This is a genomic window from Acinetobacter sp. BIGb0102, assembly GCF_003815055.1.
In the GTDB taxonomy this organism is placed as follows: domain Bacteria; phylum Pseudomonadota; class Gammaproteobacteria; order Pseudomonadales; family Moraxellaceae; genus Acinetobacter; species Acinetobacter vivianii.
On record NZ_RKQE01000005.1, the window covers coordinates 1 to 53,767 of the forward strand.

A 53,767-nucleotide genomic window follows, 5' to 3' on the forward strand; every position below is an offset into this window, starting at 1 on the left:
GATGATTCGTCATCATCAAGCTAGGTCGGCTATATTACTCTAAATTTCTTCAAAGTCAACAGGTAATTTCGATATTTTTAAAACTTATCAACCAATCCAAGAATCCAACCTATCTAGCCAAATCCTTGTTTATCAACAAGTTTTTATCTGCATAACCGCCGATGGATGTGCATTCTACAGCATTTCAGATCCGATGCAACCCTGTTTTTTATTATTTTCTTTTGCATGTTTCTTTTTTCTACAAAACTGATGTTTTCGTTGTTTTTATCATCTATTTACGTATAAAAAGCAGGCTCTAGGCCTGCTTTTTATTATTTTTATTTCGATTTAGTCGGTGAAAGTCACACGTGCAATCGCTTTTTTGCCTGATTGAATGATTAAAGTGACGTTTTCTTTTACAGAGTAGCTCATATCAACCACATTCCAGTCGACTTTAACCGCACCGCGGCCCACGGCGTCTTTTGCAGCAGCGGCATTCGGGTTTAAACCTGCAACGCGAAGAATAGTTGCAATAAACAACTCGCCACCAAACTCACCACGAGAAATCGTTACTTCAGGCGTATCTTCTGGCACTTCACCTTCAGTTACGCGGTTACCTGCACTCTTATGTGCATTTTCTGCTGCTTCTGCATCATGGAAACGCTCAACCAGCTCAAGTGCTAGAATACGTTTGATCTCTTGTGGATTGCGACCCGCAGCCATTTCATCAAGTAGTACCTTGATTTCATCGAGTGACTTAAAGCTGAGTAAATCAAAGTAGCGCTCAATCAGGCTATCTGGCATCGACAGAATTTTTTGGTACATCGCACCTGGTGTATCAAATACGCCAATATAGTTGCCTAAAGATTTAGACATCTTATTGACGCCATCTAAACCTTCAAGAATTGGCACAGTGATACACACTTGTGATTCTTGACCATAACGACCTTGTAAGGTACGACCCATCAACAAGTTAAAAGTCTGGTCTGTTCCGCCTAACTCGACGTCTGCTTCAAGCGCAATCGAGTCATAGCCTTGTACCAATGGATAGAGGAACTCATGAATCGCAATCGGCTGATGGTTGTTATAGCGCTTGGTGAAGTCATCACGTTCTAACATACGCGATACAGTTTGCTGGCTTGCCAACTGAATTAAATCAGCAGCAGTTTTTTGGCTAAACCATTCCGAGTTAAAACGAACTTTGGTTTTATTTGGATCTAGGATTTTAAAAACTTGTTCTTGGTAGGTTTTTGCATTGGCAATGACCTGCTCTTGTGACAACGGCGGACGCGTCGCGCTCTTACCTGTTGGGTCACCAATCATTGCAGTATAGTCACCAATCAGGAAAGTAACTTCATGTCCCAAATCCTGAAAGGTTTTTAATTTATTGATCAGAACAGTATGTCCCAAGTGTAAATCAGGAGCCGTAGGGTCAAAGCCTGCTTTTACACGGAGTGGACGATTTTCTTTGAGTTTTTTAAGTAAATCTTCTTCAGAGATAATCTCGTGCGTGCCTCGTTGAATGAGAGCAAGCTGTTCTTCGGCTGGCAAGAAATTTGACATCACAAAACCTAAACACATCAGTTATACAATTTGTGCGATATACTAACATTTTTTCAGCATCTTGCAGGATAAGTTGTATATGAGCGCAATCTATATTGGTGTAATGACAGGCACGAGCATGGATGGTGTTGATATTGTTGCAACTTCATTCGACCCTTTAACGCTACATGCCACGCTAACCGTGCCTTTTGAGCCAGCATTACGTGATGAGTTAATGGCGTTGACGCTGCCTGATGACAATGAAATTGACCGTATGGGTAAAGCCGATGTCGCTTTGGCACAAATGATTGGGCACGGCATCAACGAATTGATCGAGAAAAATAATTTAGACCGTACGCAAATTAAAGCCATTGGTTCACATGGGCAAACTATTCGCCATCGTCCTGAACATGGTTTTACCTTGCAAATTGGTGACCCGAATATCATCACTGAAATCACTCAACTGCCTGTGGTCTCAGATTTCCGTCGCCGCGATATGGCCGCAGGAGGGCAAGGTGCACCTTTAGTTCCTGCTTTCCATCAAGCCTTATTTCAGCATGACAGTATTCATCGTGTGATCCTGAATTTAGGTGGGATTGCCAATATCAGTATGCTGCCTGCAAACAATGCAGACGGCGTTTATGGCTTTGATACAGGCCCTGCCAATATCTTGATGGATGGCTGGTGTCATCGCCATACCGGTCATCCTTATGATGAAAATGGCGACTGGGCGGCCTATGGGAATCCGATTCGCTCATTGCTAGATCGTTTGCAAAGCCACGAGTTTTTTGCCAAAGAACCCCCTAAGAGTACGGGTCGTGAAGACTTTAATCTGGAATGGCTAGATGAACAGCTCAGTGACTGGCGTAATGATCTAGGCTATGACGAGCTAGAAGACACACCAGAAAATGTTCAGGCAACCTTAATGAAGCTGACCACGCGCGCCATTAAAAAAGCCATTTATCGCAGTAAAGAGTCGATGCCGACAGGTGAAATCTATGTCTGTGGCGGTGGTGCGTATAATTCGCATTTACTTGAACAATTACGCTGGCGCTTGCGTAAACATAACTGGTCTGTGCAAACCACAGATGCACTGGGTTTAGCACCAACGTGGGTAGAAGCAACAGCGTTTGCATGGCTCGCGATGCGATTCGTAGAACAGCTGAGTGGAAACTTGCCTGCGGTCACGGGTGCATCAGGTGATCGTATTTTAGGGACTATCACCGCGGTATAAGCAATAAAAAAAGCTTCTCAACTGGAGAAGCTTTTTTTATGACAAGAATCTATTAAATCGAGAAAGATGAACCACAGCCGCAGGTCGTGGTCGCATTCGGGTTTTGCACCACAAAACGTGAACCTTCCAGTCCTTCAAGATAGTCAACTACTGAACCAACCAAATATTGATAGCTCAGTGAGTCCACAAGCATTTTAACATCGCCATTCATGAATTCAGCATCATCTTCATTCACGCTTTCAGCAAAGTTAAAGCCGTAAGAGAAACCTGAACATCCGCCACCCGTTACATACACGCGTAACATAAGGTCGTTATTCCCTTCACTTTCGCGTAGTTGGCGAACTTTGTTGGCAGCATTATCTGACAATTCTAGAGCTTGGGCGTTCATGATGGATATTCCTCAGACTTCAATACGTCTTTAATAAATAAAAGACCCGATATTCAGTATAGCATACTCAATATCGGGTCTGTATTTGAAGTTTTAAAGTGCGTTTACAAGATTATTTATAGTTCTCGTCTTGTAAGCCACATTCAAAATTCTTGGCATCTTCACGGCAACGGAATTGCCATAATAATTTCATCATACGCTTGTCATAAATCCCTTTTGCAGTCAGGTTGATACGTGCTTCACGCATCAGTTTTTGATAGCCAGGCTTGTCCGCAGCAGGCACTTCCATCCAGTATTTTTGAGGAATATCTGCTTTCATTTTCCCTAGAATGCCAAAAGCACGTGGCAGTTGCGCCTTCACCCACTCACGAGATTTCTGACCAAACCCTGTCGGGAATTTATCAGGATGAATAATCAGGTTACCTGTCACTTGTAAGATTGGATAATTCACAATCGCACCTTTGGTTCCTAAGCCTTTATAGAGTTCCAACGGTTTAAATGCAGCCGCTGGCGCACCAATGATATCAACCTGTCCATTATTAAATTTGGCACCAAAATTGGTAATATCTGAGCTAACCGCTTGTGCGCCGACTTGTGAAGCCATGATTTTTTGGGCTTCATCATAATCCAATACGGCGATTTTCTTGCCTGCTGCTTTGGCAACAGTATTGATATTACGGTCATTTACCAATAAGTAGGCATCGCCGACAGGAATCACTCCAACCACTTCATATTTGCCATTCACCATTGCTTTGGCAAAGGTTGGACTTGCCAAGCCCTGCATCACTTTCACAGCGAGTTTAAGGTCTGTAATCGCTCCGATTGCATCCAATGAACCTGTAAACTGGTTAAACTGACGTCCCCGCATGCCTGTGATACTGACACCATCACACTTACCTGCTTTAAAGTCTTCAGCAATGACCGCCTCATTGGTGCCCACTTTAAGCTCAATATCTGCGCCCCAGTTTTTTGCAGCCAATTGATAGTCTTTCATTAAGGCATAGACATCACCGCTTTTCCCGACGATATCGAATACACAAATTGTTTGTTTCGCTTGAGTCCCGGCAGATACCGCAGCGATACCTGTTGCAAGTATTAATGTTTTAAACCACTGCATTTTATTCTTCCTTTGCATCTATGCTGATTGTTGTTGCACCACACCCAAAATTAAAAATCACGCTACACCCTGATTCAGGTTTTCAAATGAATCTATGTTTTTATTCAGTCATGTTTAATCGTCCTGATTAAAACATATTTTCAATTTCTCAAGATTCCATTTGGTTTTTATATCTTTCTATCATTACGATGTTTCAATCTAAACACAATGACTCAAATGACAGTGACAAAAAAACAAAAAGCCTAGAATAATCTAGGCTTTAAATACACTTTATGGCAATTAAGGATTATTCACCCGGTAATGCACATTCAAAGTTTGCTTTATCTACTGAACAACGTGCTTTCTTCAATACAGACATCATGCCCGCATCATAAATACCACGTTTGGTTAAGTCCATACGACCGTCACGTAACAGTTTTTGGTATTTTAAGTTGTCTTCAGCACTTAAGTTCATTTTGTATTTTGCTGGAATCTCTGACTCGTAACGCTTGATCATGGCAAATGCTTTTGGCAATTGTTTCACAAAGTAGTCACGAGATTTTTGACCAAAACCAGCAGGGAATTTTTCTGGACGAATCACAAGATCCGCAGTCACTTGTAGAACTGGGAAGTTAAACATTGCGCCATTTGAGCCCAAACCTTTGCTTAATTCTAATGGTTTGTAGGCATAAGCAGGTGCACCGACCATATCGACCTGACCATTGTTGAATTTCGCAGCAAAGTTAGAAATATCAGAAAGGACCGCTTGCGCGCCTACGCGTTGTACCATGATTTTTTGCGCATCGTCATAACCCAATACTGCGAATTTTTTACCCGCTGCTTTTTCAATTGAGTTAATGCTCTTGTCACGTACGAAAATGTAAGCAGCACCTAGCGGAGAGATACCCGCTACTTCGTATTTGTTACCACCTAAATTGGTTGTCATTTTTGCAGCATTACGTGCATCAAGAACATAGGTAATTGCACGTTGTGCAACTGCATTGCTTGGTGCGCCACCGAGCGAGTCAACAGAACCCGCAAATTTGTTATATGGACGAGCACGCATTGCTGTCATTGCTACAGCAGCACATTTACCCGCTTTAAAGTTATTATCCGCAACCTGTTCATCCGTGATCGCGAGAAGGTTTACATCTGCACCCCAGCCTTTCGCTGCGAGCGCCCAATCTTGCATCATTTTGTATGATTCGCCTGACTTTCCTAGTAAGTCAAATACACATACGTCAATTGCTGCTTGAGTAGAAGCAGATACACCTAGGATCGAAGTTGCTGCAAGAGCAAGTGCCATTTTTTTCATAGTTTTCATCCTTTCACAAACTTTATGTTTGTCTCCTTGTTCCAAGCAAATATTAATCATGTTTTTTGAAAAAAAATAGAGCTTCTACTCTATTTTTATGTCCATATTGTTTAGTTTTTGTCCTATTTTATCCATTTTGCTTATTTTCATAGACAAATTTATTATATCTGCTGATCATTATTTGTCTATTTATGTTTCTGAGTTGCTGCACTCCTTATTATTCACCACTCAAAGTACACTCAAAGTTAGTCCGCTCAACGGTACAGCGGGCACGTTTAAGTACATTCATCATACTCGCGTCATATACGCCTTGCTTGGTTAAATTCATACGCCCATCACGCAGCATTTTTTGATAACGGGTTTTATCTTCATTGGTCAACGTAATTTTTTTCGCATTCATGCCCGCCTCTAAACGTTGCACCATGGCAAAGTTACTCGGCAGTTTATTGACGAACCATTTTCGGGATTGAGGACCGAAGCCTGCCGGGAATTTTTCTGGGCGAATAATCAGGTCACCGGTAATATTGACCACTGGAAAATTAAACAGCGCGCCATTAACCAGTCCCTTACTGATTTCCAAAGGTTTATAGGCATAGGCAGGTGCAGCAATGACATCGACTTGTCCACTATTAAATTTTTTCACAAAGTCTGAAATATCTGAGGGTACAGCGACCAAGTCGATACTTTCAACAATCGCTTTTTGCGCCTGATCATAATGTAAATAAGCGAATTTCTTGCCTTTGGCTTTTTCAATGGTGTCGATCTTTTTATCACGCACAAAAATGTAGGCCAGACCAACCTGAATAATGCCAGCAACTTCGAATTTTTCCCCATCCATTGTCGCAGTCAAACGATGCTGATTACGTTTATCCAGCACATAACTAATCGCTTTCTGTGCAATAGCATTACTGGTGACTGCACCGACGGCATCAACAGAACCTGCAAATTTATTATATTTACGGGCCCGCATGGAGGTCATATAAACGCCATCACATTTGCCCGCATCAAAATCTTTTTCCGCTTTTTCTTCATCTTGATAAGGGATCAATTCAATGTCACCTTGCCAGGTTTTTGCAGCAAGCTTCCATTCTTCGACCAGCTTATAAGATTCCCCAGCCTTACCCAATAAATCAAATACGCAAATGTCCTGTTTTGCCTGTGCAGGCGTCGCCATGACAAATAGAGCCGTAGCACCCAATGCCCAAAGTCCTTTTTTCATCTTGTTTTCCCTTTCTACGCGATATTGCACAATTTTCCATCAGTGCCTGATCAATATAGTCAGCTTTCGGCTAAAAGCATAGTGCTTTTATATACATACGTCGGGTTTTCATCACTTTTAACACTATTGATCACAGTTTGACAATTTAAGCCAAATCCTTTCAAAGGGGCTATTAAACCCCTTCGTTCATCACAAGATGATAGATTCTAGTTATTCTCCGCCTAAGGTACATTCAAAATTAGTACGGTCGACTGTACAGCGTGCCCGTTTGAGTACGTTCATCATGGTGGCGTCGTAAATTCCACGTTTAGTCAGATCGATCCGTGCTTCACGCAAAATTTGCTGATAACGTGTTTTATCTTCCTGACTCAGATTGATTTTGTATTTGGCTGGTAATTCCGCTTCGATTCGCTGGATTAAAGCAAAATTGGTATTAAGGCGATTGAGAAACCACTGTCTTGAGTTTTGCCCAAAATTGGTCGTGAACTTTTCAGGCCGAATAATCAGATCCATGGTCATGTTAACCGCAGGAAAAGTAATGATTGCACCGTCATTACCCAAACCTTTATAGATTTCCAGCGGTTTATACGCATAGGCTGGCGCTGCCATAATATCGGCCTGCCCTTGATTAAATTTCTTGGCAATATCCGAAATATCAGAAAGTACAGCTTGTCCACCAAGACTTCTGACCACGATTTTTTGGGCTTCGTCATAGCCCAAGACTGCAAATTTCTTGCCCCTGATTTGTTCAATGGTGTTCATTCTTTTGTCTTTGACAAAGATATAGGCCAGACCAATTTGCGAAATACCCGCTACTTCATAGCTTTGATTTGCGACCCGACTGATTAAACGGCGCTGATTACGCTTATCCAAAGCAAAACTAATCGCTTTCTGTGCTATGGCATAGCTTGGCACAGCGCCAATCGCATCTACCGAGCCTGCAAACTTGTTATAGGCACGTGCACGCATTGAGGTCATATACACACCCTCGCAGCGACCTTGTTCAAAATCATGTTCAGCCATCGCCTCATTTTGATAGCTGACCAGATTGATTTCACCGTGCCATGCTCTCGCGGCTAAGGCCCATTCTTCCATGGCCTTGTACGCTTCGCCTGATTTCCCCATCAGATCAAAAACACAAATTTTAGTTGCAGCACTGGCCTGTGTATTGACAGCCAGTATCAGCATTGCCCCCAATGCCAGAATTCCCTTCTTCATTGCCCCGTCCTAGTTGATTCTTTTTCATGTGATGTGTTGTTTTTCCTAGATTTTAAATCATAATCTGATTTTCATCACAAAAATAGAGTATTTACTCTACTTTGTGATAAGCGGGTGAAATGGTGAAGTCTGGCCTAATCTTCAATATAAAATTTGCATTCATGGGTGATCACCTTAAAATGCAGCTATCTATTCGCTATTTTGCATGCTCATGATCCAATTTGACCAAGTTTCATTACGCCGTGGTGGGCGCGTCCTGTTCCAAAAAGCCTCAATGCAGCTTCATCCTGGCTGGAAAATTGGTCTGACTGGCGTCAATGGAGCAGGTAAATCAACTTTATTTGCAGCATTTTTAGGTGAATTGGGCGCAGATGAAGGCAATTTAAGTCGTCCCGCAGTGTGGACAGTGGCACATATGGCGCAAGAAATTAAAGCACTGGACATGCCTGCCATTGATTTTGTCCTCTCGGGAGATGAGGAATATTGGGATATTCAAAAAAAGCTCGCCCATCCTGATCAACTCAGCAATGATGAGTTAGCGCGTCTTCATGGCCGTTTTGATGAAATCCACGGCTATGCAGCCCCAGCCAAAGCGGCACAATTGATGGCTGGCTTAGGCTTTCTGGATCATCAAATCCGTTTAAACGTTGCCAGTTTCTCTGGTGGCTGGCGTATGCGCTTAAACTTGGCACGTACTTTGATGAGTCGTTCAGACTTGTTATTACTAGACGAACCGACCAACCACTTGGATTTAGATGCGATCTTGTGGTTAGAAGACTGGCTGAAAGCGTATGAAGGAACTCTGGTTCTGATTTCGCATGACCGTGATTTCCTTGATGCAATTACCGATCATATTCTGCATATCGAAAATCAGGAACTGACGCTATATACGGGCAACTATTCAACCTTTGAAACCACCCGTAGCGAACGTTTAGCGCAACAACAACAAGCGTTTGAGAAACAGCAAGAAACACGTGCCCACCTACAAAAGTTTATTGATCGCTTTAAGGCCAAAGCGACCAAAGCCCGTCAGGCACAGAGCCGTATCAAGCAACTTGAACGCATGCAACAGCTTGCTCCTGCGCATGTCGATACACCATTTACCTTTAGTTTCCGTGAACCCACCAAAATGAGTTCACCGTTGCTTAGTTTAGATGCTGCGACTATTGGTTACGGCGATAAAATGATTGCCGAAAAGATTCGCCTGCAAATCACCCCAAGTTCTCGTATTGGTTTACTGGGAATGAACGGTGCTGGTAAATCAACACTAATCAAAACTTTGGTCGGGGATTTGCCTCTACTCGCTGGTGAACGTAAAGCTTCAGAACTACTCAATATTGGTTATTTTGCCCAGCACCAAATGGACGCATTAGATGCCAATGCCAGCCCAATGCTACAATTGGCCCGTATTGCGGACAAAAAAATCAGTGAAGCTGCGTTACGCGCCTTTCTAGGTGGATTTGGCTTTAGCGGTGAACGTATGGACACCCCATGTGAAAGCTTCTCTGGTGGCGAACGCGCGCGTCTCGCATTGGCCTTAATTGTATGGCAGCGTCCAAACGTGCTGATTCTGGATGAACCGACCAACCATTTAGATCTGGATATGCGTCATGCCTTGACCATGGCACTACAAGATTTTGAAGGTGCTGTGGTACTGGTGTCGCATGAACGTCAGTTAATTGCCAGTGTCTGTGATGATCTACTGCTGGTGCATGCAGGTAAATGCACAGAGTTTGAAGGTGATCTGCAAGATTATGCCAAATGGTTACGTGAAGCACGTCAGCAACAGATCAATGCACAAAATGCTGGACAACAACAAAACGTGTCCACTCAAGCTCCAGCTGTGAAGATCGACAAAGAAGCTCAACGTAAAGAAGCCGCACGCCGCCGTGAAATGACACGCCCTATTCGTAAAAATATTGAAAAAATTGAAGCTCAAATCGAAAAGCTGCAACCTCGTCTGGCAGAAATCGAACAGGCGCTGGCAGATAGCGCGTTGTATGAAGCAAGCCGCAAAGATGACTTGATGAAGCTCATGAATGAACAAAATGAGCTAAAAGGGAAACTGGAACAATTTGAAGAGCAGCTTTTAGAGCTGATGATGGAGCTGGAAGAACTCGAAAGCTCATTTGCTGAATAACATGAGTGATCCATATCTGTAACAAAAACAGGTATGGATCTCATCTTTTAAGGCCACTTCTCTCAATATAAAAAACGATTTTTATTAAACGTAAAAATATTGATCAGATACCTAAAAACACTATGAATATCATGAAAAATGTCATGAATCTGTCGATAATTTAAGATAAGGTAAAACTGGAATTTTCGTAGAAAATTGAGCTTTGGGTTCAGGCTCGATATACTCAGCTCCCATTGTTGTAATGTTATAACTGACGAATGAATCCTGAGGGTTAAATTCATTTCACATTTTTTTGTACTTTAATTTGGTGAGTACTCTATTTTGGATCATACAAACTGAATGAATTCTTTAGATTTTATTTTTAATTTTGAACATATTCTGCCCGTTTTGGTTCAAGAATATGGTTTATGGATCTATTTTATCCTCTTCTTAATTATTTTTTCAGAAACAGCCTTTGTTTTCATGTTCTTCTTACCCGGTGATAGCTTATTGCTGACGGTAGGTGCATTGTGTTCTGTCGTTGAAATAATGCATCTTGGCTATATGATCAGTCTGCTGTTCTTTGCCGCTGCATTGGGTTATATGGTGAACTATCATATTGGCCGTCATTTTGGGGATCGTATTTTTAATGTGAAATCACGCTTCATCAAGCAGGAATATCTACAAAAAACCAATGTGTTTTTCCTAAAACATGGCGGAAAAACCATTTTATTGGCGCGTTTTATTCCTTTTGCACGATCTTTCGCACCGTTGGCAGCAGGTTCGAGCAATATGAATTACACGCATTTTGTTGTGTATAACATTCTAGGGGCTTTACTCTGGATCAGCGTATTGGTGACAGCAGGTTACCTGTTTGGCCATGCCTTAATTCAGGTCAGTGATTTTGTAGAAAGTTAATCCCCTTTCAGTACCATATTGTATGATCTAGCAGGAAAGTTCGTCTTTCCTGCTTTTTTTTAATCCATTTATTCTATGTCAGGTTTCACGTGGAACGTAAAAAACAATAGTAAATAATAATGAAAATAATTATCAATAAAAATAGAATCGGCTTGTAAAAATATAAATTATTCGGGGAAGCCATGATCCATTCAGCATGGAATAATCAGTTATGAGCCAAGCAATCACTTCAGCGAAGAAAACCAATTCACGCTGGTTCCGCATCAATTTATGGATTCACCGCTGGATCAGCTTAGTGATTGTCCTTCCCTTTACAATTTTATCAATCACGGGAATCATTCTGATCTTTCATGAAGAAATTGATCATGCACTTGGTGTGGAACCGACGGCGCTTCACTCCTCTTTACAACAACAGCGCCCACTGGCAGATTCATTAGCCACAGCACAAAATGCCTATCCTGATGAACACATTATCAGTACAGGCTACGATCCTGAGCATCATCCGGGTGTACTGCTGATCGGAATGGCAAAACCAGAACAGAGTTTTGAGCAAGCGCGTTGGCTATTTGCAGATATTGGTTCTGCAACGCTGATTCAGCAGCCAAGTGAACAGGATACTTTAACGGGTTTCTTACTGGAACTGCATGCCAACTGGTTTTTAGGTTTTATTGGACAATTGATAGGTGCGTTGATTGCCTTTCTAGTGTTCTTATCACTGATTTCAGGACTGGTGGTTTACGCCCCTTATGTGAAAAAATTCTTTTTTGGGATTATTCGAACAGGCAAAGGTCAGCGTTTATTACAACTCGATTTACATAACTTAATCGGTTCAGCGATACTCGGTTGGGCGTTGGTGGTGACCTTAACAGGCTTTTTACTCGGTTTTGGTACGGTTGCCATTGGTCTCTGGCAAATGACTGAACTGAAAGCTCTTCAAGACAAATATCATCATGTCAGCCCAATTAGCCCGACACTAAGCATCGATGATATCTATGCTGCTGCACAAAAAGGTGAAGTCGGCTGGCACCCTACCACTGTGTTCTATCCTAAAACTGAATATTCGACTCAAGGGCATTACATGGTATTGCTGCAAGGTGATGAAGGTCTAAACGAAAAAATGCTGAAGGTTGCCTTGGTCAATGCAGCGACAGGACAAGTCGATACTGTTGAAGAACTCCCTACCTATCTCAAAGCCATCTTGCTCTCTCAGCCTCTACATTTCGGTAATTACGGCGGTATGCCATTAAAGATTTTATGGAGCTTATGTACGCTTTTAAGTTTATTTATTACCCTGAATGGCGCTTGGCTATGGTGGGCAAAACGTCAGCAAAAAAGTTTAAAAGGAGCCAACAATGCAACTGTGGAATAAGTCAGGTTTCTTATGGCTAATGGCTTTATGCAGTATTTTAGGGATAATAGGCATGCTGCTGATGGAGGGTATTGCAGATATTATTTTTCTAATAATCACCCTGCTTCCAGTTTTAGTCGCAGGATGGAGAGCTTATCTTTTACAGCAACGCAAAAGATAAGCTCTTTTTACATGCTATTGATGCCTAAATTAATTAAGCATCAATATCTGCATTTAATGCATTTTCTTCAATGAAGGCACGACGTGGTTCGACATCATCACCCATTAAGCATGAGAACATACGATCTGCTTCGATCGCATCATCAATGGTCACCTGTAACATATTACGGTTTTCAGGATCCATCGTGGTTTCCCAAAGCTGCTCAGCGTTCATCTCACCCAGACCTTTATAGCGTTGGATCATCATACCGCGGCGCGAGTCTTGCAAAATGTGCTGCCACACTTGGTGGAAGCTGTTAACCTGAATACGGCGATCACCTTTTTGCAGATAAGCCCCATCTTCAAGCAAGCTGAACCAGCTTTTCGAGTTTTTCAGCAAACGTGCATATTCAGCAGAATTTAACAGACCAGCATCGAGTAAATACGAATGCGGTAAGTTATGCACATAGACCGTTACACGTGGCCAATAATGCGCTGATTTCTCACCTTGCGCATTTTCACGCTCAAACGCTTCCAAGCTAATTTCAGGACGCAAGCTTGGTTGTAACTTTTCAATTGCAACACGTAATTGCTCAGCCCATGATTCAACATAGTCACGTTCATGGTTATGATCGGCTTTGAATGCATCCAGCTCAAGTAAGCCATCCAGTAAACTTGCTGGATAACGTTGCGTTAAGCGCTGTAAACTCTTTTGTGATACCTGATAATCAGCAATCACACTTGCCAATGCAGAACCATTAATCGCAGGTGCTTCAGGGCTCACATGTAATGCAAGTTCATCAATCGCGTTTGAGATCAGGTAAGTTTCAAGTGCATCATTATCTTTGATGTACTGTTCTTGCTTGCCTTTCTTCAACTTATACAATGGTGGCTGTGCAATATAAATATATCCACGCTCAACCAATTCCGGCATTTGACGGAAGAAGAAGGTCAATAACAAAGTACGAATATGTGAACCATCCACGTCCGCATCGGTCATGATAATGATTTTGTGATAACGTAATTTGTCTGGGTTGTATTCTTCACGTCCGATACCACAGCCCAAAGCGGTAATTAAAGTTCCCACTTCCTGACTGGAAATCATCTTGTCAAAGCGCGCACGTTCAACGTTCAGGATCTTACCTTTCAACGGTAAAATAGCCTGCATCTTACGGTTACGACCTTGTTTCGCACTACCGCCCGCAGAGTCACCCTCGACCAGATAAAGTTCAGACAATGCTGGATCTTTTTCCTGACAGTCTGCCAATTTACCTGGTAAACCCGCGATGTCTAAAGCGCTCTTACGACGTGTCATTTCACGTGCTTTACGAGCAGCATCACGCGCACGTGCTGCATCAATAATCTTGCCAGCGATCGATTTCGCAGCTTGCGGATTTTCAAGCAAATAAGCCGAGAACTCTTTGTTCATCGCCTGCTCGACCGCAGGTTTCACTTCACTCGACACCAGTTTTTCTTTGGTTTGTGAAGAGAATTTTGGATCTGGTACTTTCACCGAAATGATGGCAGTCAAGCCTTCACGCGCATCATCACCAGTCACGGCAACTTTTTCTTTTTTCAGTAAGCTTTCATTTTCCATGTAGCTGTTCAAGCCACGGGTCAATGCCGCACGGAAACCTGCAAGGTGAGTACCGCCATCTTTTTGCGGAATATTGTTGGTAAAGCAACGAACATTCTCTTGATAGCTGTCATTCCACTGTAATGCCACTTCAACGCCAATGCCGTTGTCTGCATCTGTGGTGAAATGGAAAATATCGTTGAGATGGGTTTTACCTTCATTAATATATTTAACGAACTCGGATAAACCACCTTCATAATCGTAAACGTGCTCAAGATTAACGCGCTCATCACGCAATACGATACGTACACCCGCATTCAGGAATGAAAGTTCTCTTAAACGACGTGCCAAGATATCAACACTGAAAATGGTTTGGCTAAAGGTTAATTCACTTGGCCAGAAACGAACTGTTGTACCTGATTGGTCAGTTTCGCCCACAACTTTCAATGGATATTGAGGATCACCATGTGCATATTCCTGCTCATGGATTTTACCTGCACGTTGAATGGTCAAATGCAATTTCTTAGAAAGCGCATTTACAACCGAAACACCTACACCGTGTAAACCGCCCGATACTTTATAGCTGTTGTCATCGAACTTACCACCCGCATGCAGAATGGTCAGAATAACTTCTGCCGCAGACACCCCTTCTTCTGGGTGAATATCGGTTGGAATACCACGACCATTATCAGACACACTGACTGACTCATCTTCATGAATCGTCACTAAGATCTCGTCACAATGACCTGCTAAAGCTTCATCGATGGCATTATCCACCACCTCAAACACCATATGGTGCAAACCTGTACCGTCATCGGTGTCACCGATATACATGCCAGGACGTTTACGAACCGCGTCTAATCCACGTAATACTTTAATACTAGAGGAATCATAAGCCTTTTCATTTGTTTGTTCTGTTTGAGAGACTGATTGAGACTCTGAACTCATGGTTACTCCCTAGTAAATATCTAATCTATCCAAAGATGAGGAAATAAAATTATGGCGCAGCAAGACTGACTTGGCCTTGGACAACATGAAACAATTGAAAGGAAATCGACAAATCATGTAAGTGTTTTAATACCGACGTATGGTCTAAGGTCGTCATAAAAACCTGACTTCCTAACTGACTCAATCGCTCAATTAAACGTTGTTGTGCAGCTAAATCTAACTCTGCTGTCAGATCATCTAATAATACCACAGTTTCCTTGTTACTCGCATGCAGCATTGCAATTTGTGACAGTTTTAATGCCATGATTAACAACTTTTTTTGCCCACGCGATAACACGTCATCTGCGTTGCCATACGGGGTTTTCAAGCGCAAATCTGCACGATGTGGACCATACTCGGTATAACGCCGTTCCTGATCTCTTTGGTGCTGTTGAATCAGGTCTTGCAACAGACCTTGTTCAGTATGAAAACCAGCATGATATTCCAGTTCAATTTCAAGATTTGGCAAAAGCTGCTGCAAGTCTTCCTGAAAAAACTGGTTCCATTGCTCCACGATACCGACCCGTTGCGAGTGCAAAATTTCGCCATAATCGCTCAGCATTTTGTTCCACGGCTCTAAATCCGCCAGACTCAGGTTACGCCGTGTCTTTAACAAGCTATTACGCTGTTTTAATGCGCGAGAATAGTACTGCCAAGCAAAATAGAACTCAGGTTCCACGTGGAACATCAACCAGTCCAGCAATTGCCGTCTTGGTTTGGCGCCATGATCAATAATATCGGTACTTTGCGGATCAATATGCTGTAAGGGCAAAAGTTTTGCCAGTTGCCCTTGAGTGGCAATGGTATCGCCATTGACCTTAATCAGTTGCTCACCCGAAGCCAGCTTTTGCATACCAATCCGTTCACTCGCCGACTGTGCAAATACAATCGCATCATCCGCCTCGTACTGGATGTAATGTTTTGGAATATGGGTGCGAAATGAGCGACCTGTAGCCAATAAATGAATGGATTCCAGAATTGATGTCTTGCCAGAACCATTAGACCCGTAAAAAATATTAAACGGTTGCAACTCATTGAGTGCAACCGCCTTTAGATTACGTACACGTTCGATATTTAAACGCGTGATTTGCATGCTTAAAAACTCAAATCATCAATGCCAATTACACACGCATCGGCATAACAACGTAAGTCTGGTCTGGATGCGCTGGATCTTGAACAAGTACCGACTGGTTTGCTTCAGTCATGCTCATTCTCACATCATCACCATCCAGTACACTCAATACATCAAGGATATATTGCGCATTGAATGACATTTCTAGTGGTGCATCCTGATATTGAATTGCAATATCTTCAACCGCTTCATCTTGCTCTGGGTTATTAGCACGGAGTTGCAACGAATCCTGATTAAAATTCAGGAACACGCCACGTAATTTTTCATTACTTAAAATCGCGACACGTTGTAAAGACTGTTTAAATACATCATGCGCAATAAACACATGCTTATCACCACCTTTCGGAATAACACGGCGATAATCAGGGAATTTACCATCAATCAATTTGGTGGTGAAACGAACGGTAATATCACCCTGCTCTTTATCACGGCTTGGCGTATTAATCGTGACATTCAACAATTCACGACCAATTAACAAGGTAAGTTGCTCATCTTCAATGCTCAACAAACGCTGCAATTCACCCACTGCTTTACGAGGTACAATTGCCTGAATCGGTGCAGAAGCAGTTGATGACGCCAATACTTCGCATAATGCTAAACGGTGACCGTCTGTTGTTACGGTACGTAATTGATTTTGATCAATTTCCAGCAATGTACCTGTCAAATAGAAACGTACATCCTGTACCGCCATTGCAAAGGCAGTTTTTTCAAATAAACGTTTTAATTCGCGCTGAGTCACCTGAACTTGTGTGCCTTGGCTATTTTCAGTGGTGAGTAAAGGATAATCATCCGCTGGAAGCGTACCCAATACAAAGCGGCTGTTCCCCGATTTTAAAATACAACGCTGATCTTCTGTAATTTGTAAGTCAATCAAGGCTGCTGTAGGAAGAGATTTACAAATTTCGACTAATTTACGTGCAGGAACGGTGGTCTCCCCCGCTTCCAGACAAGCACCTTCAGCTAACGTTGTGCTTGCAACCAGTTCAACTTCTAAATCAGAACCTGTAATGGTTAAGGCCTGTTGAGTGGTTTGAATTTTAACATTTGAAAGAATATTCAAAGTATGACGACGCTCTACAGCCCCGACTACATGTGATAAAACATTGAGTAAACTTTCTTTAGCGATTTTCAAACGCACGATTTTATTCCTCTTACAACAGAAGCCGATATGAATGTTAGCAGTGTACTATGCTGCACTTAAAAGCAGTTTGCAACCATGAAAATTGAGTCAGCCGAGATTATGCTCAGGCCTAACTTTGTAATAAACGAAGTAAGTTTTTATAATCTTCATTAAAAATCGGATCTTCTTCACGCAAGCTGACCACCTTTTCGCAGGCATGCATCACGGTACTGTGATCTCGCCCACCAAAGGCCATTCCGATTTCGGGAAAACTATCTCCGGTTAATTCACGCGCCAATCCCATCGCCAATTGACGTGGTCTTGCATAAATACGGGTACGTTTTGGCCCAATCAGTTCTTTTAACGGAATTCGGAAGTATTCACTCACCACACGCTGGATATTTTCCACGCTAATGGTACGGGCACGGATCGCCAGAACGTCTTTTAATGACTCTCTCACCACATCCAGATCGATGGCTGTACCTTTAAATCGTGAAATTGCCACAACTTTGTTCAATGCACCTTCAAGCTCACGAACGTTTGCGACCACTTGTTGCGCAATAAACAAAGCACAGTTGCGAGGTAAATCTACACCACTATTTTCAGCTTTTTTCAGCAAAATTTCGATACGGGTTTCAATGTCTGGTGGCTCAACACCAACTGAAAGTCCCCAAGAGAATCGAGAAACCAGACGTGGATCTAGTTCGGTAAGTTCTTTTGGATAACGGTCTGAAGTTAAAATAATTTGCTTGGATTCATCTAGTAAAGCATTGAAAGTATAAAAGAATTCAACAAGACTTGCTTCTTTACCAGCAAGTAAATGAATATCATCGACCAAGAGTAAATCTAAAGAACGACAATTTTTCTTAAACTCTTCAACCTTACCTTTCTGTAATGAACTGACAAAGTCTTGCACAAAACTTTCCGAGGTCATGTACATCACACGCGCATTGGGTTTGGCTTGTAACAGCGCATTCCCTACCGCTTGCATCAAATGTGTTTTACCCAAACCTGTTGGGCCATACAAAAATAAAGGATTGTGCTGAGATGCGCCTAATTGGGTTAATACCTTACGACAAGTCTCAGCAGCCATCTGGTTAGAACGGCCTTCAACAAACAAAGAGAATGTAAATAATGGATTGAGTTGTCTTTTCTTCGGTATTTTAGTGACATTTTGACTGGGTTGAACCAAATCAGATTCTTTTTTGGCTTTAACAGGCACGGCGGTCACTGTCGGTGCATTACTTAAAGCTGCAGTTGTGGTTGCTGGTTGTTCATTAGAAGACAAAATTGTACCTGGACGAGAGTCGACCAAAATCTCAACCTGACGTACACGACCTTCAGACAGTTGTTCAGCAAGAATTGAAATCAATTCTAAATGGTTATCTTGAATATAACGTGTCCAATAAGGGTTCGGTGCGTATAAACGCATCACACCATCAACCTCTTCGGCAACTAAAGGACGAATCCACATCGCAAAGACGTTATCAGATAGCTCTTGTCGCAAGCGAGTTAAGCAGTCTGTCCAGAGCATGTGCATCCCCTATATATCCATTTTTAAATTCAAAAAATAAAAATCACCAGCCCCATCTTTCGAAGGGGTCGCCATTCTAACCAAGTTATCCACATCTGTCAGGCCAATTTATGGGACTTTTGCTGAAAAAGAAAGCAGTCGTTTATAAATTTAAATTCAAAACCACTTGTGTATAACTTTTTGCACAAGCTGTGGATAATTTTAACCCTCAAGTTATCCACAATCTATAAAATTGATAAAAACATGGTTATCCACAAAGTAACTATTTGTTTATTTATAGGAAAACATCACTTTCCACAGAATAAATCCACCCTAATAAGAATAAATTTAAATTTTAAAATTTGAATTTACTTATAGGGTTCGACCAAATTGTGGATAAACGAGCATATCGAAATTTAAATTCAAAATCCAAGAATTAAATTTAAATTAGAAATAGAATTGTTGATAACTGTGGTATTAAGCTGTGAATATAGCTGAATGTTGATATAATATAAAGAGATAGCTTGTGTATATTTTTTGTTTTCAATAAAAGTACTTCTCTACGCGTAGGCGTATTGCTTCAAAACAGAACAAACAAAATGTAAAGTTTTTGATTTTTCATTGACAGCGTAAACATTGCACAATAAAATCGCGGACCTTTATAGAAAGATCATTTTGGAGTTTCGAAATGAAACGTACTTTCCAACCATCTGAATTAAAGCGTAAACGCGTTCATGGTTTCCGCGCTCGTATGGCTACTAAAGCAGGTCGTCAAGTTTTAGCTCGTCGTCGTGCAAAAGGTCGTCATAGCTTAACTGTTTAATACTGTTAAGCTGACCAGACTTGGGTGATGACACTTTACAGTTTCAGTACTGAATCTCGTATTCGTTGTGCTGCTGATTATAAAAGTGTATTTGATGGTGCGCTTTTTAAAGTGCATCAGCCCCATTTCCTTTTTTTAGCAAAATTAACCGAACAGCCTCACAGCCGTTTGGGTATTGTCGTTGCTAAAAAAAAGGTACGTCGTGCTCATGAACGAAATCGAATAAAACGTCTTGCTCGGGAGAGCTTCCGTTTACATCAAGCGCAATTTAATGCTGATATCGATATTGTGGTGATGCCTAAAATAGGTATAGAAGCAATCTCAAATGAAGAATTACATCAACAATTAGATTTTGCTTGGCAAAAATTACAACGCTTAGCAAAGAAGCATTCCAAAGTCGTTGTGACATCCCTCCAAAATTAGAGATCTCCAATGGTACGTTTACTTCATTGGTTGATAAGATGTTACCAAATTGCAATTAGTCCATTATTGGGTCCTCGTTGTCGCTATATTCCCACTTGCTCGCAATATGCAATTGAAGCTTTACAAACGCATGGGGCGGTCAAAGGTGTATGGTTATCGACTAAGCGAATTTGCCGTTGTCATCCTTGGGGTGGTTCAGGCTATGATCCAGTCCCCCGCAAAGCACTTCGTTTTATTTCGTTTCATCAAATAGATTCTCAAATGCATCACGTTGCTGTACCCTTTCGTGATCGTTTATTCAAGCAAAATCTCTCTAATCATTTGGGATAATAGATATGCAACAATGGGCCAGATTTGCAATTCTTGGAGCCATGTTTGTTACCGCATATTTGCTTATTTTGGCTTGGCAAAAAGACTATGGTCATGCTGCACCAGCACCGCAACAACAAGCGGCGGTTGTCACTGCACATGATGTATCTGCAGATTTGCCAAATGCTCAAAATGCAACAGCGGCTTCAGACTTGCCACAAGCAAATGTGACTGCATCACAAACCACAGAAACACCATCTGTGAGTCAGCAACTGATTTCAGTACAAACTGATCTTTATCATCTTTGGATCAATCCTAAAGGTGGTGATATCGTTCGTATTGAATTGTTAAGCCATGATGAAAGCAAAGACAGCGATAAGCCGTTTGTCATGCTGGAAAGTGATGCGAAACGTACTTACGTCGCTCAATCTGGTTTAATTGGTTTAAATGGACCAGATAGCAGCCGTAGCGGACGTCCAATGTATGATGTTGAAAAAACAGCATATACGTTGGCAGATGCGAAGAGCGTTGCAGCAAAAGATGGTAAGACACATCAAGTGTTGACTGTGCCATTGGTATTTAAAACACCTGAAGGTGTGGAAGTGATCAAGTCGTTCACCTTCACGCAAGGTGATTACCCAATTACAGTGAAACATCAGGTTGTTAACCGCAGTCAGCAAAACTGGCAAGGCCAAATGTTTGGTCAGTTAAAGCGTGACAATTCTGATGATCCAGGTAAATCTTCTCAAGGTATCTTTACCCTTGGAACTTATCTGGGTGGCGCATGGGGTACGCCAGACGCGCATTATAACAAGTTGAAATTCAGCAATTTTAATGATGAAAAATTGAATGTTGAAGCCAAAGGCGGCTGGGTTGCCATGGTTCAGCATTATTTCGTCAGTGCCTGGATTCCTGGGAATTTAAAACTTACCCAAGCTGATGGTCAACCGTATGTAGCTAAACTGGAATCGCGCCAGTCTGCTGATCACATGAATATCATGGGCTTCACTTCTCCAGTGATCAATGTACCTGCTGGTACCTCAATGGAAGTGGATGCACAACTTTATTCTGGTCCAAAAATTCAGTCTGAACTCAAAGACTTAGCTGCTGGTTTAAACCAAACTGTAGATTATGGTTGGTTATGGCCAATTGCGAAATTATTGTTCTTGGGCTTACAGTTCTTCCATAACATCATTGGTAACTGGGGTTGGTCAATTATCTTATTGACGATCTTGGTAAAATTGATTTTATGGCCACTTTCTTCAAAAAGTTATCGCTCAATGGCGAAAATGCGTGTGATTGCACCAGAAATGCAACGCATGAAAGAAGAATTTGGTGAAGACCGTATGCGTTTCTCTCAAGAAATGATGGCGTTATACAAGCGTGAACAAGTCAATCCATTGTCTGGTTGCTTGCCGTTATTGTTACAAATGCCGATTTTCTTGGCCTTGTACTGGGTATTGATGGAATCGGTTGAGCTTCGTCATGCGCCATGGTTAGGCTGGATTCAAGACTTATCAGCAATGGATCCATGGTTTATCTTGCCGTTGATCATGGGTGTGACCATGTTCGTTCAGCAAATGTTGAATCCACAACCTACTGATCCTATGCAGGCAAAAGTTTTCCGTATCATGCCAATCATGTTTACGGTATTCATGTTGTTCTTCCCTGCTGGTTTGGTGCTTTACTGGATCGTCAACAACAGTATTACCATTTTGCAACAATGGTTTATTAACAAAGGTGTCGAAAAAGACCGTCTCAACAAGGTTGAGTCGAGTTCTTAAGTTCGAACTTTTACTGAATAAATCCGCTTAAGATGGTAATCTTAAGCGGATTTTTCTTTGTCTGTATTTAGGGTTCCTGTTTCATAACCCTCGTGTTTTTTAGGTGAATTTAAGATGCAACATCAAACCACAATTGCTGCGATTGCTACCCCATTAGGTCGTGGTGGTGTGGGCGTGATTCGACTTTCTGGCCCTAAAGCTTATGCCATTGCTGAACAGTTGACCCAGAAAAGTCTTCCTGCTGCCCGCATGGCAGGCTTCCGTCAGTTCTATGACGCGGATGGTTCCGTGATGGATGAAGGCATTGTGCTGTGTTTTCCAAATCCTCATTCGTTTACCGGTGAGGATGTGGTGGAATTACAGGGGCATGGTGGTCCAGTCATTCAGAATGCGTTATTAGCCCGTTTACTTGATCTGGGTGCAACAGCTGCAAAGGCGGGTGAGTTTTCCATGCGTGCCTTTGAAAATGGCAAGATGGATCTGGTGCAAGCCGAAGCGATCGCCGATTTGATTGATGCCACCTCACAGGCCGCAGCACGTTCAGCGGTTCGTTCATTACAAGGTGCCTTTTCAACCAAAATTAATACCGTTTTAGAAAAGCTGATTCACTTGCGTTTGCATGTTGAAGCGGCAATTGATTTTCCAGAAGAAGAAATTGATTTCCTTGCCGATGGCAAGATTTTAGCTTTGCTGGATGACGTACAGGATTCGGTTAAGGCCGTACAGCAATCTGCACGCCAAGGACAACTGTTACGTGAAGGTTTGCAGGTGGTGATCGCGGGTAAGCCTAATGCGGGCAAATCGAGCCTGTTGAACGCGCTGGCGGGCCATGAACGGGCTATTGTGACTGATATTGCGGGAACGACCCGCGATGTATTGCATGAAAAGATCAGTTTGAATGGTTTGCCGATTACCTTAACCGATACTGCTGGTTTACGTGAAACAGGCGATATCGTTGAGCAGGAAGGGATTCGTCGTGCGATTAAAGAAATTGAACAGGCCGATTTATTACTGCTGGTCTACGATTTAAATCAAGGCGATGAACCGTTGCAGCTGGCGCGCGAATATTTTGCCGATCATCTTGAACCGAAACGTTTACTGCTGATTGGCAATAAATGCGATTTAACGGGGCAGGATGCGACTTTAAGTGATTATCAGGGCTTCCGTCATATTAGTGTATCTGCCAAACAGGATATGGGCGTTCAGGCGCTCATAGATGCGATTACAGCCCATGCAGGCTTCCAGCCTGAGGAAGACACCTTTATTGCCAGAACACGTCATTTAGACGCAATGAAGCGCACTCAGCGCTATCTTGCAGAGGCACGTGAGCAACTTGTTGTGTTTAACGCAGGTGAACTGGTGGCAGAATCATTGCGTCTGGCACAAAATGCATTGGGTGAAATCACAGGTGATTTTAGTGCTGATGATCTTCTCGGCAAGATTTTTGGTTCGTTCTGTATTGGTAAATAATCAATTAAATCAAATATTCATGGCTTGGATTGGTGTGCAATCCAAGCCATTTTTTTATTCCTTCTCTTCAGCGGTTTGCTCTTCCTCAGCTTTTTGTTCTGCTACGACGTTTAATGCAGTCATCATGGCAACGGGCGCGCCTTCCTGACGTGTAGCTTTGAGCTTAATCTGTAAACGTAATTCATTGACTGAATCGGCGTTACGTAAGGCTTCATCATAGCTGATAGCACCTTCGTTATAGAGATCGAATAAAGCCTGATCGAAGGTTTGCATCCCCAGCTCTCGCGATTTGCTCATAATCTCTTTGAGTGCGTGGAACTGGCCTTTTAAAATATTATCTGAAATCAATGGTGTATTGAGCAAAATTTCAATCGCCGCCCGACGACCTTTGCCATCCTGAGTTCGTATCAAACGTTGAGAAATAATGCCTTTCATATTGGATGAAAGATCCATGAGTAACTGGTTACGACGTTCTTCTGGAAAGAAGTTGATAATCCGGTCAAGCGCCTGATTGGCATTATTGGCATGTAAGGTACCGAGACAAAGATGTCCTGTTTCCGCAAAGGCAATTGCATGTTCCATGGTCTCTGTATCACGGATTTCCCCAATCAGAATCACATCGGGCGCCTGACGTAAGGTATTTTTCAAGGCATGCTGCCATGAATGACAATCAACACCGACTTCACGATGGGTAATCATGGATTTTTTGTGTTTATGCACGTACTCAACCGGATCTTCAACGGTAATAATATGCCCCGCTGAGTTTTCATTGCGGTGATCAATCATGGCCGCCAAAGAGGTTGATTTGCCTGAGCCTGTACCACCGACAACCAGAACCAGACCACGTTTTTCCATAATCACATGTTTCAGCGATTCAGGCAGCTTTAGCTTCTGAAAGGTTGGAATTTCCGAGGTAATGGTACGAATCACCATACCAATCTGTAGCTGCTGTTTAAATACATTGACACGAAAACGTGAAACATTGGGAACATTGATGGCAAAATTACATTCCCATTCATTTTCAAAATCTTGGCGCTGTTTTTCATTCATTAAGCTATACGCGAAGAGTTTGGTTTTATCGGCAGTGAGTTCCTGTTGCCCGAGTGGACGCATAAGTCCTTGTAATTTAATGCTGGGTGGAAAATCTGCGGTGATAAATAAATCTGAACCGCCGTATTCCACTACTTTGGTCAGCATATGAAACATAAATGTTTTGGCTTCTTCGAGTAATTCTGCGCTATACATCAATCTACCTGAATCTGAATAATAAGATGGTTTGTTGCGATTTTATTTAAAAAATGCAATAAAAATAATGATCTATGTGTTTTTTAAATATGAGCCAAGACCATTAAGCCTAAAAAACACCCCAAATGTTTACTCAATAATTTCCACATTTCATCTCTTGCTGAGGAATTATTTCAAACATGGCTCGATGGATCTAGCTGGTTTTTAATTTAATGCTGCCATTTCAATGTGATGTGAAAAAAATTGTCAATTTCTTACTAAAAATGCAGCTGGTGAGCCGTGTAAATCTAGTTTTTTCTCATTAGTCATGTTCCACGTGAAACATCGCGCGTATCGGTTGAATTTTGGTTGTTGCTGAGTAAGCTGAGCTGATTGCTACCGCATTAGTCATTACAATAGCCGCTGATTTTTGTATTCGAGTGTTGGACATGTTAAAAAAAATTGGGATTTTCTCATTATTCAGTTGTGTTTCTGCCATGAGCTTTGCCAATGTAGAGACCTTAAAAAGCAATTTGAGTCAACAATATCCCAATATTCAGGTCACCAACATTCAACCGACTGCTATGAATGGCTTATACAGTGCCAGTCTGGATAATCAGATCATTTATCTGGATGAAAGTGCCCAACACATGTTTATCGGGTCAATGGTTCGCTTAAAAGACCAGAAAAATTTGACCAAGGATCTTGTGATCCAGCAAAACACGGTTGACTGGAAACAGTTGCCTTTCAAAGATGCTATTAAAACCGTCAAAGGCAATGGTAAGCGTCAGTTGGCAGTATTCTCAGATCCAAACTGTTCTTATTGCAAGAAGTTAGAAGCAGAGATGGATAAGCTGAATGATGTAACGATTTACACCTTCATTTATCCGCTAAAAGCGCAATCGGTTGCTGTATCTAAATCAGTCTGGTGTGACGCCAATCAAGCCTATGCATGGAAAAACCTGATCCAGAAGAATGTACAGCCGCAAGCAAAAACCTGTGCGAATCCGATTGAGCGTAATTTGCAGCTTGGTCGAAAATTAGGTGTAGATGGAACCCCGACCCTGATTTTTGGAAATGGATTTAAAATGGTCGGTGCAAGAAGTGCTGAAGAAATTCAAATGATCTGGAAAGAACTCGGTCTATAAATAAAAACGCCCAATCCATTGCGATGAATGAATTGGGCGTTTTAATTGAATACGTTTTAGCTTTTTTTGGTGACCAGATTGTAGATAAATAAAATAATGATGGCACCCACCACAGAGGCAATGAAACCAGCCGCCGAATTTTCACCATATAAACCGAGTAAGCGACCACCATAGGTTGCCAATAATGAACCCGCAATACCCAATAAGGTCGTTACGATGAAGCCTGCTTTGTCTTCACCAGGATGTAAAGCTCGTGCGATTAAACCAGCAAAAAAACCAACGACGATTGCCACAATTAGAGACCACATTGTCTTTCTCCTTGTTTTAAAAGTGATATTTCTTTCTATCCTGCTTGATTTGAGCTGACTTTGTCTGTAGTGGATTACTGAGTTATGTCGTATTTTTGTGCAAGCTTTGGGAGGATTTGATTAAAGTATCAATAAAAAAGCTGCTTTTCGCACTTGAGCCAAGATAAAGCAAATGAATACTTTATCCGAGCGCAAGATAAACATGGATCTATGCTATTCACCTATTTTGAGGTGTGAACAGCAAGATTTGATTAGATCCCAATTTCACCAATGAATGGTAAGTGACGATATTTTTGATCAAAGTCGAGGCCATAGCCCACAATAAAGCGGTCTTCGACTTCAAAGCCCAGAAATTTTACATCTAAAGGAATTTCACGGCGTGAAGGCTTGCTCACTAAAGTACATAATTCAATTGAGTTTGGATTACGGGTTTTAAGCATTTCAACCACTTTGCTTAGCGTATTACCTGAGTCGATAATATCTTCGACCACAAGTACATCTTTACCGTGAATTTCGCCATCAAGGTCTTTTAAAATTTTGACATCACGAGAGGAAACGGTTCCACCACCATAACTAGACACGGTCATAAAATCGAGTTCATGTGGCTTGTCGATTGCACGGCATAAATCTGCCATAAAAATGACTGAACCACGTAATAAGCCGATCAGTACCAGTTCTTTATCACTTTGAGCATAGTGTGCATTGATTTTGTCGCCAAGTTCTTTAACTTTGGCTTGAATCTCTTCACTTGAAATCATAATGCGCATTGCAATGGTCATCGGTAGATTCCTAAAAACTTAAAAACGGGAAAATAAAAAAGGTGTTGACCTGCAACACCTCGAAATCTTGAGCTAATCTGGCAATTTTAAAACAAAATCACTTTTCATGCACCTTTTGATGACGAAGAAAGTGTTTCATTTTGAGCAGATGAGCTGTCACGTTTAAGTAGAACAGCACATCCAATCGCGATACATAGCCACCCAAGTCTTTGTTTGTTTAAAAATTTAGTTTTGGCTATAGGCTTTTTGTCCATAGATGTAAGTCGCCTCAATATTTCGGTCGTCACCCATGGTGAATAAAGCGAATAAGCTATCTTCAACCGATTTTGAACGTGACTGACGCAGTTGTTGTAATGCGGTTGGCTGGGTATTCAAGACCACGAAATCCGCTTCTTTACCGATGTTAAAATTACCGAGTTTCTCATCCAGATCCAGTGCTTTCGCACCACCGAGCGTCGCGTGATACAGTGATTCAAAAGCAGAAAGTTTATCGCCTTGTAGCTGCTGGACTTTGTACGCTTCATTCACGGTTTGCAACAGGCTAAATGAAGTCCCTGCCCCAACGTCAGTGCCTAAACCGACTTTTACTTGCTGTTCCCAAGTCTTTTTCAACGGGAATAAACCACTGCCCAAGAACAGGTTTGAAGTCGGACAGAAGGCAATTGCAGAGTTGGTTTCATGCATACATTTCCATTCTGCATCTTCCAGATGTACGCAATGCGCAAATACAGAACGTTGACCGGTTAAGCCATAATGATGATAAACATCCAGATAACCGTCCTGCTCAGGGTATAGATCTTTTACCCATGCGATTTCATCTTTGTTTTCACTTAAATGTGTATGCACATAAACATCAGGATATTGAGCTTTGAGCTGTCCTGCTTTTTCCAGTTGTTCTGGTGTAGACGTTGGCGCAAAACGTGGGGTAATCGCGTATAAAGCACGCCCCTGTCCATGCCACTTCTCAATCAGGGCTTTAGAATCATCATAGGCGCTCTCTGCGGTATCACACAGCGCTTCTGGTGCATGACGATCCATCATCACCTTACCTGCGATTAAACGCATCTGGTGCTGTGCTGCGGCTTCAAATAAAGCATCTACAGATTCAGGATGTACCGTACAGAACACCAATGCAGTGGTGGTACCGTTTTTAAGCAATTCATTGACAAAAAACTTGGCGATGTCTTGGGCATAAGCTTTGTCTTTAAACTGAATTTCAGTCGGGAACGTATAGGTATTGAGCCAGCTTAATAATTGTTCGCCGTAGGCACCGACCATTTCGGTTTGTGGGAAATGGATATGTGTATCGATCATACCTGGGATGATCAATTGTTCTGGATAATGCTGAATTTCAACGTTTGCAGGAAGATGGGCTTGAGCGTCGTTCCACGTGCCAAACCAGCGAATTTTACCTTGTTCAGTGATCATTACGCCGTCTTCAATATAACGGACTTGATCGGCAATTTCAGTGGCTTGAGAAACGGTCTTTTGAATATCTAAGAAGCGACCACGAATCACCGTGGTTGGAGTAGCCAAAGTCATAACAACCTACAATTTTACTTTTTTCGGTTGATTGTACCTGATTTTGCCAAATTTACTGGATTATTCGGCTAATTAACGTGCTTAAAAGGTATATAAATGTGACTTATACACCGCTCTTCCTCATTTTAGAGGGTGGGATCATGGCATAGATGAAGTGTAAAAAAATAAGAGATTGGAACCGTGATTAAACAAGACAATCAATGACTCCCCTTGCCTGCACGATTGATTTATTTCCCTAACAAAAAAGCCTGCAATGCAGGCCCTTTTTATATTCCATGTGTTATTGCGCTTGACGCTTATTATGACGTAACGATAGATAAGCGGTAATGCTTAATACCAGAACAATAAAGCCTAACGAGATCCAGATTGGCATGTGGAACACATCGAGCAATAACATTTTTGCACCAATGAACAATAAGATGATACCCAAGCCATACGGTAAATAATGCATTTTCGATGCAGCACCTGCCAATAAGAAGAACATCGCACGTAAACCCAAAATTGCCATCAAGTTTGCAGTTAAAACAATGAACGGGTCACTGGTCACGGCGAAAATTGCAGGAATAGAATCCACCGCAAAGATCACGTCAGATGCTTCGACCAAAATCAAAACCAAAAATAAAGGGGTTGCCCATAACACGCCATTCTGGCGAACGAAGAAATTATTGCCTTCAAGCTGTGGCGTGATACGCATATGTTTGCGTAACCATTTTAGTAACTTGATATCTTCAATATTGGTATCTTCTTCATCCTGACCTTTCAGGAATTTAAAGCCAGTGTAGACCAGGAAGGCACCGAAGATATACAGCACCCAAGAGAACTCTTGCACAAACCACGCACCAATAAAGATAAAAATGGTTCTAAGCACGATTGCGCCGAGTACGCCGTAAAGCAGGATTTTACGTTGATATGCAGGTGGAATCGCAAAAGCCGCGAAAATCATCAGCCAGACAAAGACGTTATCAATTGCCAGCGATTTTTCCAGTAGATAACCTGCGAAGTATTCCATGGTTTTCTGGTTTGCAATGGTTGCACCTACGGTTTGCTGTAGATAAAACCATAATCCACCACCAAAAATCACTGCAACACTGACCCAGGCAATACTCCAGTAGGCTGCCTGTCTGATTGGCACGTCCTGATTTTGTTTTTGTTTAAAGCCTAAAAAGTCGACCAGTAGCATCACGGTAACGAGACCGAAGAATGCGACATAGAGCCATAAATTACCGATAGTTTCCATCACAACTCCCTATCTGGCAAATGGACATAAAAAAACCTCGACCAGTTGCCAGATGAATTAATACATCTGTTTCAACATGATCAAGGTCTTGCCTACACCACGATGGATTGTGATGCTCAGAGTCCGACTTTTTGCAAAGTGTAATGACGAAGCTCTGACACCTAAGGCATTCAGCGCTTAGGTCTGGAGGAGGCTACTCCCCTTGTCAACATATTCTGTATGGATATTCATATCCAAATATGCGCATAGAATTACATACTTTTAAATAATGTGCAAATATTCATCAGCAACGATGATCTAAAAAATTTTCAGGATTTCCGTCCGTAAAAATTGATGGCGTGGGTTATGTTTCACGTTTTCATGCCAATACATGCCCATATTGATTTGAGGCAGCTCGATTGGCAAAGGATGGATGTGTAAAGCTTTGGAATAATGTAAATGCTTGAGGATACTTTGCGGAATAGTCAGAATGGCGTTGGGGTAATGATTCAGTATCTGTAACGCCGTTGCATAGTGCTGGCATCGTAGGAAAATCTGGCGGGATAATTGCTGCCGATTAAGATAAATATCCTCGAGCAGAATCCCGGTACGCCGTGAAGACACCCCAATATGCGGTGAAGACAAATACAGCGATAAATCCATATTGGCTTGCTGGGTACACACCACAAAATGATCTTCAATCAGATTTTCAAACTGTAAACTGGCCTGATACGGTTGTACCAGATCAATGACAAAATCAATCTGTTGAGCAGAAAGATCCGCCAGCATATTTTTACGATCCAGTTTGGAGCTCAGGAACTGGATGTCCAGATTCAGTTGCGCAAAATGATGCACCAACTGCGGAAAAATAATCGGCTCAATTTCATCATGAATGGCGATCTTTAAGCTATGCAACATGTCAGGCACAAAGTCCTGTTGCGGCACGGCAATACTTTGAATGGTTAATAATGCGGTTTGAATCGGCTGGTAAATTTGCTCGGCATATGGTGTAGGCAGCATTTTTTGACCGCTGCGCACGAATAACTCATCGCTAAGCTGACTACGCAAGCGTTGTAAGGCATGACTCACCGCAGACTGGCTGATACAGAGCAATTGTGCCGCTTTAGAAATGCTCTTCTGTTCAAAAATCGCAATAAAAAGCGGATATAAATTAATATCGATACGATGAAAATGTCCCACTTCCAGCGGATTGCTATTATGAATCTGATTCATAGTTTTGAATAAAATAAAATCATTTCATTCATAATAAATTTTCGCTTATGGTGATGTAAAGCAGCGAATCAGCTTTCGCCAAATTTTATATTGAGGGAGAAAAGGATGTTTGCATTATCAGCGCGTGCGCAGGATTTTATTGCACGAACGCAAGCGTTTATCCAACAAGAAATTGAACCCATTGAAAAAGCATTCTGGGATGAGGTACATCGCCTCAATGTCGATGGTGACTGGACCAAATGGCAATGGCCTGAACAATTACAACAATTGAAAGATAAGGCAAAAGCAGCGGGCTTATGGAACATGTTCTTACCTGATGCCGAGTTAGGCGCGGGTTTATCGGTTCAGGAATATGCACACATTGCTGAACTGACTGGACGTAGCCTGCTTGCTCCAACGGTATTTAACTGTAATGCGCCCGATAGCGGCAATATGGAAGTGTTGTGGCGCTATGGTAGCGATGCGCAAAAACAGCAATGGCTACAACCTCTACTCAACGGTGAGATTCGTTCAGTTTTCTGTATGACCGAGCCTGCGGTAGCATCCAGTGATGCGACCAATATGCAGGCGACTGCGGTGGTAGAGGGTGATGAAATTGTCTTGAATGGACGTAAATGGTGGTCATCAGGTTTAGGCGATCCAAATGCCAAAATCATTATTTTTATGGCCTATACGCCAGACCCAAGCAAAGACCGTCATCACCAGCATTCTATGGTGCTGGTGCCAGTAAACACTGCAGGTGTAACCATTGAACGTATGCTGCCTGTGTTTGGCGATTACGATGCACCACATGGGCATGGACAGGTCAGTTTTGACAATGTTCGCGTGCCTGTCAGCAACTTCATTGGTGGTGCAGGACAAGGTTTTGAAATTGCTCAAGGCCGCTTGGGCCCTGGGCGTATTCATCATTGTATGCGCTGTGTTGGCGCGGCAGAGAAAGCGTTGGAACTGATGATTGACCGTGGTATGTCGCGCAAGGCATTTGGCAAAGAACTACTCAAACTGGGTGGGAATCTGGAGCGCGTTGCCGATGCGCGTGTGCAGATCGATCAGGCGCGTTTATTGACCTTATACGCTGCCTATAAGATGGATACGCAAGGCAATATGGCGGCATTAACTGAAATTTCAGCCATTAAAGTGGTCGCGCCAACCGTCTTGCAAAATGTGGTGGATATGGCGATTCAGATCCACGGCGGCGAAGGGGTTTCCCGTGATACACCGTTAACGGCTTTCTTTACTCAGGCGCGAAGTTTACGTTTGGCCGATGGACCAGATGAGGTTCATAAGGGCATGATTGCTAAATTAGAACTCAAAAAACGTGGCTATGGTCGTGGATAAGGATAAAAGCAAATGACAGTAATTGATATGGGTGGTCAGGTTCGTCATGGTGAAGAACTGGATATTGCAGCGGTTGAAACATGGTTAAAAAATCAGGGTGTGAATTTGCAAGGACAGGCAAAAGTCACCCAATATTCAGGTGGTGCATCTAACTGGACCTACCGTTTAGCGTATGACAATGCTGATCTGATCCTACGCCGTCCACCGAAAGGCACCAAGGCCAAATCAGCGCATGATATGGCCCGTGAATACAATGTGCAGAAGTATCTGGTACCCTTCTACCCTGTCCTACCTGAAATGATCGCGCTGTGTCAGGATGAAAGCATGATTGGCTGTGATTTTTATGTGATGAAGCGGATTGAAGGTATTATTCCACGTGCTAATTTACCCAAAGAATTACAGCTGGATGAACAGCAAGTACAGCAATTGTGCCTGAATGTTCTGGATAAACTGATTGAACTGCATCAAGTGCCTTATCAAGGTACAGAGCTGGAAAAACTAGGTAAAGGTGAAGGGTATTGCCGCCGTCAGGTCGAAGGTTGGGATGCCCGTTATAGCAAGGCTTTGACACCGAATGTACCTGATTTCGCGTTTGTGCGTGAATGGTTGCAACAACATATTCCTGCGGATTCAAAAACCTGTGTGATTCATAATGACTGGCGTTTTGATAATGTCATTTTAGATCCACAGCAACCCACTCAAGTGATTGGGGTACTGGACTGGGAAATGGCAACACTCGGTGATCCATTAATGGATCTGGGCAGCGCCCTCGCCTACTGGATTCAGGACGATGATGATGCATTGATGAAATCCAGCCGCCGTCAACCGACCAATCTAAAAGGCATGCTGACACGTCAGCAAGTGGTGGATTACTATCTGGAAAAAACAGGTTTAAAGCCTGATAACTGGGCATTTTATGAAGTGTTTGGTTTATTCCGTTTAGCCGTGATCGCGCAGCAAATCTATTACCGTTATTACCATCAGCAAACCGATAATCCAGCCTTTAAAGACTTCTGGATATTGATTCATGCCCTGCATATTCGTGCCCTAAAATTGATTGCACAAGGAGATACACAAGCCCAGCAATTAATTCCTGAATATGGCGCAAAACTGAAGGAAATTTTAAAAGGATGAGCACAATTTATCTGGTGCGACATGGGCAGGCCTCCTTTGGAGCAGCCAGTTATGACCTGCTCTCTGCAAAAGGTGAGCAACAGGCACAAGCGGCGGGTGATTTTCTTAATAAAAATTTGAAATCTTCACCCTTGGTGGTGGCGGGGTCAATGCAGCGTCATCAACAAACGGCGCAACTTGCTTTAGCGCAAGGTTTTGCAGATGTATCAATTCAAACTGAATCCAGCTGGAATGAGTTTGATCATCAACATGTGTTTGCTCAATACGAACCACGCTTTAATCAGCCTGAATTACTCAAGCAGGATGTCGCACAAGGTGCAAACCCGCGTGCCTATCTGGCAAAAATCTTTGATGGGGCGATTGAGCGCTGGATTGGAGAGCAATATGACCATGAATATCATGAAACATGGTTAGGTTTCCAAAGCCGTGTAGAAAGCGCTTTGCACGGTCTATGTCAGCAGCTTGATGCGACACAACAGCGTCAGGCGGTTGTATTCAGCTCAGGTGGTGTCATTTCGGTGGCGGTCGGCAAGGTATTGGGTTTAGATGCGAAACAGATCTTTGCGCTGAACTGGTCGATTGCCAATGCCAGTATTAGCACGCTGCGTTGGGTAGATGGGCGTTTGCAATTACTGAGTTTTAATGAACATCATTATTTAAAAACACATGATGCAGAACTTCTCACATGGATTTAAACAAGAATAGGTGGCGGAAATGGCAAGAACAATTTTAATTACAGGTGCAAGTTCGGGTTTAGGCGCAGGTATGGCGCGTGAATTCGCAGCCAAAGGCTACAATCTGGCGCTTTGCGCACGACGTTTAGAACGTCTGGAAGCGTTACAACAGGAGTTGCAAAGCCAGTTCTCAGTTCAGGTCAAAATCAAGACCCTTGATGTGACTCATTATGATGATGTGTTTACGGTGTTTAAAGCTTTTCAGCAAGAATTTGGCAGCATTGACCGAATTATTGTCAATGCAGGTGTGGGTGATGGTCGCCGTATTGGCAAAGGGCATTTTGAGGTGAATCGGGCTACGGCGGAGACCAACTTTATTTCGGCATTGGCGCAATGCGAAGCGGCAGTTGAAATTTTTCGAGCGCAAAACAAAGGGCATTTGGTGGTGATTTCCTCTATGAGTGCGATGCGTGGTTTACCGAAGCATTTGTCGACTTATGCAGCCAGTAAAGCAGCGGTGGCGCATTTGGCAGAGGGTATCCGTGCGGAGTTGTTGGGCACACCAATTAAAGTCTCGACGATTTTCCCTGGTTATATTCGTACTGAATTGAATGAAGGTGCCAAGAAATTGCCATTTGAAGTGGATGAGAAAACAGGAAGTCGAGCCTTGGTCAAAGCAATTGAGAAAGAGCCTGTGAAGGCGTATGTGCCGCAGTGGCCGTGGTTGCCAATGGGCATAGCAATGAAGATTTTGCCGTTAAAATTGGTGAATAAACTGAGTTGATTGCCATTAAAATGAATCGGAGATATCTCTATTTCGCAAGTTTTCACAGCCTTATATAGGCTGAATAGTCGAGTTGTTTGGGTATAGGCGTTTCCTTACTTTTCAAAGATGAAAAGTAACAAAAATCTTTTGTTGGACTGATGGTATATCCCTATACCACAGTCCAACGGGCGGCATCCATGCCGCCGTCACAATAGTAAATATCAGCAAGAAATTAATTTAATCTGAGTTCGACAAGAAAGACGATACGCGTAAACGTCATCCACAACCTGAGCTAACTAAAGCTTTGAGTTAGCGCAAGACAAACAAAGTGCGTAGTTTGTTACTCAAGCATAGCTTTCACCTTACGGTACGGCAAAGATTATTAATCTTTGCTATTCGTCCCTCAGGTTTTGCCTACTTTTCCCGAAAGAAAAGTAGGGCGAGCCGCAGGCTGATCCAGAAATTAGATAAGAACTTGCAAGACTCCGTTTAAGACAATAGTTTTTCAGAAAGTGTTGACTTTAATTACGACAAAGCCGTAATCAACTTTTGGTGTAAACCACCAAAACCACCATTCGACATGATCACCACAGCATCCCCCTCACCTGCTTCATTCACCACGCGGGCAATGATGTCATCCAGCGAACGGCTGACTTCTGCCTTGTTTGATGACGCTGCAATGATAGGTTGTAAATCCCAATCCAGACCTTCAGGTTGATACCAGATCACTTCATCCGCTAAACGGGCTGAATGTGCCAAACCATCTTTATGGCTGCCCATACGCATGGTATTTGAACGTGGCTCAATGATCGCCCAAAGTTTACGTTCACCTAAGCGTTTACGCGCGCCGTCTAGTGTCGTTTCAATTGCAGTTGGATGATGGGCAAAGTCATCATAAACCTCGATGCCACGAACCGTACCTAATAGCTCCATACGGCGTTTTACCCCACCGAAGTTAGAGAGTGCTTCACACGCCTGTTCAAGGCTAACACCCACGTGTTGTGCAGCAGCAATCGTCGCTAAAGCATTGGCAACGCTGTGCTGCCCTGTCATGTTCCATTTCACTTCACCGACCACATTGCCCTGTTCAAGCACTTTAAAGTGGCTACCATCCGCACTGATCAATTCGGCAGATAACGCAGCTTGCGCATTTGGCTCAAGACTGGTACGAATCACTGGCGTCCAGCAACCCTGCTCCAAGACTTCATCAATATTGGTTTCAGTAATTGGCGCAATAATACGACCTTCACTTGGAATAGTGCGCACTAAATGGTGGAACTGTTTTTGAATTGCAGCAAGATCATCGAAAATATCAGCGTGGTCAAATTCAAGGTTATTTAAAATTGCGGTTTTAGGATGATAATGAACGAACTTAGAACGTTTATCGAAGAATGCAGAATCATATTCATCTGCTTCGACACAGAAATATTGACCACCACCTAAACGTGCGCTTTCGCTAAAACCAAGTGGTACGCCACCGATCAAGAAACCTGGATTTAAACCCGCCTGATCCAGCACCCAAGCCAGCATAGTCGTGGTAGTAGTTTTACCATGTGTACCTGCGACACCGAGTACGTGTTTGCCTTGGAGGACATGGTCTGCCAGAAATTGTGGGCCAGAAATATAAGGGAGACCTTCATTCAGCATGTATTCAATCGCATCAATGCCACGTTTCATGGCATTGCCGACGATCACAAGATCAGGATGCGGCTGTAAATGGCTACGGTCGTAGCCCTGCATAAGCTCAATACCCGCATTTTCGAGTTGAGTTGACATAGGTGGATAAACATTGGCATCTGAACCTGTGACTTTATGTCCTAAATCTCGTGCTAATAGAGCCAAAGACCCCATAAATGTGCCACAAATACCCAAAATATGCAGATGCATAACGCGCCTTCTCCACTGCTTTTCATACAGCACTGATATCGTATGTATGATTGTCGTTATCAATAAAAATCAAACGCAACGATATCAAGGCTTGCATGGAAAAGATAGTCAAAATTCGTTGTTGTTGTTTAGTTCTAATTGCACAGATGAATGCTAAAATTTCAGGGTTTTTGCAAGCATATCTTCTCTGCGATTCACCCTTGATTTGGATATAAGCACATTATGTTGAGCCCTACTCTTTTAGCGTTATGTTTGTTGATTATTTCCAACTGTTTTATGACATTGGCATGGTATGGGCATCTGAAAATCCTGCACGATGCACCGATCTGGCAGGCGATCCTGTTTAGCTGGTGTATTGCCCTGCTGGAATACAGTTTTATGATTCCTGCTACCAAGTTGCTCAACCAGCATGGCTGGAGTCTGGGTGAAATGAAAATTACTCAGGAAGTTGTGACATTAATGGTGTTTGTGCCCTTTATGATTTTTGTGTTTAAACAACCTTTTAAGCTGGATTATATCTGGGCAATGCTCTGTTTAATGGGGTGTGTCTATTTTGTATTTCGAAATCAAAGCTAATTTTTCGTGAATTAGTTCACGCGTTCTTTTGTTGGGGATGCTTGAAAAAACCGCTATAATATTTGCCAATTTATTCCTTCGTGCTTGGCGTAAGTCGAGATACTTCTCTATTTTTATCATGTTTTGGAAAAGCCAATGAATGCGGTCGCAACAGATAGCCAACCTTTAGTCGGAATTATCATGGGTTCTCAATCGGATTGGGCAACCCTTGAACATACCGCTAACATGCTCAAACAATTGGGTGTTCCTTTTGAAGCTGAAGTGGTTTCTGCGCATCGTACCCCAGATCGTCTGTTTGAATATGCTGAAACAGCACGTGATCGTGGTATTCAGGTGATTATTGCGGGTGCTGGTGGTGCTGCGCATTTACCAGGGATGTGTGCGGCTAAAACTGATTTACCAGTATTGGGTGTACCGGTTAAATCATCGATTTTAAATGGTGTGGACTCATTGCTTTCAATCGTACAAATGCCAGCAGGTATTGCGGTCGGTACTTTGGCGATTGGTCAGGCTGGCGCAACCAATGCTGCGATTATGGCAGCACAGATTTTAGGTTTGACTCGTCCAGACATCGCTAAAAATGTGGCTGACTTCCGTACTGCACAAACAGAAAAAGTATCGAGCAATAACATTCCTGGTCATGAATGAGGATAAGCAAAGCAACGCTTTGCCCGAATGCAAGACAAGGACTTTGTCCGAGTAAGAGGATAAGCAAACTTAAAGCATTGCTTTAAGGCTTTGCCCTGAGGAGCATAAGCTCCGTAAGAAGACGAGTAAGAATGTTGTTTTAAGGCTTTGCCCGAGCAAAAGAGTTATAGATATGAATAAAACCATTGGCATTTTTGGTGGTGGACAGCTTGGCCGCATGATGGCGCAAGCGGCATTGCCACTTAATATTCAATGCACCTTCTTTGAAGCGGAAACGGATTGCCCTGCTGCGATTCTGGGCCCTGTTTTCTCGAGTCAGGCTGCACAGGGTTTACAGGATTTTATTGCCAGCGCAGATGTATTTAGTCTTGAATTCGAAAATACGCCTGTTGCGGATGTGGATGTTTTAACTCAACGCAAAACCCTGTACCCTCCTCGCCTTGCATTAGCAACTGCACAAAACCGCTTGGCTGAGAAAAGTTTATTTGATGAGTTAAACATTCCTGTTGCGCCGTATCGTGCTGTGGATAGTTTAGAGAGCTTAAAACAGGCTGTTGCTGACCTTGGTTTACCGATTGTCTTAAAAACTGTGACAGGTGGCTATGATGGCAAAGGTCAGTTCGTATTACGTACTGAAGATCAAATCGACACGGCTTGGGCTGAACTTGGCCCTGCAAAAAGCCTGATCGCTGAAAGCTTTGTTAAATTCAGTCGTGAAGTCTCGATTATCGCGGTACGTGGTCAAAACGGCGATGTGAAAACTTGGGCGCTGGCAGAAAATCATCATCATAACGGCATCTTGTCACATTCAATTGTGCCTGCACCGAATAGCGTTGATTTACAGCCTGTCGCACAAGACTATATTACTCGTTTGTTGAAGCACTTAAATTATGTGGGTGTGCTCACGCTTGAACTGTTTGTGACTGAACAAGGACTCTATGCCAATGAAATGGCATGTCGTGTGCATAATTCAGGTCACTGGTCGATTGAAGGTGCAATTTGCTCGCAATTTGAGAATCATATCCGTGCTGTTGCTGGTTTACCTTTGGGCTCAACAGACGTTATTCGTCCAACGGTGATGATCAATATTATTGGCCAGCATCCAAAATCTGAAGAGGTTCTGGCGCTGAACGGCGCACATTTACATCTCTATAATAAGTCTGAGCGTACAGGTCGTAAGCTGGGACATATCACCTTGATGCCGAATAATTCGGATGATTTAACTGGTTTATGCCGTCAATTGGCTCAAATTTTACCTGTACCACTGGCATTAACCGCAGATATGAAGCTCTAAACTTATCCACAATAGCTAAAAAAAGCGATCTTCGGATCGCTTTTTTCATTCTATGCCACTTTTAAATTTAAAAAATAAACATGAGGGTGCTGTGGATAAATTGTTTTCGTTATTTTGAATTTAAAATTGCGTCGGTTATTTGAATTTAAATAAAAGTGGATAAGTTATTTTGCGTTTTAAATTCAAAATTGAGATCTTGTTTTAAATTTAAAAATTAAGCCAATACTAGCTTTTTAAATTTAAATTATGGGCTGTGGATATCTATTTTTCCTAAAATAATGCTATAAAAAATAAAAAATTATCGTTTTCTTGGTGTTTTATTTGTATCACTCACCGTTTAACTTGAAGAAATGAATTTAAAAGTGGATAAGTTTTTTAAATTTAAACTGTCGAGTTATCCAGTATTGTGTTTTTGAATTTAAATTGGACTTGTTGATAACTTTTAAATTTAAAATAAAGCCTGAATTATGAATTTAAAAGCAGTGTTTTAAATTTAAAAACCGAGAAATGAATTCAAAGTTACGTTTCCAAACTATACATCTTCATATAGCGTGTTAAGGTGGAGAGGAAATTTAAATTCAAAAGTTTTGGTTCAGTCATGAAACGTCATTTTTCTTTTTTTCTAGGCACTGCCTTATTTACTATTTTCAATCAGGCGCATGCCGAGCTGGTCATTAATGGTGCAACCGTTTCTACACCAGCCACTACAGCAGCACCGGTTGCCAGCAATTATACGCCAAATTCTAATTTTCAGGGCTGTATTGCCAATTTGCGTTCGCAAGCAATCGCATCGGGTGTTTCTGGCGCGACTTATGATCGCTATACGCAAAATTTAACGCCCGATTATTCTGTGATTGATAGACTAAATTATCAGCCTGAATTTTCGACACCGATCTGGGATTATTTGTCTGGCCTTGTGGATAACGAGCGTGTTCAGGCAGGCCAACAAAAATTAAACCAACATCGTGCTGTATTGAACCGTGTTGAGCAGGCGTATGGTGTACCTGCTGAAACGGTTGTGGCAGTGTGGGGTGTCGAAAGTAATTATGGTGATATTTCGGGTAAATATCCTTTATTACAAGCTTTAGGGACTTTAAGTTGTGAAGGTCGCCGTCAAAGTTATTTCCGTGGTGAGTTTTTTGCCACCATGCGTATTTTACAGCGTGGTGATTTAACCCAAGATCAACTTTATGGCTCATGGGCAGGTGCTTTTGGTCATACCCAGTTTATGCCGTCGACTTATGAACGTTTAGCGGTGGATTTTGATGGTGATGGTCGCCGTGATCTGGTTTCTAGTACTACAGATGCCTTGGCTTCAACAGCGAATTTCTTAAAACGGGCAGGGTGGCAAACAGGCATGCCGTGGGGCTTTGAGGTAAAAATTCCGCAAGGTATGTCGATTTCTGGTGAAAGCCGCCGTAATAAAAAGCCATTAAATAGCTGGATTGCGCGAGGGGTCACTCGAGCAGATGGTACAGCACTGATTCAAGGTAATTTATCGGGCAGTACGCCAGCAGGACTGATTTCGCCAGCGGGTGCAAATGGTCCAGTGTTCTTGGTCTTTAAAAACTTTGATGCGATTTATAGTTATAACGCGGCTGAAAGCTATGGTTTAGCGATTGCGCATTTATCAGATCGTTTACGTGGTGGTACACCATTCTTAACCTCATGGCCAACGGATGATTCTGGTACATCACGTGCGGAACGTCGTGAAATTCAACAGTTTTTAGTGCAACGTGGCTATGATATTGGTGCAGTTGACGGATTGATTGGGGATAAAAGTCGTCAGGCCATTCGTCAGGAGCAAACCCGTTTAGGCTTAAATCCAACAGGACGTGCGGGGCAGCAGATTTTACGTGCTTTCCGTCAGGAACAAGCCAAACAAATGATGCAATAAATGATTCATTAAAAAAGGTCTGCCTCGTGCAGACCTTTTTTTTTATATTAAGGGGCTGGATCTAATTTAACAGCTTCTAAAATATCAAAAATGACAGCAGTCACATCCTGACTTAAATCACGGTCATTAAAAATCTCATAAGCGGTAATGGTGACATCAGTGTCACTTGGAAGTTGCTTTTGTTCTTCTTCAATCAGATGTTCGATGGGTAACAAGGTCTGTTTGACTTCCAGATGTAAAATCTCATCATACGCGACATTTTCATCTTCCAATTCAACTTCTTGCTCGTTGAAATAAGGAATTAAAATAGAATGGAGAAAGGGGCTAATATCTTCAATATTCAAGAATTCGATATCACGAGTCTGCTCAATCGTACTGATGTGGTCGTTCACTTCAATTAAGATATGATAATAACTCATGCCGATCTCCATTAAGATAAATATGATGTTTTCATCCACAATAACATGAATAAATCCAAAGAATCGACCCATTCTTGTTACTAAGAAAGTGATAATCGATAAAACACCTATATTTTATAAGGATTAAGACTCTCTAGAAAAACCTAATAATTCCAGATCTGTATCCGTCAGCTGAAAATCTTTTGCATTCTGCTCTTTGATGCGCGGATACATCAAGGATTTTGGATCTTGAGTATGCTTTAGGCCTAAGGCATGTCCAAATTCATGCGCCAGCGTTAAACGTAAATCATCCATTGATGAAAATTCATAAATAAAAATCTGTTGGCCATGAAATTGACCTTTATGAAGGACTTGAGGCTTAAAGGTCTGGTTAAATGCAGCCACGGATTCAGTCAATTGTTGATGCAACTGTTTAGACTGCTCTGTTTGTCGGTTGAATTGTTGAACCAGTTGATTGTGTTCAGCAATTTTTGCCTCTAAATCTACAGATTGCTGTTGCAGTGTGTGTTGTTGCTGCTCGAGTCGTGCGATTTGCTTTTGATTTTTGGTTGAGGCTTTTAGATTTTGCACGGCCTGCTGATATTTCTGCTGATTATTTTGGTAATCAATCTTTTGTAATCCAAGTTGAGTCTCTGAGCGGGCAACGCTTTGTTTTAAATGCTGTAATTGCTGATTTTGGTCTAACCAGTGCTGTTGTTCCTGCTCGAGCTGGTTCAGATTTTCTGAGCGCTTCATGCTGCGCACTTGGCGTTGATCAAACACCAAATGAATCACAAAGCTTGCTTCTGGATCATAGACAAAATAATGTTGTCCCGTATCTTTTGCCCAGATAGCAGCAGCTTGTTGACTTAACTCAACCATTTGCTGTTGAGTGATATTGAGACGTGGATCAAGATTGGCAATCCGGTAGCGTAGAGGGTGCTCAGTACTATAACGGATTTGTGTTTGGGACGTGTTTGAGGAAATTTGAGCAAAAGCTGACGCTTGGGCCAGCACGAAAAAACATGCAACCAGCAGGAGAGAAAACGAACGCATAAAGGGAGATAAAGCTTGAAAAAGGTCGCATTTTAATCAATTTAAGCATGTAGTCAAATTGATGAGCTGAGTGATGTTTGGTGGTTTAAAGAAATATTTCTAGAAAATGAATAAAAATACAAATGTAGAAAAAATCAAGAAAAATAGGGGGAAATATAGTGAGTTTGCAGCTAAAAACAATTAAAAATAAAATCAGAACAACTGTTTATTTTTTATTCTTATCTCGTTTATTTAAATTCAGCTACATATCCAAAAGCATCTGAACATAAAATAATGCACCAAAATTTATTATATTATTCACATAAAAATAAGAATTTAACTGTTTAAAAAATAGACTTTAAGTCTACTCGATCTGAAGGATCAATCATATCGGGTTCAAACTTAATACATCGCTTTAACCAGATCCTTGTCTGAATCGGTTAATGCAAACTTTTGCAGGTTCTGTTGTTGAATAATCGGGTACATCAAAGAGCTTGGATCATCGGTATGCGCTAAGCCTAAAGCATGTCCAAACTCATGCGCCAGTGTTAAGCGCAGGTCATTGGTGGAGGAAAACTCATAAATCATAATGTGCTTGCCATTAAAATGCCCTTTGTGGAATAGGCGTGGCTGAAAGATCTGATTAAACTGATTGGCCGATGCAACCAGTTGTTGATTGTTTTGATTGAGTGACTGGATATCCTGATTGAGCTGTCGGGTTCGTTGGTTATGTTGCTGTATTTCCTGTTGCAGAGCTAAAGATTGTTGCTGTAAAGCGGCTTGTCGTTGTGCGAACTGATCCGCTAGAACTTTTGAAGAAGAACGTTGCTGATTAAAACGCTGCACATCCTGATTATATTGCTGAAATTGTGAATTGAGTTGTGCTTGTTTATGGGCAATCAGGGCCGAGATTTGCTGGATTTCGGTCTTTATTTGCTGTAATTGTTGATTCTGATCTTTCCATTGTTGCTGGTTTTGTTGTAGTTGTCGCAGGCTCTGCACACGGTCTTTGCTTCGTTGTTGGCGTTCATCAAAAACCAGATTGATACTAAATTCGGCCTCTGGATCATAAATAAAATTTTGCTGGCCCGTTTCATGTTCCCAGATTTTGGCTGCTTGCTGGGTCAGTTCGAGCACTTGTTGCTGACTTAAATGAAAGCGCGGATCGATATCGGCAATACGATAATGCAGCGTTTTTTTGAGTGTTTGATGCTGATGCGGATCAACCAGATTGGTATTGTTCTGGGCATGGGCGAGGTGAGGGGATGCCATACATAAGCATGCAGCAATCATTGCAAAACCAAGATAATGCATCAGCCAAACTCCCCCTAAATAAGGCTTATTTTTGAGCAGTATTTGATTCAGGTCAAAACGCTATCTATTTAATAAATAAAACTAAAAAGTGTGATTTTTTTCTAATAAATAAAAAAATGAATCGAATAATTTGCAGAATCATAAATGCAGTCTTTTGCGTGTTTTTTATTCATAATGCTAGCTGAATCAAGCGATTAAATTTATTGAGCTAAAAACTTCTCATTAAGCAGCAATAAAAGTCCCTATTGTTAACTTTTGTAAAATATCGATAAAGTGGTAATTTTTTTGAATTTTTTATAAAAAATTGCTGCTTTGTGACACTTAATGTCTGGGGGATTTTTGAGCAGAATGTGAATTATTACTCATTCTATATGCGTATTATTTTTTCTCTGGTTATCGGGTGTTTAACAGATTTCGATCTGCCTCGGTTAAACGGAAATGCGCTCTATCTTGATCTTTCATAATGGGATGCATAAGCGCCTGTGGATCATCGGCATGTTGTAACCCTAAGGCGTGACCAAATTCATGTGCCAAAGTTAAACGCAGATCATCTTCGGATTCAAATTCATAGATCAGAATCTGTTTGCCATTAAATAGACCTTTATGGAATAAATGTGGCTTAAACCGCTGTTTATATTGGTCGACAGAAGCATTAAGTTGCTGGTCTAGTGAATTAAGCTCATCTACTTGCTGATTCAGCTGCTGAATCTTTTGGTTGTATTGGTTAATTTCCTGCTTAAGAGACTGTGCATTTTGCTGCAAAGCTTGTTGTCGCTGCTGAAAATAATCAGGATTGGCGAATGCCGCTGGGTTTTGTCGAGCCTGTTGCTGTTCTTGGTTGTAAGCTTGGATCTGCTGATTCAATTGTTGCTGTTTTAAGCCCAGAAATTGCCGGTTTTGAAGAATCTCCTGTTCAACCTGATCTAAAGATTTCTTTTTCTCTTGCCAGCGTTGCTGGTTTGATTCAAGTTGGCTTAAATGTTCCCGACGTTGTTCACTTTCGATTTGACGCTCATCATAGATAAGATGAATCGCTAGTTGGGCGTTTGGATCATAAACAAAGTAATCTTGTCCTGTGCCATCTTTCCAGATCTGCACAGCTTGCTCACTGATCGCTTTCACTTGCTCTAGGCTGAGCTTAAAACGCGGATCAACCTCCGCAATGCGATAGCGAAGCCGTGTATCAAAGGGCTTGCTGATTCGGTCAGTCAGTGAGTTAAATTTAAGTTGTGGGTGTTGGTAGGTTTGATAACCTGACCAGAACAGAAACATTAGCAATGCCGTAAGAAGGAGATTCTTCATTCGCTATTCGTTGAGAATAAAGGTTGATATAGGCTAGGGAGTAGTAATATCCCCCAGATTAGTGTCGCGAAAATATTTCCCATTTCATAAAAAATAGCGCCTAGACCAGATATGAATGTCCAGGAAAAACTGGGTAATAGATAAAGCAGTAAAAGCGGGAAATAGCTATAGAGATATAACGTTCTTGCCCAAGCTTTAAAGAAAAATAAACCAGCTAACATGATCACAGCAATGATTGATGCTAGTCCCGTCAGAAGGATTTCCCAGTTTTGTGGTTCGGTTGTTAGAAATTCGCTGACAGCTATAGAACGCTCATCATAGACATCCAAAATTGCACTGATAAAAATACAAAGCAGTGAAGCAATTAATAACAGTCTAAATTTGGATTTGGTCAGGACGGGATCTTTTTTCATTTTTTAACAATAATGGATTTTCTAATGGTCTGAATTATACATAAAAAGGATTCAGTTTCTTAAATGGTTCTATCCGTTTGAGAAAGGCCCGAGCATCTACGATTCAGTAAATAATAGAATACACGGAATTGGGCACAGGTTATTTTGAGCATCTCACAGCATTTAAAGTATAAAAAAAACCGCGCTTACGCGCGGTCTTTTTTTAAAGAGACAAATTATTTTTTGTCATCTTTTACTTCTGTGAACTCAGCATCTACAACGCCATCATCCGCTTTTTGTTGTTGACCCGCATCGCCACCTTGGAATGCATTTGGATCAAAACCTTCTGCGCCGCCAGCTGCACCTTGTGCTTGTTCATAAGCACGTTGTGTAATTGGCATCAAGATGTTTTGTAAAGCTTCAGTTTTCGCTTTGATATCTTCAACATCATTTTCTTTAGTTGCTGCTTCAAGCTCAGAAACCGCAGTCGTGATCGCAGTTTTTTCATCTTCAGTCACTTTGTCACCAAGATCTTTTACTGCTTTAGTCGAGCTAGAAACAAGCGCATCTGCTTCGTTACGTGCTTTCGCTAACTCTTCAAACTTACGGTCTTCTTCAGCATTCGCTTCAGCATCTTTGATCATTGCTTCGATTTCAGCATCAGACAAACCTGAGTTTGCTTTAATCTGGATTGATTGCTCTTTACCAGTGCTCTTATCTTTAGCCGATACTTTCAAGATACCGTCAGCGTTGATGTCGAACGATACTTCAATTTGCGGTACGCCACGTGGAGCAGGTGGGATATCGCCTAACTGGAAGTTACCCAACAATTTGTTTTGTTGAGCCATTTTACGTTCACCTTGGTAAACCGAAATGTCTACTGCAGGCTGGTTGTCAGCAGCTGTAGAGAACACTTGTGATTTCTTCGCAGGAATCGTGGTGTTTTTCTCAATGATCGGAGTTAATACGCCGCCCATTGTTTCGATACCTAAAGTTAATGGTGTTACGTCTAATAAAAGTACGTCAGTTTTGTCACCAGACAATACTGCACCTTGAATCGCAGCACCAATCGCAACCGCTTCGTCTGGGTTCACGTCTTTACGTGGCTCTTTACCGAAGAATTCTTGTACTTTTTGTTGTACAAGTGGCATACGAGACTGACCACCCACCAAGATCACGTCAGAGATGTCAGAAGTCGAAAGACCAGCATCTTTAAGCGCGATACGGCAAGGCTCAATGGTACGAGCAACTAAATCAGCAACCAAACCTTCAAGTTTTGCACGCGTTACATTGATCACTAAGTGTTTAGGACCAGTTGCATCAGCGGTGATGTATGGAAGGTTGATTTCAGTTGCATTCGATGAAGAAAGCTCAATTTTTGCTTTTTCAGCAGCTTCTTTCAAACGTTGTAACGCAAGTGGATCATTTTTCAGATTCACACTTTGTTCTTTCTTGAATTCTTCAACAAGGAATTCAATTAACGCGTTATCAAAGTCTTCACCACCAAGGAAAGTATCACCATTTGTTGATAACACTTCGATTTGCTGGTCGCCATCAAGGTCTGCGATTTCAATGATTGATACGTCAAAAGTACCACCACCTAAGTCGTAAACTGCAACTTTACGGTCGCCTTCTTTTTTATCCATACCGAACGCAAGTGCCGCAGCAGTTGGTTCGTTAATGATACGTTTAACGTCTAAACCAGCGATTTTACCCGCATCTTTAGTTGCTTGACGTTGCGCATCGTTAAAGTAAGCAGGAACAGTAATCACTGCTTCAGTTACTGTCTCACCTAAATAGTCTTCTGCAGTTTTCTTCATCTTTTTCAAGATTTCAGCAGAGATCTGTTGAGGTGCTAATTTTTTGTCGTTTACTTCAACCCAAGCATCGCCATTGTCTGCTTTGATGATTTTGTAAGGTACAAGACCGATGTCTTTTTGTACCGCTTGATCTTCATAACGACGACCGATTAAACGCTTGATTGCGAATAATGTATTTTTCGGGTTTGTTACCGCTTGACGTTTCGCGCTTTGACCTACAAGGATCTCGCCATCTTTATATGCAATGATCGATGGAGTTGTACGTGCGCCTTCAGCGTTTTCGATTACTTTTACTTTATCGCCTTCCAGTACAGCAACACATGAGTTGGTAGTACCTAAGTCAATACCAATAATTTTTGCCATTGATTGTGTTCCTCTAAAATTTTGTTGCAATGTTTTTGCTTGTTATTCGATATGAGAGTCAATCGGTTTTTTTCAAGCATTTTTATGAAAAAAAAATCAAAAAACTCTCAAATTTCTACATTTTTGAGCAAATAAATGCTCTGCTGGTCGGGGTTATTGACCCACCATCACCATTGCTGGGCGAAGTAGGCGACCATTTAAGGTATAGCCTTTCTGTAAAACCGTACCGATTTGATTCGCTTGCGCATTTGGATCGATGCCTACTGCCTGATGTAGATCTGCATTGAAACCATTTTGGGTATCTGCTTCGACTACGCCAAACTTCTCAAGCGTGGTGAGGAGCGATTTCAAAGTCAGCTTAACGCCTTCAAGTACAGGTGTTTCTTCATCGCCAGCAGCCTGAATCGCACGTTCGAGATTATCGACAGAATCGAGTAATTCTTTGGCAAACTTTTCAAGCACTGTATCTTTGTGCTTTTCAGATTCGCGTTGGATACGTTCTACACTTTTCTGCGCTTCATAAACCGCATTGGCAGTACGTGCTTTTTCTAATTTCAGGCTTTCTTCAAGCTTGGTGATTTGCGCTTGTAAATCTTCAACGCTAAGCTCGTTTGCTTGCTCTACACCTTCAGCTTGAGTTTGTTCAGTCTGTTGCTCATTTTGAATGTCTTGAGCTTGCTCATTGTGCTCATTAGCCATTGATGATCTCCGTTGAAAAAAGTTCTTAAACATGTACAGTCCTTTTGGCGTGAATGCTCTTAGGGTTAAACCCGAACTGCCACATCTTGGTCATTCATTGATAGGGATGAAGTATGGGCTAGCCGACAAAATTCAAGCGTTCAGGTCAATTTAAATCTTTTAATTTTGCTGATTTAAGTAAAAATTTAGGTTTTCAATCACAAAAGCAATAAATTCTTGGGTAATTTTCGGTAAATGTTGCCTTGAAGCATAGACTAACGACAAGGTCAGATCAGGTGCAGAAAAATCTGTAAATACCTGTTGCAAACGCTGCTCAGCGATGTCCTTGCGCACCAGTAAAGTGGGTAGCATCGCAATGCCTTCAGCTTTTAGACACATCTGATAAAGCGCAATCACATCATTGCTTTTAAACGTAACATTTAATGGATAGTTCTGAGGTTGCTGATCTGTATCAAACAAGGTCCAGTACTGGTTGTGGGTGTGGTGCGCAATACATTCATGCTGAATCAGCTGACTGGGATGCGATAGGGGAGTGTGATCCTGTAAATAATGAGGATGCGCGCAAAAGGTCGATTCAATTTGGCAGACAGGCCGAGCAATCAACCCATCTGCAACTTTCTGGGTAATACGTAATGCAAGATCAACCTGAGCATCGATCAGATCTACGGTATTTTCAGTTAAATACACATCAAAATGAATCTGTGGATAGCGCTTTTTAAATTGCTTGATACATTCATTCACACCGAGTTGAAATAAAAACAGACCACAAGTAAAACGAATCGTCCCGTTATGTTGTTCGGGTGCGGCCAAACCTTCTAACAGCTGTTGCTGCTGTAAAATATTTTCACAATAAACCAGCGCTTTCTCACCTGCTGGAGTGAGCGACACTTTACGGGTATTGCGTTGAAATAATCGGGTCGAAAATGTCTGCTCAAGATGCTCTAAATAGCGAGACACCATTGCTTTAGAATAATCTAGATGTTCTGCAGCTTTGCTCAGATTGCCTTGATGGGCAATACAAACAAAGACTTGAATGGCTTTTAAGGTATCCATGTTTATTATCATTGTTGCAAGATATGCAACATTTTATCTTAGTTCAGTGTGTTTCTTCAGCAAGAATTGCAATTTAAAGTAGTTGTTATCAAATTGGAGACGATAACATGAATACCAAAGCTTATATCCTTGCTTTATCTGCCTTCGCAGCAAGTTCTGCTGCATTTGCACAAGACTTAAAAATCCAGAATTTTCTGGCTCAGCCTGACCATTTTGGCGTGACTTCAACTTTAATTGAAGGGGATAAAGAAGTCTTACTGGTCAATGCACAATTTTCTAAATCAGAAGCATTACGTATTGCTGCCGACATCTTGGATAGCGGTAAGACCTTAAAAACTATTTTTGTCAGTTATGGCGATCCAGATTTCTATTTTGGTTTAGATGTATTTAAACAGTACTTCCCGAATGTGCAAATTATTGCGACGCCTGAAACAGTGAAACATATTCAGGATACTCAAGCACTGAAAGTGGCGTACTGGGGACCAAAAATGGGCGCCAATGCACCAAGTAAAATTATTGTGCCACAAGCTTATACCGCAAAAACTTTAAAACTCGAAAATGAAAATATCGAAATTAAAGGTAAAAAAGAACTGACTTATTTATGGATTCCAAGTGCTAAAGCAGTTGTCGGCGGTATCCCTGTATCTTCGGGTATTCATTTGTGGACAGCAGATACCCCAGCAGTCAAAGATCGTGCTGAAGTGGTACAAACCTTAGAAAGTATTAAAGCACTTAATCCTAAAGTGGTTGTACCTGCACATATGAAAGCAGGGGCGGCTGAAGGTCTGGATGCGGTGAATTTCTCGATTGATTATTTAAAGCAATATGAGAAAGCGGTGAAAAGCACAAAGAATTCAGCTGAACTGGTAAAAATGATGCAAAAGCAATATCCAGCATTGGGTGAGTCGAGTAGTCTTGAACTTGGTGCCAAAGTTGTAAAAGGCGAGATGAAATGGCCTTAATTATGGGCTAATCAATGAAAACCGTGCTGAAAACGCACGGTTTTTTTATGTCTGCTACATTTATTTTTAATCAAAAATACTTAATTGTAATCTTTTAGGACGGTTGTGCTGTGTTTCTATGAATTATAAAAAAATAAGATAATTGCTTTTTTAATTTTCTAAGTCGATAAAACCCGATGAAAATGCTGTGTTGATAAATGCTTAGCGTTTTATTCGGGATTGGGGAATATGTGAATTAAGCAAATAGATGATTTAAGAAAAATTGCAAAACAATGCGGCTTCCATAACAAACTGCAACTAATCCTCATCACGTCCGTGGAAAAAATTGTGAATTATAGGCATCGCAAAGACAACTTTGCTTTTTGTCATAATGAAAGGAAATACCAAATGAAAAAGTTAGCATTGATTTCTGCAGTTGTAGCTGGTGTTGCATTAACGGCAGTAGGTTGCTCGTCTCAAGGTGGTTTAGAAGCTTCTGGTTCAGCTCAAACAAGCGCAAGCCCAGCTGGTGTACAAGGTGGCGTTGGTGTAGACGCAGGTTCATCAGTTGATGTTCAACCAGGTGGTGCTTCAGCTGACGTTTCAGGTTCTGTATCAGGTTCAGCAGGCGCTGGCGCTCAATAATTTTTTATTGTTAAGTTGGCTTCGCATAAGATTGATCAACAGATGCCGCATTTAATCTTATCTATGTACTGCTATACATAAAGCGAAGTTGACTTATTCATAAAAATGACACTTTTAAAGTGATATAAAACTAGAACTAACCGGTTAGTTCTAGTTTTATAGTTTTGAAAATAAACAGTTAAAACAGCGTTTAATTGACATAAAAAGTAGCTGTGAATAAGCACTATGGTTAATGACTTTTTAGCAATAGCCCTTTAGCGTACGACTTATTTCAAATCTTGAACTTGATCTAAGACTTTATAAAAGCATATAGTCGAAGACAACAAGAATTATGGACAGAGCGAGAGAAGGGGACAAAAGTGACAGCATTACCTCCAAAAATACAAACACTTTTAGACAAAGGACAAGGTCCTGCTGCACGAGCGCTCGATAAGCTGCCCAAAATTGTACAAGAATCTTTGGCCAAGCTTTTAGGCTATCCTCATCAATATCCAGATCTAGATGCATTTACCAAATGTTTGATGGCTGTTCAGATCAAGCAAGGTCGTATTGGTTTTATCGGTGATGATCCCATTGATTCCCGTCGTCAGTTTGATGCGCAAATGTTGGCGATTCTGAATAAACCGACTTCGATCGAATCTGTTGAAGATATTCGTTTACCGCTACAAAGTGGAACGGTGTTCGCAAGACATTATCATCCAGCGCCAAATAAAAAATTGCCTATGCTGGTGTTTTACCACGGTGGTGGTTTTGTGGTGGGTGGTCTGGATACACATGATGAAGCCTGTCGACTGATTGCCAAGCATGCCAAAGTACAGGTTTTAAGTATTGACTATCCACTGGCACCTGAAGCTTCACCTCAGTTACTGATTAAATCGTGTGAAGATGCATTGGCATGGGTTTATCAAAACCGCCGTCAATTGAAAATCTATAAAAACCGTATTGCGGTTGGTGGAGACAGTGCGGGCGGAAATATCAGTACGGTCGTCGCTCAACACGCCGTTGGGAAATCTTATGCACCACAAGCACAGTTACTGATTTATCCTGTGGTCGACTTTAAAAGCAGACATCCATCATTCTATGCCTATGGCGAGGGGCTGGTGTTAACCAGTAAAGATGTGGACTATGTGACAGATTATTATGCGACCCAGCAAAATGTGGCTTTAGACGATCCATTAATTTCGCCGACCTATGGCAGCCTTAAAAAGTTAGCCCCTGCATATGTGATTACGGCTGGTCATGATCTACTTCATGATGAAGGTGCGATCTATAGTCATAAACTCAGACAAAATGGCGTCAAAGTGCAATACGTCGATTATCCAGACCAAACGCATGGTTTTATCAATATAACGCCCGTCTCAAGCAAGGCAAAACGCAATACCATTGAAGTAGCGAAGAACTTCAGAAAGTTTTGGGATAAACATAGTTAATGACAAAGAACCGATGTTTCACGTGAAACATCGGTTCTTTGTTTCAGGTAACAAATAGAAATAGCAAAAATAGATTTGCAAAATTAAGATGAAGATTCACAACACGTCTATTTCCAAGCTGAGAAAAGCAATGATGAAAAAGTTGTTCATTACAACAAGTTTAATTTTGGCAAGCGGTCATTTATTTGCAAATACGATGGTTGATATGAAAACCAGTATGGGGAATATTGAAATCGAGCTGTTTGATGATAAAGCACCAGTTTCAGCAAAGAACTTTGAGAGCTACGTAAAAAGTAACTTCTATACAGGTACGATCTTTCATCGCGTGATTCCCGGTTTCATGGTGCAAGGTGGTGGCCTAGAAGCAAACATGATTGAGAAAAGCACGAAAGCGCCGATTGTGAATGAAGCAAGTAATGGTTTAAAGAATACCCGTGGTACTTTGGCAATGGCACGTACCAGTGATCCAAACTCTGCAAGCAGTCAATTCTTCATTAATGTGGCGGATAATAACTTTTTAAATAAATCACCGATGGATGCGGGCTACGCCGTCTTTGGTAAGGTCACAAAGGGCATGGATATCGTTGACAAGATTGTAAGTGTTCCTACAGGGAACTATGGAATGCATCAAAATGTCCCTAAACAGCCAGTTAAAATTCTTAGTGTTCAGATAAAGAACAAGAAGTAAAAAGCAAAGCAGAAATATGAATAAAATATTTCTGCTTTAAATTTATATGGTTACAACGAATTTGTTTGAATAGTACACATATTTATGTGTAAAAAAAGAACACTCAATAAAACAAGGGCTTAAAAAAGCTTGCACACTAAAAAAAATCTCCTATAATGCACACATCCCGACGCAATGAAGCAAAAATAACTTAGCTTTAACGGTTAAGTTGTTAAATATTTATTGCGTTTTATTTATCGCTGACGAGGCGATAAAGAGATCATTAAGAGAATAGAAGAACAACTTGTGTGGATTTTTACTGGTTGATCAATCGAAAATATTTCATTGATTGAATGGTAGAAATTTCTCGAA

General features: G+C 41.6%; 48 protein-coding genes. 23 read left to right on the plus strand and 25 right to left on the minus strand.

What is annotated here, in order from left to right; all coding sequences use genetic code 11:
- Positions 1-327: 327 nt before the first annotated feature.
- The gene (gene tyrS / locus EC846_RS02270; protein ID WP_009506246.1) at positions 328-1,560 is read right to left on the minus strand and encodes a tyrosine--tRNA ligase; all 1,233 of its coding nucleotides are present in this window, start codon (positions 1,558-1,560) and stop codon (positions 328-330) included.
- Positions 1,561-1,621: 61 nt separating this feature from the next.
- On the opposite strand from tyrS, the gene EC846_RS02275 reads away from it, so the two are divergent.
- A complete protein-coding gene (locus EC846_RS02275) occupies positions 1,622-2,755 on the plus strand; it encodes an anhydro-N-acetylmuramic acid kinase (protein ID WP_123774003.1) in 1,134 nt (377 codons plus the stop codon).
- Positions 2,756-2,807: 52 nt separating this feature from the next.
- Here EC846_RS02275 and erpA read toward each other — a convergent pair whose 3' ends face one another.
- From erpA to EC846_RS02300, 5 genes are all read right to left on the minus strand, one after another.
- Positions 2,808-3,143, minus strand: coding sequence for an iron-sulfur cluster insertion protein ErpA (erpA, locus tag EC846_RS02280; protein ID WP_004776517.1), 336 nt, complete (start codon positions 3,141-3,143; stop codon positions 2,808-2,810).
- 112 nt (positions 3,144-3,255) lie between these two features.
- Positions 3,256-4,260, minus strand: a complete 1,005-nt coding sequence (locus tag EC846_RS02285) for a putative solute-binding protein (RefSeq protein ID WP_004776516.1) — start codon at positions 4,258-4,260, stop codon at positions 3,256-3,258.
- A 286-nt stretch (positions 4,261-4,546) separates the two neighbouring features.
- Positions 4,547-5,554 carry a putative solute-binding protein gene (locus EC846_RS02290; protein WP_123774004.1) on the minus strand — a complete coding sequence of 336 codons (1,008 nt, stop codon included), beginning with the start codon at positions 5,552-5,554 and terminating at the stop codon, positions 4,547-4,549.
- A 217-nt stretch (positions 5,555-5,771) separates the two neighbouring features.
- On the minus strand, positions 5,772-6,773 hold the full coding sequence (locus tag EC846_RS02295; RefSeq protein WP_005260331.1) for a putative solute-binding protein: 1,002 nt from the start codon (positions 6,771-6,773) through the stop codon (positions 5,772-5,774).
- A 210-nt stretch (positions 6,774-6,983) separates the two neighbouring features.
- Positions 6,984-7,991 (minus strand): putative solute-binding protein, encoded by a 1,008-nt coding sequence (locus tag EC846_RS02300; protein WP_047432969.1) that lies wholly within the window; start codon positions 7,989-7,991, stop codon positions 6,984-6,986.
- 211 nt (positions 7,992-8,202) lie between these two features.
- Between EC846_RS02300 and EC846_RS02305 the strand changes: the two genes are divergently transcribed.
- The 4 genes from EC846_RS02305 to EC846_RS18255 all read left to right on the plus strand — a co-directional run bounded on the left by EC846_RS02305 (position 8,203) and on the right by EC846_RS18255 (position 12,557).
- Positions 8,203-10,131 (plus strand): ATP-binding cassette domain-containing protein, encoded by a 1,929-nt coding sequence (locus tag EC846_RS02305; RefSeq protein WP_123774006.1) that lies wholly within the window; start codon positions 8,203-8,205, stop codon positions 10,129-10,131.
- A gap of 339 nt (positions 10,132-10,470) precedes the next feature.
- On the plus strand, positions 10,471-11,028 hold the full coding sequence (locus tag EC846_RS02310) for a VTT domain-containing protein (protein WP_123774008.1): 558 nt from the start codon (positions 10,471-10,473) through the stop codon (positions 11,026-11,028).
- Between the two features lie 211 nt (positions 11,029-11,239).
- Positions 11,240-12,397 carry a PepSY-associated TM helix domain-containing protein gene (locus EC846_RS02315; protein WP_123774010.1) on the plus strand — a complete coding sequence of 386 codons (1,158 nt, stop codon included), beginning with the start codon at positions 11,240-11,242 and terminating at the stop codon, positions 12,395-12,397.
- Positions 12,381-12,557, plus strand: a complete 177-nt coding sequence (locus EC846_RS18255) for a hypothetical protein (protein ID WP_171409968.1) — start codon at positions 12,381-12,383, stop codon at positions 12,555-12,557. The genes EC846_RS02315 and EC846_RS18255 overlap by 17 nt, the downstream gene beginning before the upstream one ends.
- Positions 12,558-12,590: 33 nt before the next feature.
- Here the strand turns inward: EC846_RS18255 and gyrB are convergent, their stop codons facing one another.
- The 4 genes from gyrB to dnaA form a co-directional block, all read right to left on the minus strand.
- Positions 12,591-15,059: a DNA topoisomerase (ATP-hydrolyzing) subunit B gene (gene gyrB, locus EC846_RS02320; RefSeq protein ID WP_047432959.1), complete on the minus strand. Its 2,469-nt coding sequence runs from the start codon at positions 15,057-15,059 to the stop codon at positions 12,591-12,593.
- A gap of 49 nt (positions 15,060-15,108) precedes the next feature.
- Entirely contained in the window at positions 15,109-16,191 is a 1,083-nt protein-coding gene (gene recF / locus EC846_RS02325) for a DNA replication/repair protein RecF (protein ID WP_005260342.1), read from the minus strand.
- 28 nt (positions 16,192-16,219) lie between these two features.
- Positions 16,220-17,368: a DNA polymerase III subunit beta gene (gene dnaN, locus EC846_RS02330; RefSeq protein WP_004776497.1), complete on the minus strand. Its 1,149-nt coding sequence runs from the start codon at positions 17,366-17,368 to the stop codon at positions 16,220-16,222.
- A gap of 112 nt (positions 17,369-17,480) precedes the next feature.
- Positions 17,481-18,884: a chromosomal replication initiator protein DnaA gene (gene dnaA / locus EC846_RS02335; RefSeq protein WP_123774012.1), complete on the minus strand. Its 1,404-nt coding sequence runs from the start codon at positions 18,882-18,884 to the stop codon at positions 17,481-17,483.
- A 667-nt stretch (positions 18,885-19,551) separates the two neighbouring features.
- Between dnaA and rpmH the strand changes: the two genes are divergently transcribed.
- The 5 genes from rpmH (at position 19,552) to mnmE (ending at position 23,672) form a co-directional block, all read left to right on the plus strand.
- A complete protein-coding gene (gene rpmH / locus EC846_RS02340) occupies positions 19,552-19,686 on the plus strand; it encodes a 50S ribosomal protein L34 (RefSeq protein WP_000831329.1) in 135 nt (44 codons plus the stop codon).
- Positions 19,687-19,713: 27 nt separating this feature from the next.
- Positions 19,714-20,109, plus strand: a complete 396-nt coding sequence (gene rnpA / locus EC846_RS02345; RefSeq protein ID WP_123774014.1) for a ribonuclease P protein component — start codon at positions 19,714-19,716, stop codon at positions 20,107-20,109.
- A gap of 9 nt (positions 20,110-20,118) precedes the next feature.
- Positions 20,119-20,439 (plus strand): membrane protein insertion efficiency factor YidD, encoded by a 321-nt coding sequence (yidD, locus tag EC846_RS02350; protein WP_004660550.1) that lies wholly within the window; start codon positions 20,119-20,121, stop codon positions 20,437-20,439.
- A 5-nt stretch (positions 20,440-20,444) separates the two neighbouring features.
- Positions 20,445-22,202, plus strand: a complete 1,758-nt coding sequence (gene yidC, locus EC846_RS02355) for a membrane protein insertase YidC (RefSeq protein WP_004776493.1) — start codon at positions 20,445-20,447, stop codon at positions 22,200-22,202.
- A 114-nt stretch (positions 22,203-22,316) separates the two neighbouring features.
- Positions 22,317-23,672: a tRNA uridine-5-carboxymethylaminomethyl(34) synthesis GTPase MnmE gene (mnmE, locus tag EC846_RS02360; protein ID WP_062847049.1), complete on the plus strand. Its 1,356-nt coding sequence runs from the start codon at positions 22,317-22,319 to the stop codon at positions 23,670-23,672.
- A gap of 54 nt (positions 23,673-23,726) precedes the next feature.
- On the opposite strand, the gene EC846_RS02365 is transcribed toward mnmE, so the two are convergent.
- A complete protein-coding gene (locus EC846_RS02365) occupies positions 23,727-24,917 on the minus strand; it encodes a PilT/PilU family type 4a pilus ATPase (protein WP_123774016.1) in 1,191 nt (396 codons plus the stop codon).
- A gap of 428 nt (positions 24,918-25,345) precedes the next feature.
- Here EC846_RS02365 and EC846_RS02370 point away from each other — a divergent pair, with 428 nt between their 5' ends.
- Positions 25,346-26,044, plus strand: coding sequence for a DsbC family protein (locus tag EC846_RS02370; protein ID WP_005260353.1), 699 nt, complete (start codon positions 25,346-25,348; stop codon positions 26,042-26,044).
- Positions 26,045-26,100: 56 nt separating this feature from the next.
- Here EC846_RS02370 and EC846_RS02375 read toward each other — a convergent pair whose 3' ends face one another.
- The 5 genes from EC846_RS02375 to EC846_RS02395 form a co-directional block, all read right to left on the minus strand.
- A complete protein-coding gene (locus EC846_RS02375; RefSeq protein WP_004776487.1) occupies positions 26,101-26,352 on the minus strand; it encodes a GlsB/YeaQ/YmgE family stress response membrane protein in 252 nt (83 codons plus the stop codon).
- 251 nt (positions 26,353-26,603) lie between these two features.
- Complete coding sequence (gene hpt, locus EC846_RS02380) at positions 26,604-27,131, minus strand: hypoxanthine phosphoribosyltransferase (RefSeq protein ID WP_004776485.1); 528 nt, start codon at positions 27,129-27,131, stop codon at positions 26,604-26,606.
- 225 nt (positions 27,132-27,356) lie between these two features.
- Complete coding sequence (gene guaD / locus EC846_RS02385) at positions 27,357-28,673, minus strand: guanine deaminase (protein ID WP_047432942.1); 1,317 nt, start codon at positions 28,671-28,673, stop codon at positions 27,357-27,359.
- A 280-nt stretch (positions 28,674-28,953) separates the two neighbouring features.
- A complete protein-coding gene (locus EC846_RS02390) occupies positions 28,954-29,910 on the minus strand; it encodes a TerC family protein (protein WP_004776481.1) in 957 nt (318 codons plus the stop codon).
- A gap of 297 nt (positions 29,911-30,207) precedes the next feature.
- Complete coding sequence (locus tag EC846_RS02395) at positions 30,208-31,122, minus strand: LysR family transcriptional regulator (RefSeq protein WP_123774018.1); 915 nt, start codon at positions 31,120-31,122, stop codon at positions 30,208-30,210.
- Between the two features lie 105 nt (positions 31,123-31,227).
- On the opposite strand from EC846_RS02395, the gene EC846_RS02400 reads away from it, so the two are divergent.
- From EC846_RS02400 to EC846_RS02415, 4 genes are read left to right on the plus strand one after another with little or no spacing between them, the layout of a single operon-like run.
- The gene (locus EC846_RS02400) at positions 31,228-32,460 is read left to right on the plus strand and encodes an acyl-CoA dehydrogenase family protein (protein WP_123774019.1); all 1,233 of its coding nucleotides are present in this window, start codon (positions 31,228-31,230) and stop codon (positions 32,458-32,460) included.
- 12 nt (positions 32,461-32,472) lie between these two features.
- A complete protein-coding gene (locus tag EC846_RS02405) occupies positions 32,473-33,594 on the plus strand; it encodes a phosphotransferase family protein (RefSeq protein ID WP_123774020.1) in 1,122 nt (373 codons plus the stop codon).
- A complete protein-coding gene (locus EC846_RS02410) occupies positions 33,591-34,289 on the plus strand; it encodes a histidine phosphatase family protein (protein WP_123774021.1) in 699 nt (232 codons plus the stop codon). Before EC846_RS02405 ends, EC846_RS02410 begins: the two co-directional genes overlap by 4 nt.
- A 19-nt stretch (positions 34,290-34,308) precedes the next feature.
- Entirely contained in the window at positions 34,309-35,052 is a 744-nt protein-coding gene (locus EC846_RS02415; RefSeq protein WP_123774023.1) for an SDR family oxidoreductase, read from the plus strand.
- Between the two features lie 507 nt (positions 35,053-35,559).
- On the opposite strand, the gene mpl is transcribed toward EC846_RS02415, so the two are convergent.
- On the minus strand, positions 35,560-36,921 hold the full coding sequence (gene mpl, locus EC846_RS02420) for a UDP-N-acetylmuramate:L-alanyl-gamma-D-glutamyl-meso-diaminopimelate ligase (protein ID WP_005260367.1): 1,362 nt from the start codon (positions 36,919-36,921) through the stop codon (positions 35,560-35,562).
- A gap of 222 nt (positions 36,922-37,143) precedes the next feature.
- On the opposite strand from mpl, the gene EC846_RS02430 reads away from it, so the two are divergent.
- From EC846_RS02430 to EC846_RS02445, 4 genes are all read left to right on the plus strand, one after another.
- Positions 37,144-37,497: a DMT family protein gene (locus EC846_RS02430; RefSeq protein ID WP_005186310.1), complete on the plus strand. Its 354-nt coding sequence runs from the start codon at positions 37,144-37,146 to the stop codon at positions 37,495-37,497.
- Between the two features lie 135 nt (positions 37,498-37,632).
- A complete protein-coding gene (gene purE, locus EC846_RS02435) occupies positions 37,633-38,145 on the plus strand; it encodes a 5-(carboxyamino)imidazole ribonucleotide mutase (protein WP_005260369.1) in 513 nt (170 codons plus the stop codon).
- 166 nt (positions 38,146-38,311) lie between these two features.
- Positions 38,312-39,439, plus strand: a complete 1,128-nt coding sequence (locus EC846_RS02440) for a 5-(carboxyamino)imidazole ribonucleotide synthase (RefSeq protein ID WP_265936686.1) — start codon at positions 38,312-38,314, stop codon at positions 39,437-39,439.
- A gap of 598 nt (positions 39,440-40,037) precedes the next feature.
- A complete protein-coding gene (locus EC846_RS02445; RefSeq protein ID WP_123774027.1) occupies positions 40,038-41,336 on the plus strand; it encodes a lytic murein transglycosylase in 1,299 nt (432 codons plus the stop codon).
- A 47-nt stretch (positions 41,337-41,383) separates the two neighbouring features.
- On the opposite strand, the gene EC846_RS02450 is transcribed toward EC846_RS02445, so the two are convergent.
- From EC846_RS02450 to EC846_RS02485, 8 genes are all read right to left on the minus strand, one after another.
- Positions 41,384-41,767: a hypothetical protein gene (locus tag EC846_RS02450; protein WP_171067092.1), complete on the minus strand. Its 384-nt coding sequence runs from the start codon at positions 41,765-41,767 to the stop codon at positions 41,384-41,386.
- A 111-nt stretch (positions 41,768-41,878) separates the two neighbouring features.
- Positions 41,879-42,790, minus strand: coding sequence for a matrixin family metalloprotease (locus EC846_RS02455; protein ID WP_123774028.1), 912 nt, complete (start codon positions 42,788-42,790; stop codon positions 41,879-41,881).
- 381 nt (positions 42,791-43,171) lie between these two features.
- Positions 43,172-44,083 (minus strand): matrixin family metalloprotease, encoded by a 912-nt coding sequence (locus EC846_RS02460; protein ID WP_123774030.1) that lies wholly within the window; start codon positions 44,081-44,083, stop codon positions 43,172-43,174.
- 393 nt (positions 44,084-44,476) lie between these two features.
- Positions 44,477-45,385, minus strand: a complete 909-nt coding sequence (locus tag EC846_RS02465) for a matrixin family metalloprotease (protein ID WP_123774032.1) — start codon at positions 45,383-45,385, stop codon at positions 44,477-44,479.
- A complete protein-coding gene (locus EC846_RS02470) occupies positions 45,382-45,798 on the minus strand; it encodes a hypothetical protein (RefSeq protein WP_123774034.1) in 417 nt (138 codons plus the stop codon). The genes EC846_RS02465 and EC846_RS02470 overlap by 4 nt, the downstream gene beginning before the upstream one ends.
- Before the next feature lie 215 nt (positions 45,799-46,013).
- Positions 46,014-47,960: a molecular chaperone DnaK gene (gene dnaK, locus EC846_RS02475; RefSeq protein WP_004656796.1), complete on the minus strand. Its 1,947-nt coding sequence runs from the start codon at positions 47,958-47,960 to the stop codon at positions 46,014-46,016.
- A gap of 153 nt (positions 47,961-48,113) precedes the next feature.
- The gene (gene grpE, locus EC846_RS02480; RefSeq protein ID WP_004776448.1) at positions 48,114-48,659 is read right to left on the minus strand and encodes a nucleotide exchange factor GrpE; all 546 of its coding nucleotides are present in this window, start codon (positions 48,657-48,659) and stop codon (positions 48,114-48,116) included.
- 159 nt (positions 48,660-48,818) lie between these two features.
- Complete coding sequence (locus tag EC846_RS02485; protein WP_123774036.1) at positions 48,819-49,712, minus strand: LysR family transcriptional regulator; 894 nt, start codon at positions 49,710-49,712, stop codon at positions 48,819-48,821.
- A gap of 107 nt (positions 49,713-49,819) precedes the next feature.
- On the opposite strand from EC846_RS02485, the gene EC846_RS02490 reads away from it, so the two are divergent.
- The 4 genes from EC846_RS02490 (at position 49,820) to EC846_RS02505 (ending at position 53,416) form a co-directional block, all read left to right on the plus strand.
- Positions 49,820-50,674 carry an MBL fold metallo-hydrolase gene (locus tag EC846_RS02490; protein ID WP_123774039.1) on the plus strand — a complete coding sequence of 285 codons (855 nt, stop codon included), beginning with the start codon at positions 49,820-49,822 and terminating at the stop codon, positions 50,672-50,674.
- Positions 50,675-51,061: 387 nt separating this feature from the next.
- Complete coding sequence (locus EC846_RS02495; RefSeq protein WP_005260387.1) at positions 51,062-51,298, plus strand: hypothetical protein; 237 nt, start codon at positions 51,062-51,064, stop codon at positions 51,296-51,298.
- Positions 51,299-51,657: 359 nt separating this feature from the next.
- Complete coding sequence (locus EC846_RS02500; RefSeq protein ID WP_005281510.1) at positions 51,658-52,728, plus strand: alpha/beta hydrolase; 1,071 nt, start codon at positions 51,658-51,660, stop codon at positions 52,726-52,728.
- A gap of 130 nt (positions 52,729-52,858) precedes the next feature.
- On the plus strand, positions 52,859-53,416 hold the full coding sequence (locus EC846_RS02505; protein ID WP_004776438.1) for a peptidylprolyl isomerase: 558 nt from the start codon (positions 52,859-52,861) through the stop codon (positions 53,414-53,416).
- Positions 53,417-53,767: the final 351 nt, after the last annotated feature.

What these genes read in the sequence shown, in the direction of transcription:
- tyrS (WP_009506246.1), bottom strand. Translation starts at nt 1,560, where the DNA reads ATGTGTTTAGGTTTTGTGATGTCAAATTTCTTGCCAGCCGAAGAACAG.
- EC846_RS02275 (WP_123774003.1), top strand. Translation starts at nt 1,622, where the DNA reads ATGAGCGCAATCTATATTGGTGTAATGACAGGCACGAGCATGGATGGT.
- erpA (WP_004776517.1), bottom strand. Translation starts at nt 3,143, where the DNA reads ATGAACGCCCAAGCTCTAGAATTGTCAGATAATGCTGCCAACAAAGTT.
- EC846_RS02285 (WP_004776516.1), bottom strand. Translation starts at nt 4,260, where the DNA reads ATGCAGTGGTTTAAAACATTAATACTTGCAACAGGTATCGCTGCGGTA.
- EC846_RS02290 (WP_123774004.1), bottom strand. Translation starts at nt 5,554, where the DNA reads ATGAAAAAAATGGCACTTGCTCTTGCAGCAACTTCGATCCTAGGTGTA.
- EC846_RS02295 (WP_005260331.1), bottom strand. Translation starts at nt 6,773, where the DNA reads ATGAAAAAAGGACTTTGGGCATTGGGTGCTACGGCTCTATTTGTCATG.
- EC846_RS02300 (WP_047432969.1), bottom strand. Translation starts at nt 7,991, where the DNA reads ATGAAGAAGGGAATTCTGGCATTGGGGGCAATGCTGATACTGGCTGTC.
- EC846_RS02305 (WP_123774006.1), top strand. Translation starts at nt 8,203, where the DNA reads ATGATCCAATTTGACCAAGTTTCATTACGCCGTGGTGGGCGCGTCCTG.
- EC846_RS02310 (WP_123774008.1), top strand. Translation starts at nt 10,471, where the DNA reads ATGAATTCTTTAGATTTTATTTTTAATTTTGAACATATTCTGCCCGTT.
- EC846_RS02315 (WP_123774010.1), top strand. Translation starts at nt 11,240, where the DNA reads ATGAGCCAAGCAATCACTTCAGCGAAGAAAACCAATTCACGCTGGTTC.
- EC846_RS18255 (WP_171409968.1), top strand. Translation starts at nt 12,381, where the DNA reads ATGCAACTGTGGAATAAGTCAGGTTTCTTATGGCTAATGGCTTTATGC.
- gyrB (WP_047432959.1), bottom strand. Translation starts at nt 15,059, where the DNA reads ATGAGTTCAGAGTCTCAATCAGTCTCTCAAACAGAACAAACAAATGAA.
- recF (WP_005260342.1), bottom strand. Translation starts at nt 16,191, where the DNA reads ATGCAAATCACGCGTTTAAATATCGAACGTGTACGTAATCTAAAGGCG.
- dnaA (WP_123774012.1), bottom strand. Translation starts at nt 18,884, where the DNA reads ATGCTCTGGACAGACTGCTTAACTCGCTTGCGACAAGAGCTATCTGAT.
- rpmH (WP_000831329.1), top strand. Translation starts at nt 19,552, where the DNA reads ATGAAACGTACTTTCCAACCATCTGAATTAAAGCGTAAACGCGTTCAT.
- rnpA (WP_123774014.1), top strand. Translation starts at nt 19,714, where the DNA reads ATGACACTTTACAGTTTCAGTACTGAATCTCGTATTCGTTGTGCTGCT.
- yidD (WP_004660550.1), top strand. Translation starts at nt 20,119, where the DNA reads ATGGTACGTTTACTTCATTGGTTGATAAGATGTTACCAAATTGCAATT.
- yidC (WP_004776493.1), top strand. Translation starts at nt 20,445, where the DNA reads ATGCAACAATGGGCCAGATTTGCAATTCTTGGAGCCATGTTTGTTACC.
- mnmE (WP_062847049.1), top strand. Translation starts at nt 22,317, where the DNA reads ATGCAACATCAAACCACAATTGCTGCGATTGCTACCCCATTAGGTCGT.
- EC846_RS02365 (WP_123774016.1), bottom strand. Translation starts at nt 24,917, where the DNA reads ATGTATAGCGCAGAATTACTCGAAGAAGCCAAAACATTTATGTTTCAT.
- EC846_RS02370 (WP_005260353.1), top strand. Translation starts at nt 25,346, where the DNA reads ATGTTAAAAAAAATTGGGATTTTCTCATTATTCAGTTGTGTTTCTGCC.
- EC846_RS02375 (WP_004776487.1), bottom strand. Translation starts at nt 26,352, where the DNA reads ATGTGGTCTCTAATTGTGGCAATCGTCGTTGGTTTTTTTGCTGGTTTA.
- hpt (WP_004776485.1), bottom strand. Translation starts at nt 27,131, where the DNA reads ATGACCATTGCAATGCGCATTATGATTTCAAGTGAAGAGATTCAAGCC.
- guaD (WP_047432942.1), bottom strand. Translation starts at nt 28,673, where the DNA reads ATGACTTTGGCTACTCCAACCACGGTGATTCGTGGTCGCTTCTTAGAT.
- EC846_RS02390 (WP_004776481.1), bottom strand. Translation starts at nt 29,910, where the DNA reads ATGGAAACTATCGGTAATTTATGGCTCTATGTCGCATTCTTCGGTCTC.
- EC846_RS02395 (WP_123774018.1), bottom strand. Translation starts at nt 31,122, where the DNA reads ATGAATCAGATTCATAATAGCAATCCGCTGGAAGTGGGACATTTTCAT.
- EC846_RS02400 (WP_123774019.1), top strand. Translation starts at nt 31,228, where the DNA reads ATGTTTGCATTATCAGCGCGTGCGCAGGATTTTATTGCACGAACGCAA.
- EC846_RS02405 (WP_123774020.1), top strand. Translation starts at nt 32,473, where the DNA reads ATGACAGTAATTGATATGGGTGGTCAGGTTCGTCATGGTGAAGAACTG.
- EC846_RS02410 (WP_123774021.1), top strand. Translation starts at nt 33,591, where the DNA reads ATGAGCACAATTTATCTGGTGCGACATGGGCAGGCCTCCTTTGGAGCA.
- EC846_RS02415 (WP_123774023.1), top strand. Translation starts at nt 34,309, where the DNA reads ATGGCAAGAACAATTTTAATTACAGGTGCAAGTTCGGGTTTAGGCGCA.
- mpl (WP_005260367.1), bottom strand. Translation starts at nt 36,921, where the DNA reads ATGCATCTGCATATTTTGGGTATTTGTGGCACATTTATGGGGTCTTTG.
- EC846_RS02430 (WP_005186310.1), top strand. Translation starts at nt 37,144, where the DNA reads ATGTTGAGCCCTACTCTTTTAGCGTTATGTTTGTTGATTATTTCCAAC.
- purE (WP_005260369.1), top strand. Translation starts at nt 37,633, where the DNA reads ATGAATGCGGTCGCAACAGATAGCCAACCTTTAGTCGGAATTATCATG.
- EC846_RS02445 (WP_123774027.1), top strand. Translation starts at nt 40,038, where the DNA reads ATGAAACGTCATTTTTCTTTTTTTCTAGGCACTGCCTTATTTACTATT.
- EC846_RS02450 (WP_171067092.1), bottom strand. Translation starts at nt 41,767, where the DNA reads ATGGAGATCGGCATGAGTTATTATCATATCTTAATTGAAGTGAACGAC.
- EC846_RS02455 (WP_123774028.1), bottom strand. Translation starts at nt 42,790, where the DNA reads ATGCGTTCGTTTTCTCTCCTGCTGGTTGCATGTTTTTTCGTGCTGGCC.
- EC846_RS02460 (WP_123774030.1), bottom strand. Translation starts at nt 44,083, where the DNA reads ATGCATTATCTTGGTTTTGCAATGATTGCTGCATGCTTATGTATGGCA.
- EC846_RS02465 (WP_123774032.1), bottom strand. Translation starts at nt 45,385, where the DNA reads ATGAAGAATCTCCTTCTTACGGCATTGCTAATGTTTCTGTTCTGGTCA.
- EC846_RS02470 (WP_123774034.1), bottom strand. Translation starts at nt 45,798, where the DNA reads ATGAAAAAAGATCCCGTCCTGACCAAATCCAAATTTAGACTGTTATTA.
- dnaK (WP_004656796.1), bottom strand. Translation starts at nt 47,960, where the DNA reads ATGGCAAAAATTATTGGTATTGACTTAGGTACTACCAACTCATGTGTT.
- grpE (WP_004776448.1), bottom strand. Translation starts at nt 48,659, where the DNA reads ATGGCTAATGAGCACAATGAGCAAGCTCAAGACATTCAAAATGAGCAA.
- EC846_RS02485 (WP_123774036.1), bottom strand. Translation starts at nt 49,712, where the DNA reads ATGGATACCTTAAAAGCCATTCAAGTCTTTGTTTGTATTGCCCATCAA.
- EC846_RS02490 (WP_123774039.1), top strand. Translation starts at nt 49,820, where the DNA reads ATGAATACCAAAGCTTATATCCTTGCTTTATCTGCCTTCGCAGCAAGT.
- EC846_RS02495 (WP_005260387.1), top strand. Translation starts at nt 51,062, where the DNA reads ATGAAAAAGTTAGCATTGATTTCTGCAGTTGTAGCTGGTGTTGCATTA.
- EC846_RS02505 (WP_004776438.1), top strand. Translation starts at nt 52,859, where the DNA reads ATGATGAAAAAGTTGTTCATTACAACAAGTTTAATTTTGGCAAGCGGT.